This window comes from Streptomyces sp. NBC_01244 (assembly GCF_035987325.1).
Classification (GTDB): Bacteria; Actinomycetota; Actinomycetes; order Streptomycetales; family Streptomycetaceae; genus Streptomyces.
Genome location: NZ_CP108488.1, coordinates 3,598,668 through 3,654,700, shown reverse-complemented (window position 1 = coordinate 3,654,700; position 56,033 = coordinate 3,598,668). Strand labels below are relative to the sequence as shown.

Annotated in this window: 51 protein-coding genes, 3 tRNA genes and 1 pseudogene (2 of these 55 cut by a window edge); 38 read left to right on the top strand and 17 right to left on the bottom strand. The window is 73.0% G+C overall.

Features of this window, described 5'->3' with window-relative positions; all coding sequences use genetic code 11:
• The 5 genes from OG247_RS16210 to OG247_RS16190 all read left to right on the top strand — a co-directional run.
• Positions 1-8, top strand: partial view of a DUF3311 domain-containing protein gene (locus OG247_RS16210; protein ID WP_327252923.1) — the end only. 190 nt of this gene lie to the left of the window's left edge; 8 of the gene's 198 nt are visible here — the last part of the coding sequence; the start codon falls outside the window, past its left edge; it ends in the stop codon at positions 6-8.
• Positions 5-1,576, top strand: a complete 1,572-nt coding sequence (locus tag OG247_RS16205; protein WP_327252922.1) for a sodium:solute symporter family protein — start codon at positions 5-7, stop codon at positions 1,574-1,576. The genes OG247_RS16210 and OG247_RS16205 overlap by 4 nt, the downstream gene beginning before the upstream one ends.
• Before the next feature lie 60 nt (positions 1,577-1,636).
• The gene (locus OG247_RS16200) at positions 1,637-1,972 is read left to right on the top strand and encodes a DUF6412 domain-containing protein (RefSeq protein WP_442813301.1); all 336 of its coding nucleotides are present in this window, start codon (positions 1,637-1,639) and stop codon (positions 1,970-1,972) included.
• A 118-nt stretch (positions 1,973-2,090) separates the two neighbouring features.
• Positions 2,091-2,978, top strand: a complete 888-nt coding sequence (locus OG247_RS16195; RefSeq protein WP_327252921.1) for a hypothetical protein — start codon at positions 2,091-2,093, stop codon at positions 2,976-2,978.
• Positions 2,979-3,100: 122 nt separating this feature from the next.
• The gene (locus tag OG247_RS16190; RefSeq protein WP_327252920.1) at positions 3,101-3,958 is read left to right on the top strand and encodes a fumarylacetoacetate hydrolase family protein; all 858 of its coding nucleotides are present in this window, start codon (positions 3,101-3,103) and stop codon (positions 3,956-3,958) included.
• Positions 3,959-4,066: 108 nt separating this feature from the next.
• Here OG247_RS16190 and OG247_RS16185 read toward each other — a convergent pair whose 3' ends face one another.
• Complete coding sequence (locus OG247_RS16185; RefSeq protein ID WP_327252919.1) at positions 4,067-5,155, bottom strand: Gfo/Idh/MocA family oxidoreductase; 1,089 nt, start codon at positions 5,153-5,155, stop codon at positions 4,067-4,069.
• A gap of 134 nt (positions 5,156-5,289) precedes the next feature.
• Here OG247_RS16185 and OG247_RS16180 point away from each other — a divergent pair, with 134 nt between their 5' ends.
• From OG247_RS16180 to OG247_RS16115, 14 genes are all read left to right on the top strand, one after another.
• Positions 5,290-6,345, top strand: coding sequence for an ROK family protein (locus OG247_RS16180; protein ID WP_442813299.1), 1,056 nt, complete (start codon positions 5,290-5,292; stop codon positions 6,343-6,345).
• A 504-nt stretch (positions 6,346-6,849) separates the two neighbouring features.
• The gene (locus OG247_RS16175) at positions 6,850-7,623 is read left to right on the top strand and encodes a hypothetical protein (RefSeq protein ID WP_327252918.1); all 774 of its coding nucleotides are present in this window, start codon (positions 6,850-6,852) and stop codon (positions 7,621-7,623) included.
• 24 nt (positions 7,624-7,647) lie between these two features.
• Positions 7,648-8,421 carry a GntR family transcriptional regulator gene (locus OG247_RS16170; RefSeq protein WP_327252917.1) on the top strand — a complete coding sequence of 258 codons (774 nt, stop codon included), beginning with the start codon at positions 7,648-7,650 and terminating at the stop codon, positions 8,419-8,421.
• 148 nt (positions 8,422-8,569) lie between these two features.
• Positions 8,570-9,691, top strand: a complete 1,122-nt coding sequence (locus tag OG247_RS16165; RefSeq protein ID WP_327252916.1) for a TIGR03364 family FAD-dependent oxidoreductase — start codon at positions 8,570-8,572, stop codon at positions 9,689-9,691.
• Between the two features lie 5 nt (positions 9,692-9,696).
• On the top strand, positions 9,697-10,431 hold the full coding sequence (locus OG247_RS16160; protein WP_327252915.1) for a phosphonatase-like hydrolase: 735 nt from the start codon (positions 9,697-9,699) through the stop codon (positions 10,429-10,431).
• The gene (locus OG247_RS16155; RefSeq protein ID WP_327252914.1) at positions 10,428-11,477 is read left to right on the top strand and encodes an ABC transporter ATP-binding protein; all 1,050 of its coding nucleotides are present in this window, start codon (positions 10,428-10,430) and stop codon (positions 11,475-11,477) included. Before OG247_RS16160 ends, OG247_RS16155 begins: the two co-directional genes overlap by 4 nt.
• Positions 11,470-12,510 carry a 2-aminoethylphosphonate ABC transporter permease subunit gene (locus tag OG247_RS16150; RefSeq protein WP_327252913.1) on the top strand — a complete coding sequence of 347 codons (1,041 nt, stop codon included), beginning with the start codon at positions 11,470-11,472 and terminating at the stop codon, positions 12,508-12,510. The genes OG247_RS16155 and OG247_RS16150 overlap by 8 nt, the downstream gene beginning before the upstream one ends.
• Positions 12,497-13,294, top strand: coding sequence for an ABC transporter permease (locus OG247_RS16145; protein ID WP_327252912.1), 798 nt, complete (start codon positions 12,497-12,499; stop codon positions 13,292-13,294). The genes OG247_RS16150 and OG247_RS16145 overlap by 14 nt, the downstream gene beginning before the upstream one ends.
• A 97-nt stretch (positions 13,295-13,391) precedes the next feature.
• The gene (locus OG247_RS16140; protein WP_327252911.1) at positions 13,392-14,471 is read left to right on the top strand and encodes a 2-aminoethylphosphonate ABC transporter substrate-binding protein; all 1,080 of its coding nucleotides are present in this window, start codon (positions 13,392-13,394) and stop codon (positions 14,469-14,471) included.
• A gap of 179 nt (positions 14,472-14,650) precedes the next feature.
• Positions 14,651-16,186, top strand: coding sequence for an alkaline phosphatase family protein (locus OG247_RS16135; protein WP_327252910.1), 1,536 nt, complete (start codon positions 14,651-14,653; stop codon positions 16,184-16,186).
• Between the two features lie 223 nt (positions 16,187-16,409).
• Positions 16,410-17,189 carry an HAD-IIA family hydrolase gene (locus tag OG247_RS16130; RefSeq protein ID WP_327252909.1) on the top strand — a complete coding sequence of 260 codons (780 nt, stop codon included), beginning with the start codon at positions 16,410-16,412 and terminating at the stop codon, positions 17,187-17,189.
• 92 nt (positions 17,190-17,281) lie between these two features.
• Positions 17,282-17,944: a hypothetical protein gene (locus tag OG247_RS16125; protein WP_327252908.1), complete on the top strand. Its 663-nt coding sequence runs from the start codon at positions 17,282-17,284 to the stop codon at positions 17,942-17,944.
• A 12-nt stretch (positions 17,945-17,956) separates the two neighbouring features.
• Positions 17,957-18,619: a class F sortase gene (locus tag OG247_RS16120; RefSeq protein WP_327252907.1), complete on the top strand. Its 663-nt coding sequence runs from the start codon at positions 17,957-17,959 to the stop codon at positions 18,617-18,619.
• A gap of 100 nt (positions 18,620-18,719) precedes the next feature.
• On the top strand, positions 18,720-19,949 hold the full coding sequence (locus tag OG247_RS16115; RefSeq protein ID WP_442813242.1) for an IS30 family transposase: 1,230 nt from the start codon (positions 18,720-18,722) through the stop codon (positions 19,947-19,949).
• A 67-nt stretch (positions 19,950-20,016) separates the two neighbouring features.
• Here OG247_RS16115 and OG247_RS16110 read toward each other — a convergent pair.
• Positions 20,017-20,090: transfer RNA gene (locus tag OG247_RS16110), tRNA-Lys, on the bottom strand.
• 260 nt (positions 20,091-20,350) lie between these two features.
• Between OG247_RS16110 and OG247_RS16105 the strand changes: the two genes are divergently transcribed.
• The 5 genes from OG247_RS16105 to OG247_RS16085 all read left to right on the top strand — a co-directional run bounded on the left by OG247_RS16105 (position 20,351) and on the right by OG247_RS16085 (position 27,295).
• Positions 20,351-21,712: a peptidoglycan-binding protein gene (locus OG247_RS16105; protein WP_327257489.1), complete on the top strand. Its 1,362-nt coding sequence runs from the start codon at positions 20,351-20,353 to the stop codon at positions 21,710-21,712.
• Between the two features lie 11 nt (positions 21,713-21,723).
• Positions 21,724-24,543, top strand: coding sequence for an SPFH domain-containing protein (locus OG247_RS16100; RefSeq protein WP_327252906.1), 2,820 nt, complete (start codon positions 21,724-21,726; stop codon positions 24,541-24,543).
• 234 nt (positions 24,544-24,777) lie between these two features.
• Positions 24,778-25,404, top strand: a complete 627-nt coding sequence (locus OG247_RS16095; RefSeq protein WP_327252905.1) for a lytic polysaccharide monooxygenase auxiliary activity family 9 protein — start codon at positions 24,778-24,780, stop codon at positions 25,402-25,404.
• Positions 25,405-25,472: 68 nt separating this feature from the next.
• Complete coding sequence (locus OG247_RS16090) at positions 25,473-27,146, top strand: AMP-binding protein (protein WP_327252904.1); 1,674 nt, start codon at positions 25,473-25,475, stop codon at positions 27,144-27,146.
• A gap of 75 nt (positions 27,147-27,221) precedes the next feature.
• Positions 27,222-27,295 (top strand) — tRNA-Lys (locus OG247_RS16085).
• Between the two features lie 107 nt (positions 27,296-27,402).
• On the opposite strand, the gene OG247_RS16080 is transcribed toward OG247_RS16085, so the two are convergent.
• Positions 27,403-28,161: an IclR family transcriptional regulator gene (locus OG247_RS16080; RefSeq protein WP_243337173.1), complete on the bottom strand. Its 759-nt coding sequence runs from the start codon at positions 28,159-28,161 to the stop codon at positions 27,403-27,405.
• 240 nt (positions 28,162-28,401) lie between these two features.
• Between OG247_RS16080 and OG247_RS16075 the strand changes: the two genes are divergently transcribed.
• Complete coding sequence (locus OG247_RS16075) at positions 28,402-29,598, top strand: LLM class flavin-dependent oxidoreductase (RefSeq protein ID WP_327252903.1); 1,197 nt, start codon at positions 28,402-28,404, stop codon at positions 29,596-29,598.
• A gap of 24 nt (positions 29,599-29,622) precedes the next feature.
• Here the strand turns inward: OG247_RS16075 and OG247_RS16070 are convergent, their stop codons facing one another.
• Positions 29,623-30,738, bottom strand: a complete 1,116-nt coding sequence (locus OG247_RS16070; protein ID WP_327252902.1) for an NADAR family protein — start codon at positions 30,736-30,738, stop codon at positions 29,623-29,625.
• Between the two features lie 328 nt (positions 30,739-31,066).
• Here OG247_RS16070 and OG247_RS16065 point away from each other — a divergent pair, with 328 nt between their 5' ends.
• The 3 genes from OG247_RS16065 (at position 31,067) to OG247_RS16055 (ending at position 34,008) form a co-directional block, all read left to right on the top strand.
• Entirely contained in the window at positions 31,067-32,773 is a 1,707-nt protein-coding gene (locus tag OG247_RS16065) for a glycosyl hydrolase family 18 protein (RefSeq protein WP_327252901.1), read from the top strand.
• 166 nt (positions 32,774-32,939) lie between these two features.
• Complete coding sequence (locus OG247_RS16060; protein WP_327252900.1) at positions 32,940-33,788, top strand: helix-turn-helix domain-containing protein; 849 nt, start codon at positions 32,940-32,942, stop codon at positions 33,786-33,788.
• Entirely contained in the window at positions 33,748-34,008 is a 261-nt protein-coding gene (locus OG247_RS16055; RefSeq protein WP_327252899.1) for a DUF397 domain-containing protein, read from the top strand. The genes OG247_RS16060 and OG247_RS16055 overlap by 41 nt, the downstream gene beginning before the upstream one ends.
• A gap of 1 nt (position 34,009) precedes the next feature.
• Here OG247_RS16055 and OG247_RS16050 read toward each other — a convergent pair whose 3' ends face one another.
• Positions 34,010-35,860, bottom strand: coding sequence for a putative bifunctional diguanylate cyclase/phosphodiesterase (locus OG247_RS16050; protein WP_327252898.1), 1,851 nt, complete (start codon positions 35,858-35,860; stop codon positions 34,010-34,012).
• Between the two features lie 441 nt (positions 35,861-36,301).
• On the opposite strand from OG247_RS16050, the gene OG247_RS16045 reads away from it, so the two are divergent.
• The gene (locus tag OG247_RS16045; RefSeq protein WP_442813298.1) at positions 36,302-37,504 is read left to right on the top strand and encodes a M6 family metalloprotease domain-containing protein; all 1,203 of its coding nucleotides are present in this window, start codon (positions 36,302-36,304) and stop codon (positions 37,502-37,504) included.
• Between the two features lie 90 nt (positions 37,505-37,594).
• Here the strand turns inward: OG247_RS16045 and OG247_RS16040 are convergent.
• From OG247_RS16040 to OG247_RS16030, 3 genes and pseudogenes are all read right to left on the bottom strand, one after another.
• Positions 37,595-37,668 (bottom strand) — tRNA-Lys (locus OG247_RS16040).
• Positions 37,659-38,244 (bottom strand): annotated as a pseudogene (locus OG247_RS16035) (bifunctional DNA primase/polymerase). The gene OG247_RS16040 and the pseudogene OG247_RS16035 overlap by 10 nt, the downstream one beginning before the upstream one ends.
• 134 nt (positions 38,245-38,378) lie before the next feature.
• Complete coding sequence (locus OG247_RS16030) at positions 38,379-38,726, bottom strand: hypothetical protein (protein WP_327252896.1); 348 nt, start codon at positions 38,724-38,726, stop codon at positions 38,379-38,381.
• Between the two features lie 105 nt (positions 38,727-38,831).
• On the opposite strand from OG247_RS16030, the gene OG247_RS16025 reads away from it, so the two are divergent.
• The gene (locus OG247_RS16025) at positions 38,832-40,094 is read left to right on the top strand and encodes a M20 metallopeptidase family protein (RefSeq protein ID WP_327252895.1); all 1,263 of its coding nucleotides are present in this window, start codon (positions 38,832-38,834) and stop codon (positions 40,092-40,094) included.
• 10 nt (positions 40,095-40,104) lie between these two features.
• Here the strand turns inward: OG247_RS16025 and OG247_RS16020 are convergent, their stop codons facing one another.
• Positions 40,105-40,680, bottom strand: a complete 576-nt coding sequence (locus tag OG247_RS16020) for an NADPH-dependent FMN reductase (RefSeq protein ID WP_327252894.1) — start codon at positions 40,678-40,680, stop codon at positions 40,105-40,107.
• Positions 40,681-40,809: 129 nt separating this feature from the next.
• Between OG247_RS16020 and OG247_RS16015 the strand changes: the two genes are divergently transcribed.
• The gene (locus tag OG247_RS16015; protein ID WP_327252893.1) at positions 40,810-41,298 is read left to right on the top strand and encodes a MarR family winged helix-turn-helix transcriptional regulator; all 489 of its coding nucleotides are present in this window, start codon (positions 40,810-40,812) and stop codon (positions 41,296-41,298) included.
• A 9-nt stretch (positions 41,299-41,307) separates the two neighbouring features.
• Here OG247_RS16015 and OG247_RS16010 read toward each other — a convergent pair whose 3' ends face one another.
• From OG247_RS16010 to OG247_RS15995, 4 genes are read right to left on the bottom strand one after another with little or no spacing between them, the layout of a single operon-like run.
• Entirely contained in the window at positions 41,308-42,651 is a 1,344-nt protein-coding gene (locus tag OG247_RS16010) for an AAA domain-containing protein (protein ID WP_327252892.1), read from the bottom strand.
• Complete coding sequence (locus tag OG247_RS16005) at positions 42,648-44,270, bottom strand: hypothetical protein (protein WP_327252891.1); 1,623 nt, start codon at positions 44,268-44,270, stop codon at positions 42,648-42,650. Before OG247_RS16005 ends, OG247_RS16010 begins: the two co-directional genes overlap by 4 nt.
• Complete coding sequence (locus OG247_RS16000) at positions 44,258-45,430, bottom strand: hypothetical protein (protein ID WP_327252890.1); 1,173 nt, start codon at positions 45,428-45,430, stop codon at positions 44,258-44,260. Before OG247_RS16000 ends, OG247_RS16005 begins: the two co-directional genes overlap by 13 nt.
• On the bottom strand, positions 45,384-46,409 hold the full coding sequence (locus tag OG247_RS15995; RefSeq protein ID WP_327252889.1) for a phosphatase PAP2 family protein: 1,026 nt from the start codon (positions 46,407-46,409) through the stop codon (positions 45,384-45,386). The genes OG247_RS16000 and OG247_RS15995 overlap by 47 nt, the downstream gene beginning before the upstream one ends.
• A gap of 192 nt (positions 46,410-46,601) precedes the next feature.
• Between OG247_RS15995 and OG247_RS15990 the strand changes: the two genes are divergently transcribed.
• Positions 46,602-47,198, top strand: a complete 597-nt coding sequence (locus OG247_RS15990) for a histidine phosphatase family protein (protein ID WP_327252888.1) — start codon at positions 46,602-46,604, stop codon at positions 47,196-47,198.
• Positions 47,199-47,672: 474 nt separating this feature from the next.
• On the opposite strand, the gene OG247_RS15985 is transcribed toward OG247_RS15990, so the two are convergent.
• On the bottom strand, positions 47,673-47,948 hold the full coding sequence (locus tag OG247_RS15985; protein WP_327252887.1) for a hypothetical protein: 276 nt from the start codon (positions 47,946-47,948) through the stop codon (positions 47,673-47,675).
• Between the two features lie 53 nt (positions 47,949-48,001).
• Complete coding sequence (locus OG247_RS15980; protein WP_327252886.1) at positions 48,002-49,357, bottom strand: tetratricopeptide repeat protein; 1,356 nt, start codon at positions 49,355-49,357, stop codon at positions 48,002-48,004.
• 306 nt (positions 49,358-49,663) lie between these two features.
• Here OG247_RS15980 and OG247_RS15975 point away from each other — a divergent pair, with 306 nt between their 5' ends.
• Positions 49,664-50,119 (top strand): hypothetical protein, encoded by a 456-nt coding sequence (locus tag OG247_RS15975; protein ID WP_327252885.1) that lies wholly within the window; start codon positions 49,664-49,666, stop codon positions 50,117-50,119.
• Between the two features lie 51 nt (positions 50,120-50,170).
• Positions 50,171-51,070 (top strand): spermidine synthase, encoded by a 900-nt coding sequence (locus OG247_RS15970; RefSeq protein ID WP_327252884.1) that lies wholly within the window; start codon positions 50,171-50,173, stop codon positions 51,068-51,070.
• 8 nt (positions 51,071-51,078) lie between these two features.
• Here the strand turns inward: OG247_RS15970 and OG247_RS15965 are convergent, their stop codons facing one another.
• On the bottom strand, positions 51,079-52,581 hold the full coding sequence (locus OG247_RS15965) for a class I adenylate-forming enzyme family protein (RefSeq protein ID WP_327252883.1): 1,503 nt from the start codon (positions 52,579-52,581) through the stop codon (positions 51,079-51,081).
• A gap of 41 nt (positions 52,582-52,622) precedes the next feature.
• A complete protein-coding gene (locus OG247_RS15960) occupies positions 52,623-53,153 on the bottom strand; it encodes a hypothetical protein (RefSeq protein WP_327252882.1) in 531 nt (176 codons plus the stop codon).
• Between the two features lie 79 nt (positions 53,154-53,232).
• Between OG247_RS15960 and OG247_RS15955 the strand changes: the two genes are divergently transcribed.
• The 4 genes from OG247_RS15955 to OG247_RS15940 all read left to right on the top strand — a co-directional run.
• Positions 53,233-53,922 (top strand): response regulator transcription factor, encoded by a 690-nt coding sequence (locus OG247_RS15955; protein ID WP_327252881.1) that lies wholly within the window; start codon positions 53,233-53,235, stop codon positions 53,920-53,922.
• 7 nt (positions 53,923-53,929) lie between these two features.
• A complete protein-coding gene (locus OG247_RS15950; RefSeq protein ID WP_327252880.1) occupies positions 53,930-55,303 on the top strand; it encodes a sensor histidine kinase in 1,374 nt (457 codons plus the stop codon).
• Positions 55,304-55,488: 185 nt separating this feature from the next.
• Positions 55,489-55,653: a DUF5993 family protein gene (locus OG247_RS15945; protein ID WP_327252879.1), complete on the top strand. Its 165-nt coding sequence runs from the start codon at positions 55,489-55,491 to the stop codon at positions 55,651-55,653.
• Between the two features lie 11 nt (positions 55,654-55,664).
• Positions 55,665-56,033: the 5' portion of a disulfide bond formation protein B gene (locus tag OG247_RS15940; RefSeq protein WP_327252878.1), read on the top strand. Its footprint extends 273 nt past the window's final position; the window shows 369 of its 642 coding nt (coding positions 1-369); its start codon is at positions 55,665-55,667; its stop codon lies off the right edge, out of view.

The window sequence follows — 56,033 nt, the reverse complement described above, 5'->3', positions numbered from 1 at the left end:
ACCGATGAGTCAGGTGGCCGTGGCGACCACCGTCTTCGGCGTGTTCATGGTGGCCACCGTGGCGCTCGGACTGCTCGCGGTGCGCGGACGCGGCGGGGGCGCGGGCGGGCTCGCCGAGTGGTCGGTGGGCGGGCGTTCGCTCGGCACCGTCTTCATCTGGGTCCTGATGGCGGGCGAGGGGTATACGAGCTTCAGCTACCTCGGCGCGGCCGGCTGGGGCTACAACTACGGAGCCCCGGTGATGTACGTGGTCGCGTACATGTCCTGCGGCTACGCCGTCGGTTACGTCGTCGGGCCCATGTTGTGGGACTACGCGCGCCGCCACGGCCTCGTCGGCATCACCGACATGGTGAGCCACCGGTACGGGCGTCCCTGGCTCGGTGCGGCGGTCGCCGTCCTCGCGACCGTCTTCCTGCTCCCCTACATCCAGCTCCAGATCACCGGAATGGGTGTGGTGGTCTCGACGGTGACCTATGGGGCGGTGTCCCTGGAATGGGCGTACTTCATCGCCTTCGCCGTCACCACCGGCTTCGTCGTGGTGAGTGGGCTGCGGGGTAGTGCGTGGGTGTCCGTGCTGAAGGACGTGCTGGTCATCGGCACCCTCGGGTTCCTCGCCGTCTACGTGCCCCAGCACTACTTCGGCGGCTACGGAGAGCTCTTCGACCGGCTCACGGCCGAACGCCCGCAGTGGCTGACCCTCCCCGGAGCCGGCAGCGGGGAGGGCGGCCGGGGCGAGCTGGTGGTGGGGTGGTTCGCCTCCACCACCGTGCTGAACGCGCTGACCGTCGTCATCTTCCCGACCACGGTCGCGGGGTACCTGGGCGCGCGCAGTGCCGACGCGCTGCGCCGCAACGCCATCCTGCTGCCCGCCTACAACGTGCTGCTCTTCGTGCCGATGCTGCTGGGCATGGCGGCGCTGTTCGTCGTACCGGGACTGACGGGCGCCGAGTCCAACCTCGCGCTGTTCAAGCTGGTCGTGGACTCCCTGCCGGCGTGGGCGGTGGGGGTGATCGGGGTCGCGGCGGCGCTGTCGTCGATCGTGCCGATGGCGGTGTTCATGCTGGTCATCGGCACGATGTGGGGGCGCAGCGTGCTCTCGCTCGTGCCGCGGTGGAGCTCGGGGGAGCGGCAGAAGCTCGCCTCGCAGGTGGTCGTGGTGGCGGCCGGGACGATCGCGCTGGTGATGACGTACACGGCGCCGAACACGCTGGTCAGGCTCTCGCTCGTGTCCTACGAGGGCATGGCGCAACTGGTGCCGATGCTGCTGCTGGGCCTGGTGTGGCGCCGGCTCACGACGGCGGCCGCGGTGTGCGGGCTGGTCGCGGGGGTCACGGTGGTCTGCGGGCTGGTCTTCACGGGCAACGACCCGGTGTGGGGGGTGAACGCCGGAATGGTCGCCCTCGCGGTGAACCTGGGGGTCGCGCTGACCGTGACCTGGCTCGGTCCGCGGGAGCGGGCGGTGGGCGGGGGCGGCGGGCCGGACCGCCGATCCGACGGGGAGGTGCTGGCGCGCGATCCTCTGCCGGGAACCGGGGATCAAAACGAGGTTCCGTCCGTTGTCAGTGCACGCGGTTAGTATCGATCGCGAGTACGAGTACGAGTGCAAGTAGCCGGTGCGCGAAGGGGGGTGGTTCGTATGGCAGAGCACAGCGGGCTTCGCCCCGTGCGGTGCGCGGCGCCGTCCGCGCGCTTCGTGGCACTGCTGGCCTCCCTCCTGATGCTCGGCGGCTTCCTCGGGCTGTTCGCCGGGGAGGGCGGGCTCGGCGCGGTCGTGGTGGTCCTCGCGGCGAGCTTCGCCGTGGGTGCCTCGGCCCTGGCCGCCCAGCTGGTCCGGCCGGTGCCGCCGCACCGAATACGTACCGCGATCCGTGATCGCGAGCAGCGCACGGCGTTCTTGCCGCAGCGCGATCCCGACGCTTCGGGCCGGTCGCGGCCCAGGGCGCCCGGCCGTCTCCTCCCGACGGCCGCGTAGGGGCGCGCAGCTCCTTCCTCCTGATCACTTCTGATCGCTTCACCTTGCCGCCCCTCGCGGGTCGTCACGCCGAAACGCATCTCTTTCGACGTTCGACGAGTCCCTTCGGAGGGCCGACGTGTCCGTTTTCATCGATCTTGTTGCTGTGCTGGGCCGGCTGCTGGAGCCGGTGCTGGCCGAGTCCGCGACCGCTGCCGCGATCGTGCTGTTCACCGTGCTCGTGCGGCTCGCGCTGTACCCGCTGAGCCGGGCCTCCTTCCGTGGGGCGACCCCGGTTGCGGGCCTGCTGCCGGTGCTGCTCCAGCTGCCGGTGTTCTTCCTGATGTACCGGGCGTTCTCCTCGGCGGAGATCGGCGGGGCCGCCAACGAGCTGCTCGGGCACCGGCTGTTCGCCGCGCCGCTCGGGGACCGGTGGGGGGACGCACTCGGGGAGGGTGGCCTCTTCGGGGAGCGGGGGCTGGTGTTCCTCGGGCTGTTCGCGGTCGTCGCGGTGGTGGCCGCGTGGAGTGCGGTCCGCGGACGAAAGGCCGCGGCGCTGGCCGCTGCCACGGGTGGGGCCGGGGCTGCCGGGGTTGGGGCGGGCGGGGTCAAGGCCGGCGGGGGCAAAGCCGGCGGGGTCAAGGCCGGCAGGGTCGGCGGGGCTGCCGGCGCCAAGGCGGGCGCAGGCAAGGCTGGCGGCGCCAAGGCCGGCGGTGCCAGGGGTGGCCGTGCCACGGCGGGCGCAGGCAAGGCCGGGGGGCTCGGGGTCTCGGGGGCCGGTGGGGCCGGGGCGGTCGCCGGCTTGAGTGCCGAGCAGCAGGAGGTCATGCGCAAGCTGGGCGGCGTACTGCCCCTGCTGTCCTTCGGGACGCTGATCACGGCTGCCCTGGTGCCGCTGGCGGCCGGGCTGTACCTGGTCACCACCGCCGCCTGGTCGGTGGGCGAGCGCCTCTGGCTCCAGCACCGGAAGGACCGGGCGGAGCGTGCCGGGCAGGAGCTCGGCGGAGCAGAGCGTTCCGTCATGTGAACAGGGTCTTGCGGATGAGGCCGACATCTTGGAGGATCGACCAATCCTCCGATGGCCGCAACCCATCGTCCGGCCCGGGGCATGCCCATGGGCCGACCACCCTCGACCACGGGAGAATGCCCATGAAGCTGCTGCGTGTAGGACCCGTCGGGTCGGAGCGCCCCGCGCTGCTCGACCAGGACGGGACCCTGCGGGACCTGTCCGGCCTGATCACGGATGTGGACGGCGCGCTGCTCTCCGACGACTCCGTGCTGTCCCGGGTACGGGACGCGGCCGGGTCCGGTGAGCTCCCGGTGCTGGACGCCGAGGGTCTGCGGATCGGGTCCGCGGTCGGCCGCATAGGCAAGGTCGTGGGCATCGGCCTGAACTACCACGGGCACGCGGCCGAGGTGGGCGCCGAGGCGCCGGCCGAGCCGATCGTGTTCCTCAAGGCCCCGGACACCGTGGTCGGCCCCGACGACACCGTGCTGATCCCGCGCACCAGCGTCAAGACCGACTGGGAGGCCGAGCTCGGCGTCGTCATCGGTGCCACCGCCCGCTACCTGGCCTCCCCCGAGGAGGGCCTGGCACACGTCGGCGGGTACGTGCTGGTCAACGATGTGACCGAGCGCGCCTTCCAGATCGAGCGCGGCGGCACCTGGGACAAGGGCAAGAACTGCGAGACCTTCACCCCGCTCGGCCCCTGGCTGGTCACCGCGGACGAGATCCCGGACCCGCAGGCGCTGGACGTCAAGCTGTGGGTCAACGGTGAGCTCAAGCAGGACGGCAACACGTCCGACCAGATCTTCGCCGTCGGCGAGGTCGTGCGGTACGTCAGCCAGTTCATGACCCTGTACCCGGGCGACGTCATCGTCACCGGCACCCCGGCCGGAGTGGCCGCGGGTCAGCCGGAGCCGAAGCCGTTCCTGCGGGCCGGCGACGTCGTGGAGCTGGAGATCGACGGGCTCGGCCGTCAGCGCCAGGAGTTCAAGGACGCGTAGCAGGTCCTCGCGGACCGACAGACCGACAGACCGACAGGGAGGGGCGGTGCCGTCGCAGACGGCGCCGCCCCTTTCCCTTTCCCGTTCTCCGGCAGGGCGCGGACGGGGTCAGACCTTCACCGTGCACCCGTCCTTCGACGACCTGCGGGCCGCCTCCAGTACGTCCAGGCAGTGCGCCGCCTCCAAGGCCGTGACGGGGGCCGGGCCGCCATCGCGCAAGGCCGCCGCCACGGCCGCGTAGTACGCGGGGTAGTCGCCCGGCGCCGTGCGCACCGGGGTGCCCCCGCCGGTCAGCGGTGATTCCCCGGAGCCCAGTCGGCCCCACAGGTGCTCGGGCTCCTCGCCCCAGGTCCGGTCGGGGTCGCCGGGGCGCAGACCCTCGCGCAGTGCCCCCTCCTGGGGGTCCAGGCCGTACTTGACGTAGCCCGCGCGGGAGCCCAGGACGCGGAACCGCGGGCCCAGCTGGGCCGTGGTCGCGCTGACGTAGAGGTGGGAGCGGACCCCGCTCGCGTGGGTGAGCGCGATGAAGGTGTCGTCGTCCGCCTGGGCGCCCGGGCGGCGCACGTCGGTCTCCGCGTAGACCCGTACGGCAGGGCCGAAGAGCACCAGTGCCTGGTCCACCACGTGGCTGCCGAGGTCGTACAGCAGGCCGCCGATCTCCTCGGGGGCGCCGGACTCCCGCCAGCCGCCCTTGAGCTGCGGACGCCAGCGCTCGAAGCGGGACTCGAAGCGCTGGACCTCGCCCAGCTCGCCGTCGGCGATGAGGCGGCGCAGGGTGAGGAAGTCGTTGTCCCAGCGGCGGTTCTGGAAGACCGACAGGAAGGTCCCGGTCCGTTCGGAGAGCGCGGCCAGTTCGCGGGCCTCGGCCGCGGTGGCGGCGAGCGGCTTGTCCACGACCACCGGGATGCCGGCCGTGAGGGCGGCCGTGGCGAGCGGGACGTGCGTCTTGTTCGGGGAGGCGATGACGACGAGGTCCGGGGCGGGGCTCTGGGCGAGCAGCTCGGTGGCGGTGGCGGCGATCCGGACGTCCGGGTAGGCCTCGCGGGCCTGGGCGGCGCGGACCGGGTCGGAGGTGACGACGGTGTCCAGCACCAGACCCTCCGTCGCGGAGACGAGCGGGGCGTGGAAGACGGAGCCGGCCAGGCCGTAGCCGACGAGTCCGACGCGGAGGGGGGAGGCGGGGGCGGTGGCGTTCATGGTGACCACTTTGGCAACAGTGTTGCTTAAGTGCAAGGAGGGTGGACAATGGCCAGGTGGACCGGGGTAGCAGGGGCAGTGGCGGTAGCGGTATCGGTAGCGGTGGCAGGGACGAGACGGGTGGCGGCAGCGGAGTGAACCTGCCGGCGCTGCGGGGGCACAACGACGCGCTCGTACTGGACCTCCTGCGCGGAGCCGGCCCCGCCGGGCTCGGCCGCGGTGACCTGGCCGCGCGTACGGGACTCACACCGCAGGCCGTCAGCAAGATCGCGGCTCGGCTCCGGACCGAGGGCCTGGTGGCCGACGCCGGACGCGAGGCCTCCACGGGCGGCAAACCGCGCACGCTGCTGAGGCTGGTGCCGGAGGCGCGCCACGCGGTCGGGGTGCACCTGGACCGCGACGAGCTCACGGCGGTACGGGTCGACCTGGCGGGCCGCGTCGTCGCCGAGGGGCGGGCCCCGCTGGACTTCGGGGCCGGTCCGGACGTGGTGGTCGAGGAGGTCGTACGGGCCGTCGCGCGGGTCTGCGGTGACCGGCCCCTCCTCGGCGTCGGCGTGGCCGCGCCGGGGCCGCTCGACTGGCGGACCGGGGTGCTGGGGCGGGTGACGGGGTTCCCGGAATGGGAGGGGTGCCCGTTGCGGGAGGTGCTGGAGGGGCGGTTGGGGGTTCCCGTGCGGGTGGACAAGGACACCAACGCGGGGGTCGCGGCGGGTGCCGGCTTCGGATCGGCCGCCTTCGGGGAGGCCGTGGCCTACGTGCACGTCGGCACCGGACTGGGAGCGGGGCTCCGGCTGGCCGGCGCGGGAGAGGTCTACCGGGGGCGGCGCTCGGCGGCGGGGGAGTTCGGACACCAGGTGCTGCGGCTGGACGGGCCGGCCTGCCGGTGCGGGGGGCGCGGGTGCGCGGAGGTGCTGTGCCTGGACGCGGTGGCCGGGGGCCGGCTCGAGGAGGCGGCGCGGATCGTGGGGGAGGCGGCGGCGAACCTGGTCGCGCTGCTGGATGTGGACCGGGTGTTGCTCGGGGGGCGGGTGGTGGCGGCTGCGCCGGGGGTGTTCCTGGCGGGGGTGCGGGGGGTTTTGGGGGTGCGGGCCTTTGTGGGGGGTGCGGTGAGGGTTGAACTCGTGGAGGGGGGTGTGGCGGAGGGGGCGGCGGAGCTGGTGCTTGGCCCGTTGTTCGGGCGGGGGGTGTGAGTGGCCCTGCGGGCCCCTGTCCCCCGGGCCGCTTGCCCCGGGCCGGGTGTGGCTTGCTGCGCGTGCGTTCCGCCTTGCTGGTCGCCCCAGGGCTGACCGCCCCCGCCTGGGGGCCTGGGCGGTGGGCCCTGCGGGGGCGGAGTCCCCTACCCGCCCTTCCACCGTTCCCAGGGCTCTGCCCTGACCCGGTCCTCAAACGCCGGACGGGCTGAAGAGACCCTGGGGCTCCGCCCCAGACCCCGGTCCTCAAGCGCCGGACGGCTGGGTTGGCTCCGCCCCAGGGCCCGGTTCTCGAGCGCCGGGCGGCTGGGGCGGGTCTCCTCCCTGTGCGTGTCCGCCGAATGGGGGGAAACCGGGAGGACTCGGGCGTGGTGCTGGACAAAGGGTCGGGCGTGCGTGGGAGGGTGCGGGCACAGGCCGGGGTGATTGTCGGGTTGTCCGGTAATCGTTTTGCTGGTCGTTCCGTTCTGTTGGGGTTCTGTCGTCGGCGAGTAGGGGTTCTTCATGCGACTGCGCAAAGCCCTTGCCCTTGCAGCCGTCTTCGCGGCCACGGCCACCACCACCATCACCGCCGTCCCCACCGCGGCCGCGGACATCGGGAACGGCGGTGGAGCACGTCCCGCGCCCGCGTTGCCCTCCCGGGTGGAAGCCGTCTGCGGTGACGGGAAGAGCACGCAGTTCCCGATCGGCGCCCGCATTCGCGGGGGACCGGCGGTGTACCGGACCGGCGGCGCGGCGCAGACCTGGTACCTCGACCTCACCAACACCACCACCGCCGAGTGCACGGCCATCCACCCCGTCGTGGTCTTCACCGACCCGGCCCACGCCCTGCGCCCCGCCCATTTCCGCATGGAGTTCGACGCCCCCGGCAGCACCTTCCCCGTCAGCCTGGAGCGCACCGACCGGGACGAGATCGTCGCCGTCTTCGACGGTGGCGACGCCTTCTCCGGCTTCACCGTCGGCCCCGGGGGTTCCGTGACCGTCACCGTCCGGCTCGCCTTCGCCCCCGGCGCCCCGCTCGGCGAAGCCGTCGCCGACGCCGCGCTGGTGCAGCGCAAGGGTGACGACGGCGACTGGATCGGCGAGGCGGGCGGCTACCGGTTCGAGGTCCAGGGCCCCGACGCGGAGACCGGCGAGGCCGGGGCGCTGGCCGAGACCGGCCGCACCACGGGGGCCTGGGCGTACGGGGCCGGCGCCGCGGTCGCCCTGGTCGGCGGCGGCGGGCTCCTGCTCGGGGCCCGCCGGCTGCGCAAGGAGCCCGGCCCGCAGTCCACGTAGAGGCAGCACACGTAGAGTCCGAGCGTGGAAGAACCGACCGCCTACGCGCACCACCACCAGCCCGGCCTGCCCGTCCGCTCCGGCATCCCCGAGCACGGCCGCATCCCCAAGTACTACGCCGTCAAGGCCCGCATCGCCGGGCTGCTCGACGAGCTCGGCGAGGGGGGACTCCTCCCCACCGAGCGCGATCTCGCCGAGCAGTACGAGGTCTCCCGCGAGACCGTCCGCCAGGCCCTGCGCGAGCTGCTGTTGGAGGGCCGCCTGCGCCGCTCGGGCCGCGGCACCGTCGCCGCCGGGCCGAAGCTCGAACAACCCCTGTCGCTGGCGAGTTACACCGAGGGCGTACGCCGCCAGGGGCGCACCCCGGGGCGCCGTCTGATCGGCCTGGAACGCTTCCCCTGCCCGGCCCCCGTGGCCCCCGGCATCGGCGCCGAGCCCGGGGAGCCGGTCTGGCACCTGGAGCGGGTGCTGCTCGCCGACGAGGAGCGGGTCGGACTGGAGAGCACGTACGTCCGGGTCGCCCGCGCGCCCCGCCTCGACATCGATTTCCAGCCGGACTCCTCCTTCTACGGATACCTCCACGACAGCCTCGGCATCTCCTTCGGCGACGCCGACGAGAAGCTGGAGACGGTTCTCGCCACGCCCCGCGAAGCCCTGCTGATCGGCACTCCGCCCGCGCTCCCGATGCTGCTCATCCACCGGTTCTCCCGGGATCAGGACGGCCGGCCGCTGGAGCGGGTGCGTTCTCTCTACCGTGGTGACCGGTTCAGCTTCACGACCCACCTGCGGCCCGAATAGTCCCGCACGAAGCCCAACGTAAGGAATGAAATGGGGCGAACTTCTATCACGAAACAGTAACGGGTCTAGTCCAAGCGTTGGAGGCTGTTCACCGGAGCGTCGCCCGGGGGATCCTCCCGGGTCACGGGCCGCCGTCACCTTGGAGCACGTGAGAGTCATAGTCGTCGGAGGCGGCGTGGTAGGCACCATGCACGCCTGGCAAGCAGTGGAACGCGGCCACGAGGTCGTCCAGATCGAGCGAGAAGCGGAGGCCCGCGGCGCGTCATTGCGCAATTTCGGCCAGATCTGGGTCAGCGGACGGGCCGGGGGCGAGGAGCTCGACACCGCCCTGCGGGCCCGCGAGCTCTGGGAGGCGATCGGTGAGCGGGTGCCCGGCCTGGGCTTCCGCGCCATCGGCTCCCTGACCCCGGTACGCAACCCCCGCGAGCACGCCGTCGCCGAGGCCGCCGTGGCCCGCCCCGACGCCGCCGCCCGCGGCTACAAGCTGGTCACCGCCCAGGAGGCCAGGGCGATCAACCCCGCCCTGCGCGGCGCCTTCGAGGCCGCCCTGTGGTGCGAGCGGGACGCGGCCGTGGAGCCGCGCACCGCCCAACTCCATCTGCGCGAAGCCCTCAAGGCATCCGGCCGCTACACCTTCCTCCCCGGACGGGAAGTGCGCGAGGTCGTCGGGAACGGCGCCGTCCGCGACGACCACGGCGACGTCCACCAGGGCGACACCGTCGTCCTGGCCACCGGCGCCTGGCTCTCCGGCCTGGTCCGCGAGCTGGTCCCCGACCTGCCCGTGCGCCGCGTCCGGCTGCAGATGATGCAGACCGCCCCGCTCGGCGAGACCCTGACGACCTCGGTCGCCGACGCCGACAGCTTCCGCTACTACCCCGCCTACAAGAGCGCGGCCCTCGACGAGCTCAACGCCGAGCAGGCCCAGGCCCCGATCGCCGCCGCGCACAAGATGCAGCTCCTGATGGTGCAGCGGCAGGACGGCGGACTGACCATCGGCGACACCCACGAGTACGAGCACCCCTTCGCGTTCGACACCCTCGAAGACCCCTACACGCACCTCACCGAGGTCGTCGAGTCCTTCCTGGGCCGCCCGCTGCCGCAGATCAGGCACCGCTGGGCGGGCGTGTACGCGCAGTGCACCGACACCACCCGCGTCGTCCACCGCCAGCAGGTGGCCGACGGCGTCTGGCTGGTGACCGGGCCCGGCGGCCGCGGCATGACCTGCTCGCCCGCCATAGCCGAAACCACCGCGAACGAACTGGGCTGGTAAGCACCATGACCGACAACCACACCCCCCACACCACGCGCGAACACGGCCTGATCGTCCTCGACATGGCCGGCACCACCGTCGCCGACGGCGGCCTCGTCGAGCGCGCCTTCGAGCGGGCCGCCGAGCGCCTCGGCGTCGAGCCGGGCAGCGCCGACCACGCCGCCAAGCTCCAGTACGTCCGCGACACCATGGGCGAGTCCAAGATCTCCGTCTTCCGCCACCTCTTCGGCGCCGAGGACCTCGCCCGGCGAGCCAACTCCGCCTTCGAGGAGGCCTACGGGGAACTCGTCGACGGCGGCCTCATCGCCCCGATCCCCGGCGCCCGCGAGGCCATCGAGAAGCTCCGCGCCGACGGCCGCACCGTGGCCCTCACCACCGGCTTCGCCCGCGTCACCCAGGACGCCATCCTCGACGCCCTCGGCTGGCAGGACCTGGCCGACCTCACCCTGTGCCCCGCCGACGCGGGCGGCCGCGGCCGGCCGTACCCGGACATGGTGCTGGCCGCCTTCCTGCGCACCGGCGCCGTGGCCGACGTACGCGACGCCGTGGTCGCCGGCGACACGTCGTACGACATGCTCAGCGGCGTCCGCTCCGGCGCCGGGATCGTGGCGGGCGTCCTCACCGGCGCCCACGACCGCGCGGCCCTCACCGAGCACGGCGCCACCCACGTCCTGGCCTCCATCGCCGAGCTGCCCGCACTCCTTGAGCACGCGGACCAGGAGCGGGAGCGCGGCGCGTGAGCGGCATCCGCTTCGACTCCGTCTCGGTCGCCTACGGCGGTACCACCGTCCTGGACTCCCTCGACCTGACCGTCGAGCCCGGCGAGGTCATGGCGCTGCTCGGCCCCTCCGGCTCCGGCAAGACCACGGCCCTGCGCGCGGTGGCCGGCTTCGTCCGCCCCGCCTCGGGCCGGATCCTGATCGGCGGCCGGGACGTCACCGCGCTCCCGCCGCACAAGCGCGGCATCGGCATGGTCGTCCAGCAGTACGCGCTCTTCCCGCACATGCGCGTCGCGGACAACGTCGCCTTCGGCCTGCGCGCGCAGAAGGCGCCCAAGGCGGAGATCCCCGGCCGCGTCGCCGAGGCCCTGGAGATGACCGGGATGGCGGCCTACGCCAAGCGCTACCCCCGCGAACTCTCCGGCGGACAGCAGCAGCGCGTGGCCATCGCCCGCGCCCTCGCCATCCGCCCCGGCGTCCTCCTCCTGGACGAGCCGCTGTCCGCGCTCGACGCGCAGCTGCGCTCCGGGATGCTCGCCGAACTGGCCCGGCTGCACCGCGAACTCCCCGACGTGTCCATCCTCTACGTCACCCACGACCAGGTCGAGGCGCTGACCCTGGCCGACCGGATCGCCGTCATGGACCAGGCCCGCCTGCAGGACTGCGGCACCCCGCAGGACCTGTACCGGGCCCCGCGCACCGAGTTCACCGCCTCCTTCGTCGGCAACGCCAACCTGCTGCCCGTCACCGTCGCCGACGGCGGCGCGCTCTTCGCCGGGCACCCCCTCACCCTCGACCCCGGCCGCGCCGCCGTCGGCGCCGGCGCCACCCTGTGCGTCCGCCCGCACCTGCTCGGCCTCGGCGCCGGCCCCAACGCGCTGAGCGGGACCATCACCGAGGTGCAGTGGCGCGGTTCGACCCACCGGCTCTACGTGGACATCGAGGGCCACCGGGTCAAGGCGGACCTGCCCGAACTGCGCGAGACCCCGGCGCTGGGCGACCAGGTCACCCTGCACTTCGAGCCGCGCGACGCGGTGCTGCTGGCCGCAGGGGTCTCCGATGGCTGAGGCCACGAACCGGCGCGCCGCCGCACCCGTGCCGCCCCCCGCACCCGTGCCGCCCGCCGCACCCGCGCCGACCCCCACACCCGTCCCGGCGGCGGCCGACCCCGAGCCCGCGGTCATACCCCACCAGCCCGTACGAAGCCCTGCCCCGGGCACGCCCGAAAGCCCGGCCGAAGCCCCCGGCGGCTTCGCGGCGAAGGCCGCACGTGCGCCCCGTAGCGTGCCCGGCTGGCTGTGGACCGTGCCTCCCGTCGCCGTGCTCGCGGCGATCTTCCTCTACCCCCTCGCGCTGGTCGTCCAGCAGTCCCTGTCCCCCGAGAGCGGGGGCGGCACCTTCGACGCCTACGCCTCCGTCTTCGCCTCGCACTCCTTCCGCGAAGCCCTCGGCACCACGGTCTGGCTCGCCGTCGGCGCCACCGCCGGCTGCCTGGTCCTCGGCTTCGGGCTCGCGCTGGTCATCGCCTTCGTCCCGTTCCCCGGGGCCCGCGCCGTGGCCAAGTTCATCGACGTCTTCCTCTCCTTCCCCTCCTTCCTCATCACCCTCGCCCTCCTCTTCGTCTACGGCACGGTCGGCATGGCCAACGGCCTGTGGACCGACGCCTTCGGCACCCGGGAGGGGCCCTTCCACTTCCTGACCACCCCCTGGGGCGTCCTCCTCGCGGAGATCACCTACTTCACGCCCTTCGTGATGCGCCCGCTGCTCGCGGCCTTCTCCCAGCTGGACACCGCCCAGCTGGAGGTGGCCTCCTCGCTCGGCGCGAAGCCCGGCCGCATCATCCGCCGGGTGATCCTGCCCGAGGCCCTCCCGGCCCTCGCCGCCGGCGGCAGCCTCGTCCTGGTCATGTGCCTCAACGAGTTCGGGATCGTCCTGTTCACCGGAGCCAAGGACGTCACCACGCTCCCGATGCTCATCTACGGCAAGGCGATCCTCGAATCCGACTACGCCGCCGCCTGCGTGGTCGCCGTCGTCAACATCGTGATCTCCGTCGGCCTGTTCGGCCTTTACCGGATGGTGAGCAAGCGTGCTGGTGCATAGCAAGAGCGGCCGCTGGGCCGCCTGGAGCCTCTTCGGCCTCCTCTTCCTGCCCCTCTTCGCCCTGCCCCTGCTCGTCGTGGTGGCCGCCTCCTTCTCGACGCACTGGTCCGGGGCCTTCCCCTCCGGCCCCACCACCGAGAACTACGCCGCCGCCGTCCGCGGCGAATCCCTCCAGGCGCTGACCACCTCGCTGCTCACCGCCCTGGCCGCCAGCCTGATCGCGCTCACCGTCGGCACCTGGGCGGCGCTCGCCGCGGCGGGGCTGCGGAGGCGCGGAAAGGGCGCGCTGGACGCGCTGTTCATGCTGCCGGTCGCCGTGCCGTCCGTGGTCGTCGGCCTCGCCGTGCTCGTCGCCTTCAGCAAGCCGCCGCTGCTCCTCAACGGCACCAGCTCGATCGTGATCCTGGCGCACACGATTCTTGTCACGGCGTTCGCCTACCAGTCGGTTTCGGCTGCCATCGTGCGTCTCGACCCCGCCTACGAGCAGGCGGCGGCCTCCCTGGGCGCCCGTCCCGCGTACGTGCTGTGGCGGGTCAAGCTCCCCCTCCTGCTCCCGTCGCTCACCGCGGCGGCCGGGCTCTGTTTCGCCCTGTCCATGGGTGAGCTGAGCGCCACGATGATGCTCTACCCGCCGGACTGGATGCCCCTGCCCGTCCGCATCTTCACCGCCACCGACCGCGGCTCGCTCTTCAGCGGCTCCGCCGTCGCCGTGGTCCTGATGGCCACCACCCTGCTGGTCCTGCTGGCCGTCTCGCGCGTCCGCACCAGGGCCGCGTACCGCTAGCCCCCTGCCAGGCCGTGTAGCCCCCTGCCAGTCCGTGCCAGACCCGCCGCACCCCGCTGATTCCCCTGCTGACTCCCTTTCCCCGTAAGGAAGTTCCATGCCCAGCAACAGACACCTCCGCATCACCGCCGCCGTCACCGGCAGCCTCGCCCTCGCCGCCGGCCTCACCGCCTGCGGCGGCTCCTCCTCCGCCACCGACTCCAAGGGCGGCGGCGAGAAGGTCGTCACCGTCTACAGCGCCGACGGCCTCAAGAGCGACAAGGGCGACGGCTGGTACGACCAGGTCTTCGCCGACTTCACGAAGAAGACCGGCATCGAGGTCAAGTACGTGGAGGGCGGCTCGGGGGAGATGGTGCAGCGCGCCGTCCGCGAGAAGACCAACACACAGGCCGACGTACTGATCACGCTGCCCCCGTTCATCCAGCAGGCCGACGGCAAGGGCCTCCTCCAGGCCTACACGCCGCAGGGCGCGGACAAGGTCAACGGGGCGAACAAGTCCTCCGACGGCAAGTGGACCTCGGTCGTCAACAACTACTTCGGCTTCATCTACAACAAGAAGGAGCTGGCGGCGGCCCCCAAGACCTGGGAAGAGCTCCTGGACCCCAAGTACAAGGGCAAGCTCCAGTACTCCACCCCCGGCGTCGCGGGCGACGGCACCGCCGTGCTCATCAAGGCGATGCACGACTTCGGCGGCAAGGAGCAGGCCAACGAGTACCTGAAGAAGCTCCAGGCCAACAACGTCGGCCCGTCCTCCTCCACCAGCAAGCTGGCGCCGAAGACGGACAAGGGCGAGCTGCTCGTCGCCAACGGCGACGTCCAGATGAACTTCGCGCAGTCCAAGTCCATGCCGAACCTCGGCATCTGGTTCCCCGCCAAGGACGGCGGCAAGCCCACCACCTTCTCCCTCCCGTACGCGGCCGGCCTCGTCGCCAAGGCCCCGCACACCGAGAACGGCAAGAAGCTCCTCGACTACCTCCTCAGCGAGGACGCCCAGAAGCTGGTCAGCGGTGTCGGCGGCGGCTTCCCGGCCCGTACGGACGTCAAGCCCACCGACGCCAACGCCGTCGAGCTCACCAAGCTCATGACCGGGGTCGAGATCTTCGAGCCGGACTGGGCCGACATCGACAAGAACCTCACCGGCTACGTCGACGCGTGGAAGTCGGCCACCGGAAGCTGACCGGTCGCCTCCCGGTCACCCACGACCGGGATAGTGACGCATGGATAACGGGTCTGGACCGAGTCTCGCCTTCGGTCCGGACCCGCCGTACGCTCGCTCGCGCTGACGCACGACCGCCGTACGACCGCACGCCCCGTACGTCCCCTGCGCCTTCCCCACGATTACTCCCGGAGGAGTACGTGTCCACTGTCCTGTCCGGACGGACCCTCGCCGTGGCCGCCACCGCCACGGTCCTGCTCGCCACCGGCCTCGGCGCCCACGCCGCGACCGCCGCGCCCGCCGACGAAGCGGCGGCCGCCGCGAACAAGGTGCTCGTCATCGGCATCGACGGCGCGGTCCTGGACCGCGTCAAGGCCGCCAACGCCCCGCACCTGAAAGGCCTGATGGCCCAGGGCCTGACCGCCCGCAGCACCCTGTACGCGAACCCGATGGCCGCCACCTCCTCGGGCCCCGGCTGGTCCACCATCGCCACCGGCGTCTGGCCCGACAAGCACGGCGTGAAGGACAACTCCTTCACCGGCAAGAACTACACGGCCTACCCGGACTTCCTGACCCGCATCGAGAACGCCAACCCGGCGCTCAACACGTACGCGGCCGCCGACTGGGAGCCCATCACCTCCACCGACCAGAACGGCCCGATCTTCTCGGCCAAGGTCGACAAGCGCCTCTCCCTCAAGGGCGACCGCGACGGCTACCGCAACGAGGACCCGAAGATCGCCGCGGCCGCCGCCGCCGAGCTGCAGGGCCAGAACCCGGACGCCGCCTTCGTCTACCTCGGCGAGATCGACGCGGCCGGCCACTCCTACGGCGCCGCCAGCCAGCAGTACCTGGACACCATCGCCCGCGTCGACGTCCTGGTCGGGCAGCTCCTCACCGCCGTCCAGAACCGCCCGACCTACGCCCAGGAGAACTGGAAGGTCCTGGTCTCCACCGACCACGGCCACACCAACTCCGGCGGCCACGGCGGCTCCACCATCCAGGAGCGCGGCACCTTCGTCCTCGCCAAGGGCGCCGGCATTCCGGCCGGTTCGGTACGCGACGACGTGAAGCTCGTCGACGTCGCGGCGACCGCGCTCGCCCAGGTCGGGGTCACCCCCGGCTCCGCGATCGACGGCATCCCGCTGGGCGCACCGGACGACGGCGACGCCTTCGACACCCTGCGCCCCAACCTCCAGGCGCGCGTGGACGAGACGGGCATCCCGGCCGGCACCAAGGGCTTCACGCACACCCCGCCGGCCGGCTGGTCCGTCGACAACTCCAAGATGGGCACGGGCGGTGTCACCGAGTGGGCCGGATGGGCCTTCGCGACCGACGAGTTCTGGAGCCAGGCGCAGCGCGACCAGTGGCGCGAGCTGAACGTCCGCTCCCGTGACGTGTTCGCCGTCGCCGACTCCGACGAGTGGGACGACAAGAGCCACACCGGCTCCTACGACTCCACGCTCGTCACCCCCAAGTGGGCGGTCACGGGCGGCACCACGAAGAACCTGACCTTCCAGACCCACTACCACCACGAGGCCGGCCAGACCGCCCAGGTCCTGGTCTCCTACAACGGCGGCACGGCGTCGGTCGTCAAGAGCTACACCGCCGACGCGGTCGCCCGCTCCGAGTCGATCGCGCTCCAGGTCCCGGCCGGCGCCACCGACGTCCAGGTCCGCTTCCGCTACGCCGGCAGCAACAACTGGTACTGGACCGTGGACAACGTCAAGCTCGGCTGACGGAACCTTTCGGCGGGTACGGGACCTTCGGCGGGGCCCATCGCGGGCCCATCGCAGGGCCGTCGCGGGCCCCGTCGACGGGCCTTCGCGGCCGCCCGTTCCGCCGTACGGTCCGGGCCGTGGACGCCCCACGCGTCCGCGGTCCGGCCCGGATAAGGTGGTAGAGACCAGAGGTCACAGACGTCACAGACGTCAGACGCCACCGAGAGCGGAGAACAGTCCAGTGGCAGAGCGCAAGCCGATCGAATCCTGGCTCACCGACATGGACGGGGTCCTCGTCCACGAGGGCATCCCGATCCCCGGCGCCGACGCCTTCATCAACCGGCTGCGCGAGTCCGGCAAGCCCTTCCTCGTGCTGACCAACAACTCCATCTACACCCCGCGCGACCTCCAGGCCCGCCTGAGCCGGATGGGGCTGGAAGTCCCGGTGGAGAACATCTGGACCTCGGCCCTGGCCACCGCGAAGTTCCTCGACGACCAGCGTCCGGGCGGCACCGCGTACGTCATCGGCGAGGCCGGCCTGACCACCGCCCTGCACGACATCGGCTACATCCTGACCGACCACGAGCCGGACTACGTGGTCCTGGGCGAGACCCGGACGTACAGCTTCGAGGCCATGACCAAGGCGGTCCGCCTGATCAACGCGGGCGCCCGCTTCATCTGCACCAACCCGGACGAGACCGGCCCCTCCGCCGAGGGCCCGCTGCCCGCCACGGGCGCGGTCGCCGCGCTGATCACCAAGGCGACCGGCAAGAAGCCGTACTTCGCCGGCAAGCCCAACCCGCTGATGATGCGCACCGGACTGAACGCCATCGGCGCGCACTCCCACAGCAGCGCGATGATCGGCGACCGGATGGACACCGACATCCTCGCCGGGCTGGAGGCGGGCATGCAGACCTTCCTCGTGCTGACCGGTCTGACGTCGGTCGAGGACACCGAGAAGTTCCCGTACCGCCCGACCCACACGTTCGACTCCATCGCCGATCTGGTCGATCTGGTTTAGCGCGTACGGCTGACACGTACGGGCCAAGAGGGCGCCGCTCCGGATGCGGAGCGGCGCGCCGCGCGTGAATCTCCTTGTTGAGGAGGTTCACCATGCGCAGTGATGTGTTCGCTCTCCGTGTCACCGGGGTGGCCGTCGCCCTGACGGCCCTGTCCGCCGTGACCGCCCCCTTCGCCTTCGCGGAGGAGGACTGGAACCGTGACCGCGGCAGCGTCTCGGCAGACCCCAATCCGGCGGAACCGGGGGCGCAGGTCAAACTGCGCGTCCGCGGCTGTGACGAGGACTGGGCCGTCGCCTCGTCCGTCGTCTTCGTCTCCGAGGTCCGGCTCTCCACCGGCCGCGACGACCGCCGCACCCTGTGGGGCGACGCGATGATCCGCTCCTGGGCCGAGCCCGGCCGCCACGACATCAAGATCAAGTGCGGCGGCCGCGGCGGCGAACGCGAATGGGGCACGATCGAGATCGAGCGCCGCCGCGAGCACCGCCCCGACCCCCACCGCACACCCATCTGGCCGGTCCACGCGGGCGGCGGCGGCATGTCCGAGGAGATCGCCGCGAAGTCGAAGGCGGCAGGTTCGGCGGAAGCCGCCAAGGCCGCCGATTCCGCGCAGCTCGCCGCGGCGACGAAGAAGAGCCACGACGGCGACGGCCCGGGCCTGCCGCACACGGTGATCGGCGCCGTCCTCGCCGCCGCCGCCACCCTCGCGGTCGCCGGCCGGGCGCTGACCCTGCGCCGCCGCCGCAGCGGCGAGTGACCGGGTGATCGGGTGAGTGGGGAGCCGAGGAGCTCCGGCGGCTCCCGGCTGCTGACCTTCGCCGCCTGGTCGGTGCTGGTCCTCGGCCTGTGGCTGTGGGGCCGCGAGATCACCGGGGTGGCGATACCCCTGCCCGGCCGGGCCGGCGGACCGGCCGCCCCGGGCATGCCCGCCGCGCACACCCCGCTGGGGCCGGCCGCGCCCTCGCGGGTCGACGTACCGTCCCTCGGCGTGCAGGCCCCGGTGATGGTCCGGGACCTCGACGCGAAGGGGGCGATCGAACCGCCCCCGTACGAGAACCCGGGCACGGTCGGCTGGTGGCGCGGCGGCGCCCAGCCCGGCGCGGCCGGGACGGCGCTGCTGGTCGGCCACGTGGACACGCGGTCGAAGCCGGCCGTGTTCTACGGCCTGAGCTCGGCGAAGACGGGTGACAAGGTGCGGGTGCTGCGGGCCGACGGCTCGGTGGCGGAGTTCACGATCGAGGACGTACGGGTCCACGAGCGCGCGGACTTCGACCCGGCCAAGGTCTACGGTCCCAAAGTCCGGGGCCGGGCCGAACTGCGGCTGGTGACCTGCGGCGGCACCTACGACAAGGCGGCCAAGGAGTACTCGGCGAACGTGGTGGTGTCGGCGTACCTGACGGGCGTCGGAGTCCGCCCGGGAACGGCGGTCTGAAGCGACCGCCTGAAGCGACCGCCCCGGAGGCACGAAGAAGCCCCTCGCAGTTCTCCTTGAGTTCTAGTGGTCGTCGCAACACCCCAGCTCAGGGGATGCGATGGATTTCAAGATCCGGGAGAACCGGGGACCAGGGGGCGGTGGCCGTCTGACGCGTGAGCGGGAGGCATACTCCCGGCTCATGCAGCAGGGCTACAGCAACAGAGAAGCCTGCCGGATCGTCGGTATCAACCTGCGGACCGGCAAGAGATGGCGCAACGGTTGGCACTCGCCGCCGTCTGGGAAGCCGAAGCCTCCGATCACCGTGGAGGCTTCGGCTTCTGGCGTATCCAGGTACCTCCGCGAAGAGGACCGCATCCACATAGCCGACCGACTGCGCGAGAAGGCGTCGATCCGCACCATCGCCGCCGAGCTGGGCCGCAGCCCCTCCACCATCAGCAGGGAGATCCGCCGCAACGGCATTCCCTCACGCGGCGACTCGTCCTGCTGGGCCTACCGGCCCCACGCAGCCCACCGCCGCGCCGAGCAACGGCGCCCCCGCCCCAAGCCCGGCAAGATCCGCCGGAGCGCCGAACTACGCCAGTTCATCCAGGCCCACCTCACACTCCGATGGAGTCCGGAACAGATCTGCCAGGCTCTGCAGGCACGGTTCCCCGCCCGGCCGGAGATGCACGTGGCCCACGAGACGATCTACCAGGCTCTCTACGTCCAGGGCCGCGGAGAGCTCCGCCGCGAACTCACCCGCGCCCTGCGGACGGGCCGGTCCCGCCGCCGGCCACACCGCCAGTCCTACAAGCGCAAGCCGCGCGCCATACCGAACATGGTGATGATCAGCGACCGGCCTGCCGAGGCCGCCGACAGGGCCGTCCCCGGCCACTGGGAAGGCGATCTCATCATCGGAAAGGACGGCAAGTCCGCGATCGGCACCCTCGTCGAACGCACCACCCGCTACGTGATGCTCGCCCACCTGCCCTTCGACCACACGGCGGCCAGCACCCGGGACGCGCTCGTGGAGACGGTGAAGACTCTCCCGCCCCACCTGCGGCGATCCCTGACCTGGGACCAGGGCGTGGAGATGGCCGCCCACCAGGCATTCACCGTCGCCACGAACATCCCGGTCTACTTCTGCAACCCGGCCAGTCCCTGGCAGCGCGGCTCCAACGAGAACACGAACGGCCTGCTGCGGCAGTACTTCCCCAAGGGCACCGACCTGTCCCGGCACACGCCCCAGGACCTGGCCACCGTCGCCGCCGAACTCAACGGGCGCCCACGCAAAACGCTCGGCTGGGAAACCCCAGCCGAGCGCCTGTCTAAACTGCTCGCGGCCTGATCAACCGACCACGTGTTGCAACGACCCCTCGAATTCACCCTCACTGCGAGGGGCTTCTTTGCGTCTGTGCGCCGCCAGGGACTCGAACCCCGGACCCGCTGATTAAGAGTCAGCTGCTCTAACCAACTGAGCTAGCGGCGCTTGGTGACAGGTAAAACTCTACCCCACGGCTGCGGGTGCTCGTGACAAGCCGCGCCCGTTCTGTCCGATTAACCCATGTTTAGGGGTTTTATCGTGCACGATATGTCTGGGCCGCGCCGGATCTGATGCCCCGCCAGATGCGGTCCCGGCCGACCAGTGACGAGCAGGGGAGTGGACGGAACGGCATGACGACGCAGCCTCCGACGCATGTGTACGAAGCGACGCCCATGGCGGTGCCGGTGGCCGAGGCGATGCCGCCGATGCCGCTGCCCTCCTTCGAGGAGTACGAACCCGCCGGCGACTGCCCGTGCCAAGGCTGTGCCCGGCGCCGTCGCACGCTCGCGCGCGCCCGGGCCATACCGCTGCGCGACGGCGGACACCCGGCCGCGCGCGGAGCCCGCCGGGCGCTGGTCCTGGCCACCGCCGCGGGAGTGGTCCTCGGCGGCGGGGGAGCGTCCGTGGCCACGGCCGCGCCGGGTCCCGGCGGCCGGGTGGCGCTGGACGACCCCGGCTCCCCGCAGGGCGGCCGGGCGCCGCTGCACGGGCCGAAGGGCAAGAAGGGCACGCCCGCGAAGCCGGCCGGGCAGCCGGGAGCGCCCTCCGCGGTGAAGCGGACCGACCGGGCGACGATCATCAACCGGGCGAAGCTGTGGCTGGACGCGAAGGTCCCGTACAGCATGGAGGAGTACTGGTCGGACGGGTACCGGCAGGACTGCTCCGGCTTCGTCTCGATGGTCTGGAACCTCGGCACGAACGAATGGACCGGCAGCCTCGACAAGTTCGCGACGCGGATCACGAAGGAGGAGCTGCTCCCCGGAGACATGCTGCTCTTCCACAACCCGGCCGACCCCAACAAGGGCTCGCACGTGGTGATCTTCGGCGGCTGGGTGGACGAGACGCGCACGCACTACGTCGCCTACGAGCAGACGCGGCCCACGACGCGGAAGCTGGCCACGCCGTACGGCTACTGGAACAACTCGGTGAAGTACATCCCGTACCGGTTCAACGGGCTGGCGGGCGGGGTCGTTCCCGACGTTCCCGTGCCACCGGTCACGGGCGAGCCGCCCGCGCCGGGTGGCACGCCGGCCGTCCCGGCAGCCTTCCCCGGGGCGTCGAAATTCGGGCCGGGCGCGGACAACGCGTACGTCGCCCAGCTCGGCCGGATGCTGATCGACCGCGGCGGGCTGCGCTTCTACCCGAAGGGCGCCGCTACGAAGTGGTCCGACGCCGACCGGCAGGCGACCGAGGCCTTCCAGCGCGCCCAGGGCTGGACGGGCGCGGACGCCGACGGCCTCCCGGGAGCCACCACCTGGCGGCTGCTCGCCAAGCACCAGGGCAAGGACATCCCGCCGCTCACGGGCGGCGCACCGGGCCCGGCGGGCAAACCCGCCTACCCCGGGGCGTCCTTCTTCCGGCCCGGGACTTCCCACCCGTCCATCACCGCCCTTGGCCGCCAGCTGGTGAAGAAGGGCTTCGGCAAGTACTACACGGCCGGACCGGGCCCCCGCTGGGGCGAGGCCGACCGCCGCAACGTCGAGGCGTTCCAGCGAGCCCAGGGCTGGCGCGGCGCCGAGGCCAACGGCTACCCGGGCCCGGAAACCTGGCGCCGGCTGTTCGCATGACGGAGGCAACGATGTACCCCACGCGCACCACATCGACCACAGGCACCTTCGAGATCCCCCCGCACCCCACCCCCCGAGCGACGCCCCCGCCCCCGTCCACCCCGACTCCGACCGAAGCGGAACGCCCCGCGGCACCCCAGCCCGAGGCCGCACCGGGCACGGCCGCACTGGGCGCGGCCACGCCGGGCGCCGCCGGACCGGGCGCGGTCACGCCGGGCGGAACCACGCCGGGCGAAGCCGCACCGGCAGTTGCCGCGCCCCGGTGGGCCGTTCCGGCCGAGGCCGCACCGACCGAGGCCAGGTGGGCAGCGGCCGGGTCCGGTACCGAGCCGGGCCCGACCGTGCCGACCGCAGCCGTGCCCGCCGCCGCACGGTGGGCACCGGCCGAGCCCGGCGCCGAGCGGAACGCACCCCTGTCGGGTGAGCCTGACCTGGCCGCGGCCGCGCCGGCTGCCGCACGGTGGGCAGCGGCCGAGGCCGGCGCCGAGCCGGGCGCACCGCTGTCGGTCGCGCCCGACCTGGCCGCACCCGTGCCGGCAGCGGCCGGGCCCGGGACCGAGCCGGGCTCGTACCTGTCGGCCGCAGCCGTGCCGGACGCGATCGCGCACGACCTGGCCGCACCCGTGCCGGCAGCCGCATGGTGGGCAGCGGCCGAGCCCGGCGTTGAGCGGGGCGTGCCCCTGTCGGGTGCGCCCGACGTGGCCGCGCCCGCGCAGGACGCAGCCGGGCGGGCAGCGGCCGGGGCCGGGACCGAGTCGGGCTCGCGCTTGTCGGCTTCGCCTGACCGGGCCGCGTCGGTGCCGGCCGCGGCGGGGTGGGTTCCCGCAAGGGTCGGCGCCGAGCGGGCCGGGGGTGCGCCCGACGTGGCCGCGCTCGTGCCGGTTCCTTCGGGGCGGGCCGAGGTCTCCGTGGCCAGGGCCTCCGATGCGGTGACGGCCGCGCCCCCCGTGCCCGCGGCGGCGGTGACCGAGTGGGCCGCGTCCACCGGTTGGGCACTGGCGGGCGAGCCGTCCGGGTCGGCGCGCGGCGAAGCCGCCTCCCGGCCGGCTGCGGCCGGGGTCGAGCCGGACTCGCAGGGGCTGGTCGCCGTGGGTGCGGCGGCGCAGGCCACGGCCGTCGCCCCGCACGGGCCCGCCGGACGGGCGGGGGAGGGTGCGCGCAGCGACGTACCGGCGGCGCGGGCCCAGGCCGAGCCGGGGCTGGACATCCCGCACCCCCAGGACGAGGCGACCCACGCCGGTGCGGCCACGATCCGGCTGCGGAACCCCGACACCGAAACCGCCCGGCCCCACCCGCAGGACGGGGCCGAGACCTGGCCCCCGACCGCCGTGCCCGCACCGGGCGCGCCCCTCGCCGCCGCGGAGCACGCTCCGCGACACGCGGGTCCACCCGCTGCCTGGGACCTGCCGGGACAGGGCGGCTCGGCCGCCGAACACGGCCGCGGCGCGCAGCACGCGGTCCCGGGCCCCGCCCCGGAGGACCTGCCCGAGCCGGGAGACGCGGCTCCGGCCGACCGGGCGGGCGGGCCGGAGCCGGCGCGGTCCGTGCCCGCTCCGGGCGGAGCCGGTGACACGGACGGCGAGGCCGTCACGGACGGGGCCGCCGAGGCCACCGAGGCCGCGATCGGCGGCGGAGTCGTCCCCGGGCCCGGGGCGGCCGAGGTGGTCGAGGTCGTCGCGCGGGCCGTGGCGCGGATCGCCGAGGACGATACGCAGGACCTGCCCCTGGTCACCGCGGTGCGCGGGGTCGCGGTGACCGAGGTGCCGGTGCACCTTCCGTTCCGCGGCGCCGTCCAGCCGCAGCAGCCGGACCCGCAGCAGCCGGACCCCCAGCAGCCGGGCCCCCAGCAGATGCAGATGCAGATGCAGAAGCCCCCGCAGCCGAAGGCCCAGACCGCCGTCACGCCCCGGTCCGCCCCCGGACGCCGCGTCCCCCGCGGCGACGACCGGCTGCACGAGCACCACGGCCCGGTGCTGCCCGGCTGGATCGCGGTGGCCGTCGGCGGGGTCGCGCTCGCCGGCTGCGCGGTCGTGCTCTGGCGGGCCGGGGCCGTCCCCGATTCGCTCGCGCTGGCGTTCGGCGTGGAGCCGCGCCCCTACCGGGGACTGCAGGCACGCTTCTGGCCGCCGCTCGCCTTCCTCGGGGTCGTCGCGCTCCTCGCGCTCGGCGGGCTGGGCCGCGGCCGGGCCGGCCACGCCTGGGTGCTCACCCTCTTCGGCCGCTACCGCGGCACCGTCCGCCGTACCGGCCTCACCTGGATCAGCCCCCTGCTGCTGCGCCGCCGGGTCGACGTCCGGCTGCGGCACTGGCGCAGCGACCCGATGCCCGCCGTGGATTCCGGCGGGCTCGCCCTCCAGGTCGTCGTCCAGGTGGTCTGGCAGGTCAAGGACACGGCCCGGGCGACCCTGGCCGTGGAGGACCACGTCGACTACCTCGCCGAGCAGGTCGAGTCGGCCATGGCCCGGGTCCTGTCCCAGCTCCCGGCCGACGCCTTCCACGAGGCCGCCCCGACCCTGCGCGACGCCGAGGCCGTCGGCGACGCGCTGACCCGGATGCTGGCGGCGGAGACCGAGGCGGTCGGCGTGGAGGTGTTCTCGGCGCAGCCGACCCGGATCGAGTACGCCCCCGAGGTCGCGGACGCCATGCGCCGGCGCCGGGTCGCGGCGATCGACGCCAAGCACCGGGACACCGTCCTGACCTCGGTGGTCGACGCGGTGGACGACACCGTCCACCGCCTCACCTCGCGCGGGATCGTGGAGCTCGACGACTACGAGCGCAAGGCCCTCGTGAAGGACCTGACCGTCGCCTTCTACACGGGCCGCGCCGAGTAGCCCTCGCCGGCCGACGCCGGACGCGGGAGAGAGCGGGTGGAATCCGGGTGGTCCGGACCACCCGTTCTTCCATTGGTCTGGACATGGCCAACTCCCGTCAATACTGTGGAACTTGGTCTAGACCTAAACCCAGAGCTCGTGAACGGGCCGTGCCGCCGAAACCGGTACGGCCCATCCCCACGCGTGCGCACGCTCTCTCCGGACATCCCCCCACGTTCAAGGAGCATCAGCCTCATGCGTTCCTTCCGCATGCCCAGAACCAAGCGGGCCGCCGCCACGGCCACCGCCACCACCGTCGGCCTCGGTGTCGTCGCCGCCCTCGCGCTCGTCACGGCCCCCACGGCCAGCAGTCACGGGTACACCGACACCCCGATCAGCCGCCAGAAGCTCTGTGCCAACAAGACCGTCTCCGACTGCGGCCCCATCCAGTGGGAGCCCCAAAGCGTCGAGGGCCTCAAGGGGTTCCCGGCCGCGGGTCCCGCCGACGGCCGCATATGTGCGGGCAACCACACGGAGTTCGCGCAGCTCGACGACCCGCGCGGCGGCGCCTGGCCGGCCACCCCGGTGACCAGCGGGCAGAGCTACGGCTTCCGCTGGCAGTTCACCGCGAACCACTCCACCACCGACTTCCGGTACTACGTCACCAAGAACGGCTGGGACTCCACCAAGCCCCTCACCCGCGCCGCCCTCGACCCGCAGCCCTTCCTCACGGTCGCCTACAACGGCGCCCGCCCCGCCATGACCACCGTCCACCAGGGCGCCATGCCGAGCGGCAAGACCGGCCGGCACATGATCCTCGCCGTGTGGACCGTCAACGACACCCCGATGGCCTTCTACTCCTGCTCCGACGTCCGGTTCTGACCGTCGGTGACCACGGGCTCCCCGCCCGGCGTTCATTTCTGACGGAACGTCAGCTATCCTCCGGCGGCATGCGGACGACGACACCCGAAACCGTCGCGGAGCTCATCGCGAGCCAATGGGGCGACCACCGGCCCGGTCTGAAGTACGCCGACGGCGTCCTCAGCCACCACCGGACCGCCCGGGAGGCCGCGGCGCGCGCCGCGCTCCTCGTCGACCTGCTGCCGCCGGGGGCGGAGCCGCACATCGGGGTGCTGCTCGACAACACCCCCGAGTTCCCGTTCTGGCTCGGCGCGGCGGCCCTCGCCGGGGCCGCCGTCGCCGGGATCAACCCCACCCGGCGCGGTCCCGAGCTGGCCCGCGACATCCTGCACACCGACTGCCGGATCCTGGTGACCGAGCGGACCCACCTGCCGCTCCTGCGCGGCCTCGACCTGCCCGGCGTACGCCTGCTCGTCACGGACACCGACGAGTACGAGGCCCTGCTCGACCCGTACGCCACGGCGAAGCCCGGCGACGCGACGCTCGGCCCCGGCCCGACCCCGTCCTCCCGGCTGCTCCTCTACTTCACCTCCGGCTCCACCGGCGCCCCCAAAGCGGCCATCTGCACCCAGGGCCGCCTGGCCGGCGCCGGCGCCTCGCTCGCACGTCACTTTTCGGTCACCCCGGACGACGTCCACTACATCTGCATGCCCCTCTTCCACGGCAACGCGGTGATCGCCGACTGGCTGCCCGCCCTCGCGGGCGGGGCCGCCGTGGCCCTGCGCCGCCGCTTCTCGGCCTCCGCGTTCCTGGACGACGTACGGGCCTACGAGGCGACGTACTTCACCTACGTAGGCCGCGCCGTGCAGTACCTCCTCGCCACCCCGCCCCGCCCCGACGACCGCGAACACACCCTGCGCCTCGGCTTCGGCACCGAGGCGGGCGCGGTCGACGCGGCGCGCTTCGCCGAGCGTTTCGGGGTCCGCCTCGTCGAGGGCTACGGGGCCACCGAGGGCGGCGCCTCCGTCCAGCGCACCCCCGACACACCGCCGGGCGCCCTGGGCCGGGCCGGCGCGGGCGACGACCTGGCCGTCATCGACCCGGAGACGGGCCGCGAGTGCCCGCCGGCCGAACTCGACCCACAAGGCCGCCTCCTCAACGGCTCCGAGGCCATCGGCGAGCTGGTCAACAAGGGCCGCAGCCTCTTCGAGGGCTACTGGCGCAACCCCGACGCGGAGGCCGCCCGCACCCGCGACGGCTGGTACTGGACCGGGGACCTCTTCTTCCGCGACCCCGACGGCTTCCTCTACTTCGCCGGCCGCACCGACGACCAGCTGCGCGTCGACAGCGAGAACCTGGCCGCGGCGGTGATCGAGAACATCCTCGCCCGCTGGACCCGGGCGGCCGCCGTGGCGGTGTACGCCGTACCGGACGAGGTGGCGGGCGACCAGGTCATGGCCGCCGTGGCCCTGCGCGAGGGGGCCGCCTTCTCCCCGCAGGGGTTCGCGGCCTTCCTCGCCGCCCAGCCCGACCTCGGCACCAAGATGGCCCCGCGCTACGTGCGCATCGTCGGAGCCATGCCGACCACCGCGACCAACAAGGTCCACCGGGTCTCCCTGCGCCGCGAGGCCTTCCACACCACCGACCCGGTCTGGTGGCGGCCGCCGGGCGAGGACGCGTACCGGCGGCTGGAAGCGGAGGACCTGACCGGGCTGCTGGCCGCCTACGAGGCGCAGGGGCGGGCCGATCTGCTGAGCCGCTGACCGGGTCGCCGAGGGCGGCTCCGGAAGCGGTTTTGAGCACTCCGGAGGAGCAGGTAGTATTTTCTCTGTCAGCAGGCGCCGCTAGCTCAGTTGGTTAGAGCAGCTGACTCTTAATCAGCGGGTCCGGGGTTCGAGTCCCTGGCGGCGCACCTGTCCTTCGGGCGGTTTCCGGTTCACCGGGAACCGCCCGAAGTGTTTTCCGGGCCGGGCCGGGCCGGCCCGGTCGGGCCCCTGCCGTGCGGGGCCCGGACCTGACTCAGAGGGTGAGCGAGAGCAGCAGCGGCGCGGCCTTGCGGTTCAGCACGTCGGCCGCGGCCCGCAGCCGGTGGGCGTGCTCCACGGGCAGGGACAGCGCGAGGCAGCCCACCGAGGCTCCCGCCGTGATCGGGACGGCCGCGCAGACCGTGCCGACGGCGTATTCCTGCAGGTCGAGCGTGGGCACCGTGGCCGGCTGGCTGTCCAGCTTCGAGAAGAGGATCCGCTCGTTCACGATGGTCTTCGACGTCAGCCGGGCGATCTTGTGCCGGGACAGGTGGTCGCGCCGGCCGTCCAGGTCGAGCTGGGTCAGCAGGCACTTGCCGACCGCGCTGGCGTGGGCCGCCGAGCGGAAGTCGACCCACTCGTGGACCTTGGGGGTGCGCGGGCTGTCCGCGAACTGCGTGATCCGGACCTCGCCGTCCACGTACCGGCTGATGTAGACCGCGGCGCCGACGGAGTCCCGCAGCCGGTCCAGCGTGTCCTGGAGCTTGTCCTGCAACGCCTGCTGGCGGTCGACACCGGAGCCCAGGAGGACGAGGGAGTCCCCGATGGCGTAGGCGCCGTCGGACACCTGCAGCACGTACCCCTCCCGGCGCAGCATGAGGAGCATGGGGGCGAGATGGACCGCGGGCAGGCCGGTCTCACGCGCGATCTGCACATCGGTCACGCCGCCGGTATGGCGGGCGACCGTTTCGAGTACGCGCAGGGCGTACTGCACCGAGTGGAACGGCGCGGTCGGCTCGGGCTTCAGCGCCACGGTTTTCCCCCTAGCAGGTTGTTACCGCTTGCTCTCACACGATAGCCATCAAGAGGCCCGTGTGGAGCGCCTGTTGATGAGATTGATGGCTCAATCACGCCGCTCTGCCTGGATCTACTCCCCTGGCATATGTCAAGGTCATGGGTGGTGTCCGAGAGTGCCGGGAATGCCCGGACCGGCCGCACGGTTCGGGTTCTTCGTAGGGACGAGGACGGACGGGCGAGCGGAGCGGGAGAGACGATGAGTGACACCGGAGGCGCGGGGGACGCTGGACGACGGGGAGCCGACCGCCCGGGCGACGGATCGGGCGAGATACGGGCCGGCGGACCGGGCAACGCACCGGGCAACGCACCGGGCGACGGACCTGGCGAGGGGGAGATCCGCGGGACGGCCCTCGGCCGGGCGCCCGTGCCGCTCTCGGTGCTCGACCTCGTCACCGTCGGCGCCGGCAGCACCGCCCACGCCTCGCTGCGCACCAGCGTCGACATCGCCCGGCTCGCCGAATCCCGCGGCTACCACCGCCACTGGGTCGCCGAACACCACTCCATGCCCGGGGTCGCCAGCTCCTCCCCGGCCGTGATCCTGGCCCACCTCGCGGCCCACACCTCCCGGATCCGGCTCGGCTCCGGCGGGGTCATGCTGCCCAACCACGCCCCGCTCGCCATCGCCGAGCAGTTCGGCACCCTGGAGGCCCTGGCCCCGGGCCGGATCGACCTCGGCCTCGGCCGGGCGCCCGGCACCGACGGGCACACCGCCGCCGCCCTGCGCGGGCCCGGGCGCCGCGACGAGGCCGTGGACGAGTTCCCCCGGCAGCTCGCGGAGCTGATCCGCTTCCTCGACGACGACTTCCCCGACGGGCACACGTACGCCCGCGTGCACGCCGTGCCGGGCCCCGTACAGGGCCCCGCCGGGCGGCCCCCGGTGTGGCTCCTCGGCTCCTCCGGCTTCAGCGCCCGCCTCGCCGGCGGACTCGGACTGCCCTTCGCCTACGCACACCACTTCTCCCCGGCCGGGACCCTGCCCGCCCTCGACCTCTACCGGCAGTCCTTCCGCCCCTCGGCCGTCCTGGACGCCCCGTACGCCGTCATCGGCGTCGCGGCCCTCGCCGCCGACACCGCCGCGGAGGCCCGCGCGCAAGTGCTGACCGGCGCGCTGTCGATGCTCCGGCTGCGCAGCGGGCGCCCCGGGCTGGTCCCGACGCCCGAGGAAGCGGCCGCGTACCCGTACACGCCGATGGAACGGGAGTTCGTGGACGACCGCCTCGCGAGCGTGGTCCACGGCACCCCCGACGAGGTCACCGCGGGCCTGGACGACCTCGCGAAGCTGACGGGCGCGGACGAGTTGATGCTGACCGCCAACGCCCACTCCGGGGAGGCCCGCCTCCGCTCGTACGCCCTCGTCGCGGACGCGTACGGCATGCCGGTCCTGGGCGGCTGACCCGGCTGGCCCCGGGATCCCCTGTCACAGACCGGGGATCCCGGCCCGCCGCATGTGCAGTTCGGAGCGGACGAGTTCGAGGAGGCGGCCGGTCCAGTTGCGGCCCCGGCCGGCATTGTCACCCCAGAAACCCGAGTTGATGTCGACGTAGACCAGCGTGGCATCGCCAGTCGCCAGCAGGATCTCGGCCAGCTCGGGGTGCTGGTCGTACTTGGCGCGCAGCAGGCCGGTCATGACGGCGGTCCGCGAGTGCTCCCAACCCTCGCGGCGCGGGGTCGCGACCGCGAGGTCTCGTGCTGCGGCATGGGTGGCCGCGGCCGCGATCGTGGCGCGGACATCCGGCTGAGCGGCCGACAGCGCCCAGTAGGCATGGGCGACGGAGGGGTAGTCGACCTTGTCCACGGTGATCGGGGCGGGGTATTCGTTGCGCAGTCCGCCCCGGCCGGGGTCGGCCACCGGATCGTCCGCAATCCAGGGGCGGAGGTGGACGACCGGAGCGTACGAAACTTCGGGCCCGTCTGCCGTGGCTCGCGCCCGCCACTCGGCCAGCCGGTCGGCCCGCTGCTCGAAGTACTCGACGGCTCTGTCGTACGCCTCCTGCGTGACCGGCGGGTCGGCCGGCACGTATGTCCGGCCACCGGGCCCCGCCACCAGGACGCGCAGGGGCCAGTCCTTGCTGTCCATGTCGCCCAGCGCACGGCGTCGCGAGACCGGGACGGCCAGGAACGCGGTACGGGCCGCGGACCGGTTCTCCTCCGTCCGGTCGGCGAGGAAGGCCTCTACGGCGGCCATGCAGCGGCCCGCCGAGTCAGGCCGCTCGTTCAGCCGGTCGATGGTGTCGCGGACTTCGGCGACCAGCAGGTCAGGAGTGAGCTGGTTCCGGGGCTCGCCGAACTTCCAGCGCGCCAGACCGTGTACGGACGCTTGGCCACCGTCAGGGAGGGTGGTGGCCACCCAGCCGCTCCGGACCTTCTCCTCGAACTCCTCGAGGGTGAGCAGGCCCCAGCAGTCGACGAGTCCGTCGGCGTAGATGAGGAGGTCGGCCAGGAAGTAGCGGCCGTTGCGGATGAAGACCGGCCGCCAAGTGCCCGGTATGTGGACGCCGTCCACGACGCGATGGGTGGTTCGCCTGCCGATCATCCCGTGATTCTGCCGCTGAAGCGGCCCCGCCCGGAAGGGTTTACGGATGCGCACCGGCCCGGACGCGCTCCCACGAGGTGACATCCGGAGTTTGGCTGGTTTGTTGCTGAAACCTTGCCAGAGGGTGAATGAAGGCAGCCTTAAATCGCTCGTCACCATGGGTGGCGAGCGATTTTTGGTCGGGTCCCACGTCGCTGACGTGGGGTTCTGGGCCGCGAGTGGTCTAGTCCTTCTTTGGTCCAAACCATTGACTCGGGCCTGTAGTGATCGCTATCACTATCCCCACCTGAAGTCTTGCCTTCCCCTCCCACTTCCCCGGAGGCAGTTCATGCACATCCGTAAATCCCTCATCGCGGCCGCCGCCACGGCCGCGCTGGCCGGCGGCACGCTGGCCGCCTTCGCGGGACTCACCACCGCCTCGGCCGCCGAGGCCGGGACCACCGCTTCGGCCGGCAACGTCAAGATCGCTTACTACGACCAGTGGTCCGTGTACGGGAACGCCTTCTATCCCAAGCACCTCGACACCCGCGGCATAGCGAGCAAGCTGGACGTCATCAACTACTCGTTCGGCAACATCCACCCCACCAACCTCACCTGTTTCGAGGCGAACAAGGCGGCGGGCGACGACAACAACCCCAACGCCGGTGACGGTGCGGGCGACTCGTACGCCGACTACCAGAAGTCCTTCAGCGCGGCCGACAGCGTCAGCGGCGTCGCCGACAAGTGGGACCAGCCGATCGTCGGCGTGTTCAACCAGTTCAAGCAGCTCAAGGCGAAGTACCCGAACCTGAAGATCAACATCTCGCTCGGTGGCTGGACCTACTCGAAGTACTTCAGCGACGCGGCCAAGACCGACGCTTCCCGCAAGAAGCTCGTCTCCTCCTGCATCGACCAGTACATCAAGGGCAACCTGCCCGTCGAGGGCGGCTACGGCGGCGCCGGCAGCGCGGCCGGCATCTTCGACGGCATCGACATCGACTGGGAGTACCCGGGCTCGTCGGGCGGCCACCTCGGCAACCACTACGCCCCCGAGGACAAGCAGAACTTCACGCTCCTGCTCAAGGAGTTCCGCCAGCAGCTCGACGCCCACGGCGCGGCCAACGGCGGCAAGAAGTACCTGCTGACCTCGGCCCTCCCGGCCGGCCAGGACAAGATCAAGTACATCGAGACGGACAAGATCGGCGCGTACCTCGACTACGCGAACATCATGACGTACGACATGCACGGCGCCTGGGACTCGGACGGTCCGACGTACCACCAGTCCCCGCTGCTGCCCTCGTCGTCCGACCCGACCGACGCGATCGCCCCGGGCACCGAGAAGTACAGCATCAAGAACGCCATCGACTCCTGGATCGACGGCAACGCGGCCTACGGCATCACCGGCGGCTTCCCCGCCAACAAGCTGGTCCTGGGCTACGAGTTCTACTACCGCGGCTGGAAGGGCGTGCAGCCCGGCACCACCAACGGTCTCGCCCAGCCCGCCACCCTGGCCTCCGCCGCCCGTCCGACCAGCCAGCAGGCCGGCATCGCGCTCTACAAGGAGCTCGGCGGCATCGTCGACAACCCGGCGACCACCTTCTGGGACGACCAGGCCAAGGCCTCGTACTTCTACAAGGACGGCGAGTTCTTCACCGGCCTCAACCAGAAGTCCATCCAGGCCCGTGTCGACTACGGCAAGCAGCGCGGCCTGGCCGGCGCGATGATGTACTCCCTGCTCGGCCTGGACGCCAACGCGACCCTGCTGAACCAGATCTCGGACTCCCTCGGCGGCACCACCCAGCCGCCGACCACCCCGCCGACCACGCCTCCCACCACCCCGCCCACGACGCCGCCGACGACCCCGCCGACCACGCCTCCGACGACGCCGCCCAGCACGGGCTGCACCGCCGCGGCCTACGTCCCGGGCAACATCTACACCGGTGGCACCGAGGTGTCGTACAACGGCCGCAAGTACAAGGCCCAGTGGTGGACGCAGAACGAGGTGCCCGGCACCACCGGTGAATGGGGTGTCTGGAAGGACCTCGGCGCCTGCTGATCCCCCCACCCCGCGCCGAGCGACCGGCAGCCCCCGCACTCCCCTCCCAGGGTGCGGGGGCTGCCGTGTGACATGGTTGCGGGATTCCCCGTACCGGAGCGTGCGGTGGTCGCTACGCTCGGCGACGAGTTGGATCCGCACGCGTCCTCATGGGGGTGACCATCCCATGGTCAACATCCGCGCTCTCGATCCCAGCGCCTCGCCGCTGGACTACTACGCGTACGAGCTGTGCCGCCTGCGAGAAGCGGCCGGGCTGAAGCAAGGCCAGTTGGGCGACATCATCTACTGCTCGGGCTCGCTGATCGGCATGATCGAGAACACGAAGCGGGTGCCGACCCGCGATTTCTCGGAACGGCTCGACGCTGCGCTGGGTACCGACGGGCACTTCTCCCGCCTGGTGGGGTTGGTTCTACGGAGCCAGCTGCCCCACTGGTTTCAGGCGTACGCGGATATGGAGGCCCGGGCCGAGTACATCTCCACCTTCCAGTGCCAGTTGGTCTACGGGCTCCTCCAGACGGAGTCGTACGCCCGCGCCCTGATCGGTGTGGACCGCCCCGACCAGATCGACGAGCTGGTGGCGGCCCGCATGGAGAGGCAGCGCATCCTGGAGCGCGAGCAGCCACCTGCGCTGTGGGTGGTCCTCGGCGAGGCCGTGCTGCATCAAGAGGTCGGCGGCCGCGAGGTCATGCGGAAGCAACTCACCCACCTGTTGGGCTTTGCCGACCGGCCCTGGGTGCAGGTCCAGGTGCTGCCTTTCTCGGCCGGAGCGCACACCGGGATGCAGGGGTCCTTCAACCTCCTTCGCTTCGAGAGCGACCCGGACCTGATCTACGAGGAGGGCTACGCGCAGGGTTACATGACTGCCAATCCGCCAGTGATCAGGGAGCGTTCGGTCGGATACGCTCGGCTGCAAGCCGAGGCGCTCTCACCGGAACGCTCGGCGGCGCTGATCGCACGGGTGATGGAGGAACGCTATGGGAAGCAACCAGAACCTGGCGGGCGCGCTGTGGCGTAAGTCGTCGTACAGCGGAACCACGGGCGGCGACTGCGTCGAGTGCGCCCCGCTCGGCACCGCCGCCTGGCGCAAGGCCTCGTACAGCGGAGCCAGCGACGGCGAATGCGTCGAGATCGCCGCCCAGCCCTGCCGCGTAGCCGTCCGGGACTCCAAGCGCCCCGACGGCCCCGCTTTCACGGTTGCCCCCGAGGCCTTCGGAGCCTTCGTCCGGAGTCTCTGACTCAGACCTCGGGATGCGGGGCGGGCCCCTCCGGCTGCCCCGGTTCCGCGGCGGCGGCGGCAGCCGCCTGGCGGCTGATGATGGCTGCGATCGCCTCCGGGGCCACCGCCCGGGAGTACAGCCAGCCCTGGCCGGTGTCGCAGCCGACGCGTCGCAGGCGGGCCGCCTGGCCGGCGGTTTCCACGCATTCGGCGGTCACCGTCAGGCCCAGCCGGTGTGCGAGCTGCACCAGGGCTTCGACGATGGTCTCGTCGGCCGGGTTCGGGTGGGAGCCCTCCTCGTAGCGGAAGCCGCGGACGAAGGAGCCGTCCAGTTTGAGGACGGAGACGGGCAGGCGGCTGAGGTAGGCCAGGTTCGAGTAGCCGGTGCCGAAGTCGTCGATGGCGATCCGCACCCCCATGTCGCTCAGTGCCTGGAGGGCCTGGAGCGGGCGGCCGGCCGAGCCCATGACGGCCGACTCCGTCAGTTCGAGCTGGAGGAGCTGGGGGGCGAGGCCGGTCTCCGCGAGGATCTCGGCGACGTCGCCGACGAGGTCGGAGTCCCAGACCTGGCGGACGGCCACGTTGACGGAGACGAAGACGGGGGAGTCGCTGGGCTGCTCGATCTGCCAGCGCCGGGCCTGGCGGCAGGCGGTCCGGAGGACCCAGCGGCCCAACTGGACGATGGATCCGTCCTCTTCGGCGATTCCGATGAACCGATTCGGCGTCAACGTGCCGAACTGCGGGTGGTTCCAGCGCACCAGGGCCTCCACCCCGCGCACCGCCCCGCTCTCCAGGTCCACCAGAGGCTGGTACTCCACGTTGAACTCGCCGCGCTCCACGGCGGGCCGCAGCGTCGAGGACAGGGCCTGGCGGGTCATGCGGTGCGCGTTGCGCTCCGGGTCGAAGAGGGTCCAGCGGGCCTTGCCGTCCGCCTTGGCCCAGTAGAGGGTCGTGTCCGCGGCCTGCATCAGGCCGGTCGCCGAGGTCCCGGCGGCCGCCCGCTCGACGACTCCGATGGACGCGGAGACCGACAGCCGCTGCCCGGCCAGGTCGAAGGGCTCCTGTACGGCGGCCAGGACGCTCCGCGCCAGGTCGGCGAGCTGCTCGGTGCCGGTGGACTCCTCGACCAGCAGGGCGAACTCGTCACCGCCCAGCCGGGCCACCAGGTGCCCGCCGGTGCGCCCGTAGCCGGACTGGTCGGCGCACTCGGTGAGCCGCTGGCCGACGGCGGTCAGCAGCCGGTCGCCGACCCGGTGGCCGAGGGTGTCGTTGACGGCCTTGAACCCGTCGAGGTCCAAGTAGCAGAGCCCGATGCGGCCCGTGCCGCTCTGCCCGTACGAGGACGCCTCCAGGGCGGCGGAGAGCCGCTCGAAGAACAGCGCCCGGTTGGGCAGCCGGGTCACCGGGTCGTGCATCTGGAGGTGGCGCAGCCGGGCCTGGAGATCGCGCCGGTCGCTGATGTCGGCGACGGAGAGCAGTACGTCACCGGTGCCGGGTACGGGGCCGAGGGTGATCTCGGTCCACAGGGAGTGCCCGTCGGGGTGCTTGAGGCGGCGGGTGCAGCGGAGCCGGGCCTGCCGGCCGCGCAGCACCTCCTGGTAGGCGTGCCAGGTCCGGGCCTCGGAGGCCAGGTCCACCAGCTCGGCGGCGGACTGCCCGGCGAGGAGGCGCGGCTCGGAGCCGAGGAGCGCGGCGAGGGCCTCGTTGGCTCCGGCGATGTGGCCGGTGCGGTCGACGACGGCCATGGGGAGGTGGGCCGCGTTGAAGGCGGCCCGGTAGTCGGCCCGGTAGTCGGCCGGGTAATCGGTCTGGCGGTCGGCGCGGTCCGGGGTTGCCGTCGTCGCCGGCGTTGCCGTGTGACGCTGCGTCATGGCCGGTCGGATGCTGTCGGCCGCCGAACCGGTTCCATCTGGGGTTCCGCTCACCGTTGGCTCCCGCAGTGCGTGTGAGTGTCCGTGCAGGAAAGTGTGCCGATCATAGAGGCTCCCGGACGGCCCTATCCAGCGGCGACGCCGTGCGGGGCGCGGGAGTTCGGCGTGATGACGGTTCGTCGGCCTGACGGCGAATGATCGTTTCCGCACGGGTGTGAGCATCCGGCGCCCACCGCTGACCCGACCTGATCGGTCGTGACTTTCCGTAGGCGAATGTGCGAAACCCGGCGTCACCGGCTTGCCCTAGTGCTCACTCGTGTGGGGCAGCGGAACAGGGCATTAGTAAGACAATCGCCCCAAGGTGGATGAAGAGGTACTAATCCACCACCGGAGGTCGATGTGCCGCGACAGCAGACACCCGGGGGAGTGGACCGCTCCCGCATGCGAACCACGGCGGCGGCGCTCACTTCCCTGACGGCGCTCGCCGCCATGTCGCTCGTCGCGGGACCCGCGGTCGCCGCTCCCGGAGCCGGACCCTGCGCGCTGACCCGGACCGCCGCCCACCACTCCCTGGGCCTGGACAGCTGGAACGGCGCCTACCCCAAGCCCGAGCGCACCCTCAACGCGGTCATGGTCTTCCTCTCCTTCCCCGACCACCGCCCCACCCTGACCACCGAGGAACTCACCGCCGACTACTTCCCGGCGACCAGCGAGTTCTTCGAGCGGGCCTCCTACGGCCGCTTCCGCCTGGTCCCGCACCCGCAGAAGCAGTGGGTCCAGATGCCGAAGCCGTCCGCCGCCTACGGCATACAGCGCGACTGGGCCCCGGCGGACCGGGCCGCGTACCTGCGCGACGCGGTGGCCGGAGCCGACCCGGCCGTGGACTTCGGCCGGTACGACGTCGTCTACTTCGTCGCCGACCCGGAGGCGCCCGGCGTCGACTCCGATGCCACCAAGGTCGTCAACTTCGAGCAGCCGATCCGGGCCGACGGCACCGACCTGCGCCGCATCGTCACGGTCTTCGAGAAGCACCCGCCGGACCGCAACGTGCTGGCCCACGAGACCGGGCACGTCTTCGACCTGCCGGACCTCTACCACCGGCCCTCGGACGGCAAGGGGGACTGGGACACGTACGTCGGGGACTGGGACGTCATGGGCAGCCAGTTCGGCATGGCCCCGGACCTCTTCGCCTGGCAGAAGTGGAAGCTCGGCTGGCTGGACGCCTCCCAGGTGGACTGCGTGGGATCCGGCTCCTCCCTGCACACCCTCCAGCCGCTGTCCGAGGCCCCGCGCCCGGGCGGCACGGGCGGCACCCGGCTCGCGGTGGTCCGTACGGGCGCCGGCAGCGCGATCGCCGTCGAGGCGCGGGGCTCCGCCGGCAACGACGGGGACACCTGCACCGAAGGGGTCCTCGTCTACCGGGTCCGCAACGAGGCGGCCTCCGGCGGCGGGCCGATCGAGGTCGTGGACGCGCACCCCGACACCGAGGCCTGCTGGGACCGCTCGGTGTACCCGCCGCTGGCGGACGCCCCGCTGGAGGTGGGGGAGACCTTCACCGTCCCGGGTGAGGGGATCACCGTGGAGGTGGCGGACCGCACGCAGTCGGGCGCGTACACGGTGAAGATCACGCGCGAGGAGCGGTAGGAGCGCCGGGAGGGACGCGGGGCCCCTGAGGTGAAGCGGGGCCCGGACACGAAAAAGACCCCCACTCGCGTGGGGGTCTTTCTCCGTCTGTGCGCCGCCAGGGACTCGAACCCCGGACCCGCTGATTAAGAGTCAGCTGCTCTAACCAACTGAGCTAGCGGCGCTTGGTGACGAGGAAGACATTAGCACCCCGACCGGGGATCGGAAAAATCGATATCCGCAGCTCGGGTGGCACGGACGAAGGCCCACAGCAGTGCCTCCGGTCCGGGCAGCCACGGCAGCCGGGTGTCGGGCGCCACGAGCCAGCGCGAGGGCCCCCCGTCCGCGGCCAGCGGGGGCACGGTGACGGCATCGCCGCGGCCGTGGCAGAGCGGGGCGGGCACGGGGGTGCTCCACTCCTCCCAGGCCAGCAGGGCCGGGAGCCGGTGGGCGGTGCCGGGGGCGGCGAAGAGCAGGGTCCGCCCGCGGTGCACGGCGGCCGGCCCGGAGCCGGGGCCTTCGGCCCAGAGCAGGTCGAGCATCCGGCGCCCGAGGACGAGGGGGACGTTGACGACGTCGAAGGCGGTCCCGCAGGGCAGCACGGCGGGCGCGGTGGGCCGGGCCTGCCAGGCGGCCAGCGTGCCTCCGGGCTGGGCGGAGGCCGAGGCCAGCCAGGCGGCGCCGGCCGGGGTGACGTGGGTCGCGGAGGCGGTCGTCGTCGTCCGCAGGTCGAGCGCGGGGCATCCGGTCAGGGTCGTCATGCCTTCAGGTCTACCCGGGGTAGCGAACCGATCTCCGGGAGTTACGAGAAACCGGGACAGGCCGGGTGGGACTGGGGTATGTTGCGCCCCGCATATGCCAGAGGTCGCGGCGGGGGTCGCGGCGGGGCGGGTCCTCAGGCGCCCTCGGGGGTGGTGCCGCGCAGCAGGGACTCGCCGAACTCGATCATCTTGCGGGCGTAGTCCTCGGTCCACTCCGCCTGCTCCGCGATCGCCGCCGCAGGCAGCCGGTCGAACCGGCGGGGATCCGCGAGCTGCGCCGCCGCCACCGCCTGGAACTCCACCGCCCGCTCCTGGGCGGCACGGAAGGCCAGGGTCAGCTCCGTCGCCCGGGCCAGCAGCTCCCGCGGGTCGTCGATCGATTCGAGGTCGAAGAAGTGCTCCGGGTCCGTGACGGTCTCCGACGGCTCGAAGAGCAACTGCGCGGGCCGCAGCCTCCGCTCGGTCCGCTCGGGCTCTGCCATGCGTGTCCTCCTGCTGGACGTGGGAAATGCTTCCGGGCCACCGTCCATTGTCCAGCTTCGCGCAAGGGCGCCCGGGGGCCCGGACCCATGGGCTAGAACGTGCGTATGACCGATGGTGTGCACGAGACGCTGGACAAGCTCTGCGACGAGGGCATCGAGCAGGTGATCGGCTGGCGCCGTCACCTCCACCGAAATCCGGAGCTGCCGAACCGCGAGGCCGCCACCGCGCGGCTCGTGGCGCGGGAGCTCGCCGCGTTCGGACTCGACGAGGTGCGGACCGGCATCGCCGGGCACGGGGTGGTCGGGGTGCTGCGTGGCGGCCGGCCCGGGGGCCGGGTGGCGGCGCTGCGGGCCGACATGGACGCCCTGCCCGTCCCCGACCGCTGCGGCGCGGACTTCGCCGCCACCGGCCGGGCCTCGCACGCCTGCGGCCACGACTGCCACACCGCGATGCTCCTCGGAGCCGCGCGCGCACTGGCCGACGTACGGGTGCGGGAACGGCTGCCCGGAACGGTGCTGTTCGTGTTCCAGCCCGCCGAGGAGGGCCCGCCGGTCGGCGAGGAGGGCGGGGCGCGGCTGATGGTGGCCGAGGGGGCCTTCGAGGACCCCGTCCCCACGATGGCCTTCGGCATGCACGTCACCCCGCACCCCAAGGGCTGGGTGGGCTACAAGTCCGGCCCGATGTACGGGGCCTCCTGCCTGGTCCGCGTCACCGTCACCGGCCGGCAGTCCCACGCCTCCTCGCCCTGGCACGGCATCGACCCGATGCCCGCCGTCGGGGCCCTGCTGACCGGGATCGGCCAGCTCTACCGGCAGGTCTCGGCGTTCTCCCCGGTCACGGTCTCCATCGGTCACATCGAGGACGTCGGCCGGTACAACGTCATCGGTGAAAGCGTCACCCTGTGGGGCACCATCCGCTGCGCCGAGGAGCGGGACATGCCCGAGGTCAAACGCCGCCTGACGGTGCTGGCCGAGCACACGGCCGAGGCCTACGGCGCCTCCGCGACCGTCGAGCTGCTCCAGGACGTGCCCGCCGTACGCAACGAAGCGGCCTGGGTCGAGGCCGCGCTGCCCACGCTGCGCCGGGTCGCGGGCTCCGACCGGGTGGTGGAGGTCGGGGGCACGCTCGGCTACGACGACGTCTCCGAATTCATCACCCGCTTCGGCGGGCTGTACGTGATGCTCGGCGTCCAGGACACCGCCCTGGACCCGGCGGGCGGCGAACCGGTGGCCGTTCCCGGCGGCCGGGGTCTGGTGGGCAACCACCACCCCGCCTTCTACGCCGACGACGACACCCTGATCACGGGCGTACGGCTGCACGCGCACGCCGCGTACGACCACCTGACGGGCGCCCTCGTCACGCGCTGACGGCCCCCTGTCACGCGCTGACCGGGGTCCTCGCCAGGGCGGCGAGCTCGTCCAGTACGGCGGCGAGCTCGCCCGCGAGGCCCTCCGGTGCCCGGAACCCCTCGGCCGTGACCAGCCCGCCGATGCCCGGGACGGCCACCGAGGCCTCGGCGGGCACCATGCCGACGGCCTCCAGCACCGGCCGCAGCATCCGGCCGGCCGGGGCGCCGCCGGAGCCGCCCGCGCTGTAGGAGAGCAGCCCGGCGGGCTTGCCCTGCCATTCGCCGTAGAGGAAGTCGATGGCGTTCTTGAAGGGGGCGGTGAAGCCGCCGTTGTACATCGGCAGGACGAAGAGGAAGGCGTCGGCGGAGTCGACCAGGGCGCTCCACGCGCGGGTGTGGGGGTGGGCGTAGATCCCGGTGGAGGCGTATTCGGGCTCGTCCAGGAAGGGCAGGGCGATCTCGGCGAGGTCGACGGGGGTGACCTCGAAGCGTCCCGCCTCGTGTGCGCCTGCCTGGCCGGCGGCCCAGCGGGCCAGGGGGCGGGCGGCGGAGGTGGGGCGCACGGAGGCGGAGATGACGTGCAGGCGGATCGGGTGGGAGTTCATGACGGGCTCCTCGCGGCCGGGGCGGTTGTGTGGAGATGGTTTTGTTGACGTGTCACCTATGAGAGCGCAGAAGTGAGTGACGTGTCAACCAGATAGGTGACGTGTCACGTACCGGTCTAGACTTCGACCATGACCGAAAACGAGACCGGGAGCGCACCGCGCTGGCTCAGCGAGCCCGAACAGCAGGCCTGGTACGCCTGGCGGCGGATGTTCCCCCTGGTCAACGCCGATATCGCGCGCGATCTGACCCAGGACAGCGGGCTCTCCGAAGCCGACTACGACGTCCTGTCGGTGCTCGGCTCCACCGACGGCCACCGCATGCGCATCAGCGCCCTCGCCGTCCTCATGCAGTGGTCCCGCAGCCGGCTCTCCCACCAGCTCACCCGGATGGAGCAGCGGGGCATCGTCCGCCGCGAGGAGGTGGCCGACGACGGCCGCGGCGCCGAAGTGGTGCTCACCGAGCAGGGCGTCACCACGATCATGACGGCCGCCCCGCTCCACGTGGAATCGGTGCGCCGCCACCTGATCGACATCCTGACCCCGGAGCAGCTGCGCACCTTCGCCGAGGTGGGCGAACTGCTCCGCACCCGCCTCGGCGTGGAACGCAAGACCCGCTGAGCCGCCGGGCTACGGCCGCCAGACCACCCGGTGTTCGGCCAGGTGTGCCAGGACCGAGTGGTTCGCCTCCCAGCCGTCGGGGAACTTCATCGTCACACCCAACTGCACCGGTTCCGAGGACGGGTGGGCGTCCAGGAGCTCCGCTATCCCCGCCCGGGCCACCACCACGCAGGCGTGCCGGTGCCGGGAGGCCAGGACGCAGAGCCGGCCCGTCTCCAGGTGGAACGCGGTCGCGTCCGGGCGGCCCGACAGGGGGTGCAGGACCACCGTGAGGTCGTACTCGCGGCCCTGGAGCCTGTTTGCCGTGTCCACGGTGACCCCCGTGACCCCGAGTGCGGACAGCGCCCCCCGAACCGCCGCCGCCTGGTCCCGGTGGGCGGTGCCCACCGCGATCCGGTCCGCCGTCAGCGGGGACGGGCCGCCCGGCTGCTCGTCCACCGTCACCGCACCCCGGTCCAGCGCCCGGCGCACCACCAGGGCCACCGCCCGGACCGCCTCCGGGTCGGTGCGCGGGGTGTGCCGGGCCGGCAGCTCCAGCAGCCCCCACCCCGACTCGGCGGCCTCGTCCAGCACCCGGTCGGGGCCCGAGCCGTCGCCCGCGACCCCGTAGGACATCCGCCGCTCGCCCGGGCCCGTACCGCTGCGGAACCGCGTGTACGGGTAGAACGCCCGGGAGACCAGCGGCGCGGCCGAAGCCGGCAGCCGCCAGGACACGGGCAGCCGGTGCTGCGGCAGGTCCGGGTTGTGCGCGAGGAGGGTGGACACCGCCGACGCCGAAGGATCGTAGGACAGGCCCGCCCACTGCTCCGCGCCGACCACGCTGAAGGGGTCGAGCTGCCCCGGGTCGCCCACGAACAGCGCCCGGTCGAACAACCCGGCCACGGCCAGCAGCGCGTCCGAACGCATCTGGTACGCCTCGTCCACGATGGCGTGCTCCCAGGGCTCCACGTCCTTGACCCACGCCCACTTGGCCGCCGTCGAGATGGTGATGGGCAGCCCCGCGAGGTCCCCCGGCTTCGCCGAGAGGACCACCGAGTCCAGCTCGCGCAGGGCCGGATCGTAGGCGTCGCCCTCGCTGCTGTGCAGCCGGCCCACCTTCAGCTCCGGATCCTTCGCGTGCAGCCGCAGCACCAGGTCGTCGACCTGCGCATTGGTCTGCGCGACCACCATCAGCCGGCGCCCGGCCGCCGCCAGGTCCCGGGCCGCCCGCACCACCAGGGTGGACTTCCCGGCCCCGGGCGGGGAGTCGACGACCACGCCCCGGGCCCCGCCGTGCAGGGTGTCGCGCAGGATGGCGTCGGTGGCCCGGCCGGCGGCCGCGCCCGGATCGAAAGCGGTGCTCGCGGTGCTCACAGGAGGTCCTCGGCGGTCACGGGGTCGGGCAGCGGCAGCGCGGGGGCGTCACCGGTCAGGTGCGCGGGCGGCCCGCCGTGGGTCCACGGGGTCCGCTCGGCGTCCGGCAGTTTCGGGCCGCCGCGCGCATCGTGCTCGAACAGGGTCCAGCACACCCGGTCGCCCTTCTCCGGCACCGAGCCCGGCTCCGGGTCCTTGCCGCGGCCCATCTTGTCGAGGACGCGCAGCACGAGCCGGCCGTCCTCCTCCCGGCGCACGAACTGCGCGCTCTGCGGGCGCCCGTCGAGCGAGCGGTACACCTTCGGACCGCCCCCGCCCCCGCTGCCGCCTTCGCCGCCGTCGGTGAGCTGCGGCCGGTCCTCCGTGGCCACCCACACCAGCGGGCGCGGACTCGGCCGCTTCGACTCCGTCCACTCCATGACCACCTCGGTGACCTCCCCGGCGAAGGCCTCGCCCGAGAGCCGCCGCCCCGCCATCACCAGCAGGTCGTCCAGCGCCTCCTGGGCGTCGAGCCGCACCTGCTCGGTCTCCCGCGTCGCGAGCTTGCGCGCGGCCGTCACCGCGTCATCGCGGCGCGGCTGCGGGCCCTCGCCCGCCCGGACCCGGTCCCGGTGGCCGGTGTAGGACCAGCGGTCACCGGTCCAGCGGTCCTCGGTCCGCTGACCCGGGGGCAGTTCGCGCAGCAGGGCGATCGATTCCCAGACCGCCCGCCAGGTGCCCTCCATCTGCTCCACGACCAGCCGCCGGACCGCCTGCTCGGCGGCCGCGCGCCGGCCGTCGCCGTTCCCGCCCGTGGCCGCGGCCTCAGCCGCCCGCGCCGCGTCGAACTTCGCGATCGCCGGGGCCAGCAGCTTGTTGTCGAAGGCCGGATCGGTGGCCGGACCGGCCGGCGGGAACAGCAGCAGGCCCTGCGGATCCCGGCCGAGCTCCGCGCGCAGCGCCCGCTCGGCGCCGGACTCCCCCTCCGGCGGGTCGATCCACGCCAGCAGGGCGCCCAGGTGCTGGTCCTCCAGATTGCTCTGACCGGTCGCCCAGTGCCGCGACAGCAGGTCCGTCGCCGACAGCAGCATCGAGGAACCGGGCACCCGCGAGCGCTCGGCGAGGTGCGTGAACCAGCGCCCCAGCAGCGGCACCTGCGCGGGCGCCGGATACGGGTGCTCGGGGTCCTCCTCGGCGGTCCGCCGGAACCGCATGGACCGCCCCAGCAGCCGGACGTACTCGATGCCCGCGCGGCTCGGCACGATCAGCTGCGGCGCGTCCAGGCACAGCTCGGCCTCCACCTTGACCCGCTTGCCCGTCTCCGGGTCGGTCTCGGTGCGCTCCACCGGCTCGACGGCGTCCGCGTAGCCCTCGACGTACGGGACCACGTGCCCGGCCAGCTCCGCCAGGAACTCCCACCGCAGATCCCGGTCGCGCGGCTGCGGTATGGCCAGGACGTGCGGCCGGTCCGGATCGGTGCCGATCATGGCGCCGAGCGGAGCCCCGGCCTCGCCCGCCGTGGTCAGCGGGACGAAGACCAGCGGCCGCTCGGACAGGTGCCGGTGCCGTACGGTCGCCAGCGGCTGGGCCCGCCCGGCGCGGACGGCCTCCAGCCGGGCCAGGGTGTTCAGCAGGGACATGCGGCGGCCTCCGTGCGGATGCGGGCGGGGGCCTGCTCCAGCGCCTCGGCGCGCAGCCGGGCGGCCCGGCGCAGCGCGGCGGCCGTGGGGTCCTCGGGGTCCGTGTCCTCGGGAGCCGCGGCGCCCGCGGCCGCCGCGAGGGCGGCCTCGATCGTGGTCAGCCCGCCCAGTTCACCCCGTACGGAGCGGCCGAGCACGGTCACCTCGCCGGCCCCGCGCGACCGGTCCCGGCAGTGGAAGGCCAGCTCGCAGGCGGCCAGGCACTCGGGGGCGTAGGAGGCGGACACGGCCGACACGGCCTCGGTCAGCTCCTCGGCGGAGCACGCCGGATCGAAGGTGAGGCCTTCGGGCAGGGCCCCGGCCAGCTCCTCGACCCGGGTGAGCCGCTCCAACTGGCGCCGGGTCACGGACCGCTCGCGGCGGATGTCGACGGGGGCGGCGGTGGGCAGGTTGGAGAAGTCCTTGGGGCAGACGAGCAGCACGGTGTGCCCGACCTCGGCGCCGGTCACCTTCGCGGCGGTCGTCTCCAGGGCCAGGACGTAGACGGCGGCCTGGCGGGCGGCGGCGCCGACCTTCGCGGCGTCGGCGGACCCGTCGATCATCGGGAACGACTTGATCTCCACCACGGTCCAGCGCCCGTCGGGGTGCACGACGACGGCGTCCGGCTCCAGGTAGGCGGGGGAGCCGGCCACCTCCAGCGCGAGCATGGGGTGGTCGAGCAGGGTCCAGGCTCCGGCGGCGGTCGCCTCGCGCAGCGCGAGCGCGGTGCGGGCGGCGCGGCCCTGGGGGCCGGCGGCGGTGAGGTCGGGGGTGAGGGCGTCCGGTCCGGGCGGGTCGGCCGCGCCGCCGGATCCCGCGCCGAGGTGCTCGTACACCAGCCGCAGGAGCTCGGCTCCGCCGTCGCCCTTGACCTTGGCCTCGAAGGAGTTGCCGCGCACGATGGCGAACTGCGACTGCCCGAAGGCCGCGGGGGAGCCGAGGGCCGCCGCGAGGACGGTCTTGTCCACGCCGGCGCCGTCGAGCAGGGCACGTCTGCCGCAGCCCGGGTTGGCGGCGAGGGCCGCCAGCGCGCGGGCGTCGAGCGGGCGCGGTGCGACGTGGGGGCCGCGCAGATCAGCGAGCCGTTGCCGCAGCGTCTTCGGGGGACTCGGGGGATTCATCGACTGCGCGGCCTGCACGGCTTGAGTGGTCTGCCATGCCGCCGGCTGCGCCGTCGGCCCGGGGGACCGCGGCGGGGTCTGCGGCGGCTGACCGCTGGACGGGTAGGAGCTCACCCGCGGAAGTCTCCCATCCGCCACTGACAATCGTGGACTTACTGCGGAAACCCGCTGTTCGGGTGGTATGCGGAGCGGGCGCGGCGGCCCCGCCGGACGCGGGGAGTCCGGCCCTGGCGACCCCGGCGACCCGGGTGACCCGGGCGATCCCGGCGGGCAGGGCGCGGGCCGCGAGGTAGCCGGCCCCCATCACGGCGGCTCCGGCGACGGCGTCGAGGAAGTAGTGGTTGGCCGTGCCCATGACCACCACGGTGGTGACGGCGGGGTAGGCGGCCCCGAGCGCCCGGACCAGCGGCCGGCGCGCGCAGCACCACAGCGCGACCCCGCACCACAGGGCCCAGCCCACGTGCAGGCTGGGCATGGCCGCGAACTGGTTGGTGAAGGAGCCGAGCCCGCGCGGGGCGCTGGCCTCCCCGCCCCACCAGCCGTAGGCGCTGTAGTGGGCCATCGTGTCGGTGAACCCGTACGAGGCGTCGAGCAGCCGGGGCGGGCAGGTGGGCACCAGCGCGAAGCCGACGAGCCCGAGGAGGGTGGAGAGCATCAGCCAGGTGCGGGCGAATCGATACTGCTGAGGGCGCCGCCGGTAGAGCCAGACCAGCACCGCCGGGGTGACGAGGTAGTGCAGGGAGGCGTAGACGAAGTCGGCGGGTATGCCGAGGGCCGCCTGGCCGGTGAAGAGCCGGTTGAGCGGCCGCTCCAGATCGAGGGCCAGGAGCTCCTCCACGCGCAGGATCGCGAGCCCGTGGTCCACGGCCAGCCCGACGTCCCCCCGGGCGAGGAGTCTGCCGCCCGAGTACGCCGCGTAGACGATGCCCAGGATCAGCAGTTCGGCCCACCAACGCGGAGGCTGCCGCCTATTAGTCATACGGCGTATGACGTGTGTGAAGACGGGAGGGTTGCGTGGCGTTCATGTGATGGATGATGGAGCGGCGACGGAACCACCGCAAAGCAGTGCGAATGGTCGGGCCGTCGGTTCTCTGACCGTCCTGACCGTACTGACCGACCTGACCGTACTGACCGTCCCACCCATCTCGCCCCCTCGACCGGGAGAACTCATATGGCCCCCCGCATCCTCTTGGCCCGCCACGGCCAGACGGCGTGGTCCCAGCTCGGCAAGCACACCGGACGCACGGACGTGCCCCTGCTGGAGGAGGGGAAGCGGGGCGCGAAGCTGCTCGGCGAGCGCCTCGCCCGCGACCCCTGGGCGAGCCTGCGCGGGCTGGAGGTGCGCACCAGCCCCCTCGTGCGGGCCAGCGAGAGCTGCGACCTGGCCGGCTTCGGCATGCAGGCGGAGCCGTGGGACGCGCTGATGGAGTGGGACTACGGCGACTACGAGGGCATGACCCCGGCCGAGATCCAGGCGGTCCGGCCCGGCTGGCTGATCTGGCGCGACGGGGTCCCGGGCGGCGAGTCCGTCGCGGACGTCTCGGCCCGCGCGGACGAGGTCGTCACCTGGGCCCGCTCGGCCGAACGCGACGTCCTCGTCTTCGCGCACGGCCACATCCTGCGTACCCTGGCCGCCCGTTGGCTCGGCTTCGACGCCTCCTTCGGCGCCCGCATCCGGCTGGAGCCGACCTCGCTGTCGGTCCTGGGCTGGGCGTACGGTGCCCCCGCGCTGGAACGCTGGAACGACACGGGGCACCTGGACGCATAGCGGCGGCCTGCCGGAAGGGCCGCTCCCCGACCGTCCCCGGTCCGCCCGCCGGGGGTGGCCCGCCACACCGGGTTCCCCGTCTCAGATCCCCTGTACGACGACGCGGTCGCCACAGAGCAGCTTCATGTCTTCCTCGCCGGACGTGAAGATCGTGACGTCACCGCGCTGACGCAGTGCCACGGCCGCGAGGGCCGCATCGATGGCGTACTTGCGGCCGTGCAGGCCGGCGGTCTCGAGTAGCTCGATCGCCTCGCCCGCGATCTCCCGGGTAACCTTCCACCGCGATCTTGGAAAGGGTCCACGTCCACGCGGCCTTCTTGACGCGCTTGTGGTAGGCCTCGATGAGCGTCATGGAGCTGGTGACCACTCGGATTCCCGAGCGGTCCGCGTCCTTGAGGCGGGCACCCATGACGCGGTTGCCGAGCACAGCCTGGGAGAGGCCCTCGCTGTCGAGCAAGTAGACGAGTTCCGACATCAACTCGCCTTCCGGTCCGGCACGGACCCGGTCTTGCGTTCCGCGTGCTGCCGCTGGAGCGAGAGCCGCTCCGCCTCGGCGACCGCCAGCTCGGCGTCGGTGACCTCCCCGTGCTCGCCCTCCCACCAGCCGACGAACTTGTGAAGGTGGTCCCGCTCGCGCTGGCGCTCCATGGCCTGTGTGACGTATCGGCTGAAGCCGCCGGACCCCACCTCGGCGCGGATCTCCTCCGCCAGCTCCTCGGGCAGAGTCACGGTGTACTTCTTCGTTGCCATACCAGCCATCATGCCGCTAGGGGTCTGTCGGCCACCGCTGCAGCCCCGGAGGGTCAGGCCGACGCGTGCCGGGCGAGGAAGGCGCCCACGCGCGGCGAGCGCTGGTGCGGAACCAGCGTGCGGGCCGTCGCCGCCAGCATCGACTGGATGCGGGTCGACTGGACCTCCTCCAGCAGCTCCAGCACCCGGCCGCCCGCCCAGGCGGCCTCGTCGGGGGCGCCCGCGTGGGCCAGGTTGTCGGCCAGTTCGGCGGTGTAGAGGGCGACGTTGCGGGCGAAGTGCGGATCCTGGAGGTCCGCCGCCCGGCGTGCGTGCCGGGCCGCCCGCGCGTGCTCGCCGAGCGCGGCCCAGCAGCGGGACTCCAGGGACTCCAGCTCGGCCTCGCCGAAGAAGGACATCCACTCGGGATCCGCCCCCGCCTCACCGCGCGAGAACTCCGTGTGCGCCCGGGTCAGCGCCTCCTCGCAGGCCTTGCGGTCGGACAGTCCCGCCCAGCCGCCGGCCTCCCGCAGGGCGAGCAGCGACAGCAGCCGCGGGGAACCGAGCGCACGGGCGGCCCGGCGGCCCGCCTGGGCCGCCCGTACCGACTCGCGGGGCCGCCCGCAGTCCCGGGCGAGGAAGGCCATGTTGCTGAAGGCGTGCGCCTCCAGGCCGGCGTCCCCGGAGACCCGGGCCGTGGCGAGCGCCTCCGCGTAGTGCGAGCGGGCGTCCTCGAACCGGCCCGAGTCGTGCGCGAGCCAGCCCACCGAGATGGCCAGCTCGCCCGCGCCCGCGTGCAGCCGGTCCTCGGTGGACTGCCGGGTCGCCCCCGCGTCGAGCAACGCGTAGGCCGTGCGCAGGGGTTCCGCGGCCCGCCGGTACAGGGCGTCGGCGCCGTGCCGGTCGTCCAGCAGCCGGATCTGGCGTACGGCGTCCTCGACGGCGGCCGCCTCGGACTCGCCGGCGCGGGAGGGGAGCCGGCGGGTGTCGCCGAGCAGGGTGAGGCTGAGGGTCGCGGCCGCCACGGTCGCGGAACCCCCCGCCATGAACGCGCGACGCAGCACGTCGCTCTCCTTGGAACGCGAAGGGGCGGGGGAGCCCGTGGGGTGGGGGTGGTGGTGTTGGGTGAAGGCGGAGAAGGACGCTGCCTGTTCGCGCTGCGCCAGCCGGCCCCGTACCGTCTCGCGCGGGGAGAATCCGAGGTCGGCCAGGGTGCGGCCGGGGAACATGTGGAGGAAGACCCGCTCGTAGGCGTAGTTGGGGCAGCGGATCTCGCCGGACTCGACCCGGCCGATGTAACGGGCGTCGCAGGAAACCGTTTCTCCGATTTCCTTCGCCGCCCTGCGCACCAACGCGGCGAACTCGGCCGGGGAGTGCTGACCGCGCAGCCGCCGGAAGGGGGTGTTGGGTGAGTGGGGGGACGTCGCCATGGACGCGGCCTCTCTGGGCAAGTGATTGCGCTGCCGGTGACTGTGTGGTGCCTGTGACGCGCTGCCCGGCGGGCATGAACGTACCGCCAGCGGTGCGGGGTTGACTCGGTGTTTGGCTACAAAACGGATATCTCACCCGCGATCCGCCATGAACTGCCATCCTTTGCAGCGTCTTGCCGCCGCACCTGTTGACGTTCCCGCGCGTTGAACCCATGCGGAGTGGGAGGAAGCCCGCCGGCTTCCGGCAACCGCTCCCGCGATGCTCGTACGCGGATCTGAGGAGGGGTTCCCTTGGTGGAGGGCGGCATGGAGAGCACGGATACGAACACCGCGCCCGAGCCCGGAGCGCCCCTGAGGACCGGAGCGCCCCTCGCGGCCGGTGGGGCGTCCTTCGCCCTGGGTGCCCCGGACCTGGTCACCGTGCCGACCCGGCAGGGGCTGGAGGCCGTCGACATCATCCAGCGGGCCGCCGGTCAGGCCAGCCGCGCGGGCGGCGTCGGCCCGGTCCTGCACGACGGCTCCGGCAGCACCCTCGGGTTCCTCGTCCCGCCCGGCACGGCCGACGCCTGGGACCTGCCGGGCAGCGCCTGTACGCACACCAACGGGCGCGGCATGCGCTTCGGCGACACCTCGCCCACCGCGGGCGACACCGGCTGGCTGCTGCCGCCGGAGGCCGTCGGACCGGTCACCGACCCGGAGGTGCTGCGGGCGGCGCTCGGCGAGGCGGCCCGGCTGATCGAGGCCGCCGACAACTGCCGCTAGGGTCCGACAGGCCGTCCTGCCGGCCGGGCCCTGACCAGCCATAATGAGGGCGTGGCGAGCAAGGGCAAGGGCAAGAGCGGCGACAAGGGCAGCGACAAGCGGCGCGGCGGCCGGGACACCTCCGAGGCGCCGGCCGGGCCGGTGGACGGCGGGCACGCCGCGCTGGAACCCGACCGGGAGCGGCCCGGCGCCTGGACCCTACTGATCGACGGAGCCCCGCAGTCCCACGTGGACCTGGACGATCCCGGACACCTGGACTTCGCCTACCAGCGCAGGATCGGTCACCTGATCGACCTGTTCGCCCCCGCCCGCCAGCCCCTGAACGTGCTCCACCTCGGCGGCGGCGCCTTCACCCTCGCGCGCTACACGGCCGCCGCCCGCCCCCGCTCGACGCAGCAGATCGTCGAGATCGACGCCGGGCTCGTGGCCTTCGTACGGGAACACCTGCCGCTGGACCCGCAGGCCCGGGTCCGGGTCCGCGCGGTCGACGCCCGGGCCGGGCTGGCGAAGGTCCCCGACGGCTGGGCGGACCTGGTGATCGCCGACGTGTTCAGCGGGGCCCGCACCCCGGCGCACCTGACGAGCGCCGAGTTCCTGGACGACGTACGCCGGGCCCTGGCGCCGGGCGGCTGGTACGTGGCCAACCTCGCGGACGGTCCGCCGCTCTCCCATCTGCGGGGCCAGATCGCCACGGCCGCGTCCCGGTTCGCGGAACTGGCGCTGGCCGCCGACCCCGTGGTGTGGCGGGGGAAACGCTTCGGCAACGCCGTGCTGGTGGCCGCCGACCGGGAGCTCCCGGTCGCGGAGTTCACCCGGCGGGTGGCGAGCGACCCGCACCCCGGCCGGGTCGAACACGGCCGCGCCCTCATCGACTTCGCGGGCGGCGCCGTCCCCGTCTCGGACGCCTCGGCGGTGGCCTCGCCGGAGCCCCCGCCGTCGGTCTTCCGCTGACCCCCCGGCTACTCCCCGGAGGCCGCCGCGAGCTCCCGCAGGCGCCGCTTGTCCGGCTTGCCGCGGTCCGTCAGCGGGAGCGCCGGCAGCCAGAACACCGCCGCCGGCCGCTGCCCCGGCGCCAGCTCCGCCGCGACCAGCGCGCACGCTTCGGCCGCCGCCGCGCCCGTCGGGGCGTGCCCGGGGGCCGCGACGAGGAAGGCGCACACCGCCTCCCCGGTGACCGGGTCCGTCCGCCCCACGACGGCCGCCCGGGCCACGGCGGGATGCCGGGTCAGGGCCGTCTCGATCGGGCCGCAGTAGATGTTCGCCCCGTGCACCATGACCACGTCCTTGACCCGGTCGTCGAGGTACAGGTAGCCGTCGGCGTCGACATGCCCGACGTCACCCGTGCGCAGCCAGCCGTCGTGCAGGACCTCGGCCGTCAGGGCGGGCTGATTGCGGTAGCCGGCCATCACCATCGGGGAGCGCACCCACACCTCCCCGGTGGCCCCCGGCGCGGAGCCCCGTACCTCGACCTCCACCCCGGGCGCCGGGCGGCCGACGGAGCCGAGCAGGTGGGGGCGGTCGGTGGCCGCGGCTTCGTGGTCGGCCGGGGAGAGCCGGCTGAGGACCCCGGCCTCGTTCATCCCGTAGCCCTGGGTCCAGCGCACCCCGGGACCCCACCGGGTCAGCGCCCGCCGCAGCCGCTCCGGGTGGACGGGGGAGTCGCCGTAGGAGACCCGTACCAGGCCGGGTACTCCGTCGGCGGTCTCCGGGTCGTCGAGCAGCCGGTACAGCATCGAGGGCGTCAGGTACGTGGCCGCGGGCCCGAGCCGCCGGCAGGCCTCGGCGAACTCCCGGGTGCCGAAGGGGTGCAGGATCTCGGAGCGGCCGCCGACCCGCAGCTGCTCCAGGCACCGGCCGCCGGAGCGCTGGGAGAGGGAGTCGGTCGATACGAACGTCAGCGGCGCGGAGCCCGCGGTGTCCGGGGAGTCGGCGCGGGTGGCCGTACGGGCCGCCATCGCGGCGAACGTCGAGGCCACCCCCTTCGGCCGGCCCGTCGTACCGCCCGTGTAGGTCACCCGGGCCACGTCCTCGCCGCGCGCCGCCACCGCGACGGGCAGGGCCTCCCGGGCGGAGGCCAGCTCCAGCAGTGCGGCCAGGCCGATGCGGGCCGCGGGGCCCGGCGGTACGGGGGTGTCGTGGACGATCAGGGCGGGCTCGCAGTCCCGTAGGAGGTGGTCGAGCCCGTGAGTGGTGGGGCCGACGCACACGTGGGTCAGCCGGGCCCCCAGCACGTGCGCGGCCAGCCGTACGAGCAGGGTCCGGGGCGGATTGCCCGCCGATACGCAGGCCAGCCCGGAGCCGCGCCGGATCCCCAGCTCGGCCAGGGCGCCCGCCAGCCGGTACGTCCAGGCCAGCACCTCGGAATGGGTCAGGACCCAGGACCCGGACCCGAAGGCGGGCCGGTCGCCGTACCGCTCGCAGGCGTCGATCAGGTCGGTGACGTACCGCGCGCCGGTGCTCATGGCGCCACGGTATCCGGCGGACCGGATCCGGACGACGGGCCCTACGGGTCGACGATCTCCACCAGCGGCGGGTGGTCGTGCCAGGTGCAGAACACCGACACCTCGCGGCCGTCGCGGGTGAAGGTGACGCGGATCCAGGCCGGCTGCTTCCAGACCTGCATCCGCCAGCCGGCCAGCGGGGTCGCCGAGACCAGCTCGCCGGGGGCGGCGCCGAGATCGAAGACGACCCGGCCGCCCGAGACGCTGTACGCCTTCACGTTCTCCGCCGCGGGCCCCTGGCGCCGCGAACGGGGGGTGGGCGTCGCGGAGGGCTTGGCGGAGGGGGAAGAGGAGGCCGGCGCGGTGGACGCGGACGCGGAGGGCGACGGGGAGGGCGTCGGCTCCGGCGGCTGCGCCCGGTGCGTGGAGGAGGACAGGGGCTGCGTGGCCAGCGGCACCGCGAGCGGCGGATCGTAGGCGGTCCCGGACATGACCGAGTGCACGCCCCACCAGGACAGAGTGACGGCCGCCCCGGTCGCCAGGGTCCACGCCCCCGCATGGGCGACTGCTCTACCGACAAGTCCTCGTCTCATCGGGGGACATACTGCACCACCGGTCCCAGACCCGGACCGGCACCCCTCGGCGTCCCCCGAATGGGCTACGGTGCGGGCCATGGCTAGTGTGCTCGTGGTCGAGGACGACCAGTTCGTACGTTCCGCCCTCATCCGGCACCTGACCGAGGCCTCGCACACCGTGCGCAGCGTCGGCACCGCACTGGAGGCGCTGCGCGAGGTCGCCCACAACCGCTTCGACGTGGTGATCCTCGACCTCGGACTGCCCGACCTGGACGGGGCCGAGGCACTCAAGATGCTCCGCGGGATCACCGACGTGCCCGTCATCATCGCGACCGCCCGGGACGACGAGGCGGAGATCGTCCGGCTGCTCAACGACGGCGCCGACGACTACCTGACCAAACCTTTCTCCGTGGAACACCTCTCCGCGCGGATGGCCGCCGTCCTGCGCCGTGCCCGCTCCTCCGCCGGGGCCGAACCGCCCTCCCGCGTGCTGCGCGTCGGCGGCCTCGCCATCGACCCGCTGCGCCGGCAGGCCGAGCTGGACGGGGCGGTACTGGACCTGACGCGACGGGAGTTCGACCTGCTGACCTTCCTCGCCGGGCGGCCGGGCGTGGTCGTGGCCCGCCGGGAACTGCTCGCCGAGGTCTGGCAGCAGTCGTACGGCGACGACCAGACCATCGACGTCCACCTGTCGTGGCTGCGCCGCAAGCTCGGCGAGACCGCCGCCAGCCCGCGCTACCTGCACACGCTGCGGGGTGTCGGAGTCAAGCTGGAGCCGCCGCAGTGATGCGCCGATGAGGTGGGCGCTGGTCAAGGTGTGCCTCGCGGTCACCGTGATGGTGGTCGTGGCCTTCGCCGTACCGCTCGGGCTGGTCGTCCAGGAGATGGCCAGCGACCGGGCGTTCTCCAACGCCGAACGGCAGGCCGCCACCATCGGGCCGACACTGTCCATCACCACCGACCCGGTGCAGTTGCGCAAGGCCGTGGAGTCCACGCAGATGGGCGCCGACCGGCGGATGGCCGTCCACGTGCCGGCCGTCGGGGACGACCCGCGCGTGGACATCGGCGACGGCTGGGCCGGCGACCGCGCCGTCTTCGAGACCCGGCGGATCGGGCGGGCCGCGACCGTCCCGGTGGCGGGCGGCGGCTTCGCGCTGCTCCAGCCCGTGGCGCTCGGCTCCGGAGACATCGCCGTGGTGGAGATCCTCGTGCCGGAGAGCGAGGTCAGCAATGGCGTCGCCACCGCCTGGGTGGTCCTCGCGGGCGTCGGCCTCGCCCTGGTCGTGGGCTCGGTGGCGGTCGCGGACCGGCTCGGCGCCCGCCTGGTGCGGCCGGCCGAGCGGCTCGCGGACGCCGCGCACCGGCTCGGCGAGGGGCGGCTGGGAGCCCGGGTCCCGGAGGAGGGACCGAAGGAACTCCGCTCGGCGGCCGTCGCGTTCAACTCGATGGCGGACCAGGTGGTGGAACTCCTGGCCAACGAGCGGGAGCTGGCCGCCGACCTCTCGCACCGGCTGCGGACCCCGCTGACGGTGCTGCGGCTCAACGCGGCCTCCCTCGGCGACGGCCCGGCGGCGGAGCACACCCGGGCGGCCGTGGAGCAGCTGGAGCGGGAGGTCGACACGATCATCCGTACCGCCCGCGAGCAGCGGCCCGCCGCCGCTCAGGGGCCGGGCGCCGGCTGCGACGCCTCCGAGGTGATCCGCGACCGGATGGGGTTCTGGTCGGCGCTGGCGGAGGACGAGGGCCGCGAGGTGCGGCTCGCGGGGGTCGACCGTACGGTACGGATCCCCGTGGCCCGGCCGGAGCTCGCCGCGGCGCTGGACGCCATGCTGGGCAACGTGTTCCGGCACACTCCCGAGGGCACCCCCTTCGCGGTGGACGTCCACGACGCCGGGGACGCGGTCATCGTGCTCGTCTCGGACGCGGGAGGCGGCATCGCCGATCCGGACGCGGCCCTGCGGCGCGGCAACGACGGCGGCCGCGACGGGTCCACGGGCCTGGGGCTGGACATCGTCCGGCGGGTCGCGGAGTCGACGGGCGGGGACGTGCGGCTGGGGCGTTCGGTGCTCGGCGGCACCGAGGTGCGGGTGTGGATCGCGCTGGACGGGCGGGCGCGGGGAGACTCGGGGCGCGCCGGACGCAGCCGGCGCAAGCGGCGGCGCAGCTGACGTCGATGCGGCTGATGCGGGCGCAACTGACGCCGGTGGCGACTCAACTGGCTTCGGCGGCGAAGCAACTGATGCAGGCGGTGGCGAAGCAACTGATGCAGGTGGCGGCGCAACCGACGTAACCCTGGGGCCGGCGGGGGCGCGCCGCGCGTCCGGTATGTCCCCCTGTCGGTACGGTCCGCGCCATGGACACCCTCATCTTCGGCGGCCTCCTCGCCACGCTGATCGCGATGTACCGGGACGCCCCGCGGTTCGTCGTGCTCGGCGCCTGGTGGCTCATGCTCCTCGCCGTGATCCTGCTGATGGCGCACCACATCACCGGCAGCCTCGCCCTCACCTTGAGCTACTGACCGTGGCCGCGATGTCCAGCCTCCTCCCGGAGGCGCAGCTGGAGGGCGGCCTGCTGGGCCGGGTCCAGTTCTGGTTCGCGTGCGCCTTCGCCATCGGCTGGACCGGGGTGGTGTGCGGCGGGCTCTTCTACCAGTTCGGGATGTGGGAGTACCCCTGCCCGCTCTGCATCGTGCAGCGGATGTTCATGCTGATGGCGGCGATGGGGGCGGCCCACATCATCCGGACGGCGCTGTCGCGCGGGGCGGTGACCGGCCGCGACTACATGATGGGCTGGGGCCTGTCCCTGGTCGCCGTGACCGCCGGCTCGTTCGCCTCGTGGCGGCAGACGATGCTGCACGTCCTGCCGGGCGACAAGGGGTACGGGAGCGAGGTGTTCGGC

What these genes read in the sequence shown, in the direction of transcription:
- OG247_RS15950 (WP_327252880.1), top strand. Translation starts at nt 53,930, where the DNA reads ATGAGGTGGGCGCTGGTCAAGGTGTGCCTCGCGGTCACCGTGATGGTG.
- OG247_RS16140 (WP_327252911.1), top strand. Translation starts at nt 13,392, where the DNA reads ATGCCCAGCAACAGACACCTCCGCATCACCGCCGCCGTCACCGGCAGC.
- OG247_RS15960 (WP_327252882.1), bottom strand. Translation starts at nt 53,153, where the DNA reads ATGAGACGAGGACTTGTCGGTAGAGCAGTCGCCCATGCGGGGGCGTGG.
- OG247_RS16175 (WP_327252918.1), top strand. Translation starts at nt 6,850, where the DNA reads ATGCGACTGCGCAAAGCCCTTGCCCTTGCAGCCGTCTTCGCGGCCACG.
- OG247_RS16100 (WP_327252906.1), top strand. Translation starts at nt 21,724, where the DNA reads ATGTACCCCACGCGCACCACATCGACCACAGGCACCTTCGAGATCCCC.
- OG247_RS15980 (WP_327252886.1), bottom strand. Translation starts at nt 49,357, where the DNA reads ATGGCGACGTCCCCCCACTCACCCAACACCCCCTTCCGGCGGCTGCGC.
- OG247_RS16150 (WP_327252913.1), top strand. Translation starts at nt 11,470, where the DNA reads ATGGCTGAGGCCACGAACCGGCGCGCCGCCGCACCCGTGCCGCCCCCC.
- OG247_RS16200 (WP_442813301.1), top strand. Translation starts at nt 1,637, where the DNA reads ATGGCAGAGCACAGCGGGCTTCGCCCCGTGCGGTGCGCGGCGCCGTCC.
- OG247_RS16185 (WP_327252919.1), bottom strand. Translation starts at nt 5,155, where the DNA reads ATGAACGCCACCGCCCCCGCCTCCCCCCTCCGCGTCGGACTCGTCGGC.
- OG247_RS16060 (WP_327252900.1), top strand. Translation starts at nt 32,940, where the DNA reads ATGGTCAACATCCGCGCTCTCGATCCCAGCGCCTCGCCGCTGGACTAC.
- OG247_RS16020 (WP_327252894.1), bottom strand. Translation starts at nt 40,680, where the DNA reads ATGAACTCCCACCCGATCCGCCTGCACGTCATCTCCGCCTCCGTGCGC.
- OG247_RS16070 (WP_327252902.1), bottom strand. Translation starts at nt 30,738, where the DNA reads ATGATCGGCAGGCGAACCACCCATCGCGTCGTGGACGGCGTCCACATA.
- OG247_RS16095 (WP_327252905.1), top strand. Translation starts at nt 24,778, where the DNA reads ATGCGTTCCTTCCGCATGCCCAGAACCAAGCGGGCCGCCGCCACGGCC.
- OG247_RS16105 (WP_327257489.1), top strand. Translation starts at nt 20,351, where the DNA reads ATGCCGCTGCCCTCCTTCGAGGAGTACGAACCCGCCGGCGACTGCCCG.
- OG247_RS15990 (WP_327252888.1), top strand. Translation starts at nt 46,602, where the DNA reads ATGGCCCCCCGCATCCTCTTGGCCCGCCACGGCCAGACGGCGTGGTCC.
- OG247_RS16005 (WP_327252891.1), bottom strand. Translation starts at nt 44,270, where the DNA reads ATGTCCCTGCTGAACACCCTGGCCCGGCTGGAGGCCGTCCGCGCCGGG.
- OG247_RS16050 (WP_327252898.1), bottom strand. Translation starts at nt 35,860, where the DNA reads ATGACGCAGCGTCACACGGCAACGCCGGCGACGACGGCAACCCCGGAC.
- OG247_RS16205 (WP_327252922.1), top strand. Translation starts at nt 5, where the DNA reads ATGAGTCAGGTGGCCGTGGCGACCACCGTCTTCGGCGTGTTCATGGTG.
- OG247_RS16065 (WP_327252901.1), top strand. Translation starts at nt 31,067, where the DNA reads ATGCACATCCGTAAATCCCTCATCGCGGCCGCCGCCACGGCCGCGCTG.
- OG247_RS16045 (WP_442813298.1), top strand. Translation starts at nt 36,302, where the DNA reads ATGCGAACCACGGCGGCGGCGCTCACTTCCCTGACGGCGCTCGCCGCC.
- OG247_RS16015 (WP_327252893.1), top strand. Translation starts at nt 40,810, where the DNA reads ATGACCGAAAACGAGACCGGGAGCGCACCGCGCTGGCTCAGCGAGCCC.
- OG247_RS15995 (WP_327252889.1), bottom strand. Translation starts at nt 46,409, where the DNA reads ATGACTAATAGGCGGCAGCCTCCGCGTTGGTGGGCCGAACTGCTGATC.
- OG247_RS16055 (WP_327252899.1), top strand. Translation starts at nt 33,748, where the DNA reads ATGGGAAGCAACCAGAACCTGGCGGGCGCGCTGTGGCGTAAGTCGTCG.
- OG247_RS16000 (WP_327252890.1), bottom strand. Translation starts at nt 45,430, where the DNA reads ATGAATCCCCCGAGTCCCCCGAAGACGCTGCGGCAACGGCTCGCTGAT.
- OG247_RS16115 (WP_442813242.1), top strand. Translation starts at nt 18,720, where the DNA reads ATGGATTTCAAGATCCGGGAGAACCGGGGACCAGGGGGCGGTGGCCGT.
- OG247_RS16025 (WP_327252895.1), top strand. Translation starts at nt 38,832, where the DNA reads ATGACCGATGGTGTGCACGAGACGCTGGACAAGCTCTGCGACGAGGGC.
- OG247_RS16030 (WP_327252896.1), bottom strand. Translation starts at nt 38,726, where the DNA reads ATGGCAGAGCCCGAGCGGACCGAGCGGAGGCTGCGGCCCGCGCAGTTG.
- OG247_RS15945 (WP_327252879.1), top strand. Translation starts at nt 55,489, where the DNA reads ATGGACACCCTCATCTTCGGCGGCCTCCTCGCCACGCTGATCGCGATG.
- OG247_RS16125 (WP_327252908.1), top strand. Translation starts at nt 17,282, where the DNA reads ATGCGCAGTGATGTGTTCGCTCTCCGTGTCACCGGGGTGGCCGTCGCC.
- OG247_RS15965 (WP_327252883.1), bottom strand. Translation starts at nt 52,581, where the DNA reads ATGAGCACCGGCGCGCGGTACGTCACCGACCTGATCGACGCCTGCGAG.
- OG247_RS16090 (WP_327252904.1), top strand. Translation starts at nt 25,473, where the DNA reads ATGCGGACGACGACACCCGAAACCGTCGCGGAGCTCATCGCGAGCCAA.
- OG247_RS16160 (WP_327252915.1), top strand. Translation starts at nt 9,697, where the DNA reads ATGACCGACAACCACACCCCCCACACCACGCGCGAACACGGCCTGATC.
- OG247_RS16075 (WP_327252903.1), top strand. Translation starts at nt 28,402, where the DNA reads ATGAGTGACACCGGAGGCGCGGGGGACGCTGGACGACGGGGAGCCGAC.
- OG247_RS15955 (WP_327252881.1), top strand. Translation starts at nt 53,233, where the DNA reads ATGGCTAGTGTGCTCGTGGTCGAGGACGACCAGTTCGTACGTTCCGCC.
- OG247_RS16190 (WP_327252920.1), top strand. Translation starts at nt 3,101, where the DNA reads ATGAAGCTGCTGCGTGTAGGACCCGTCGGGTCGGAGCGCCCCGCGCTG.
- OG247_RS15975 (WP_327252885.1), top strand. Translation starts at nt 49,664, where the DNA reads ATGGAGAGCACGGATACGAACACCGCGCCCGAGCCCGGAGCGCCCCTG.
- OG247_RS15985 (WP_327252887.1), bottom strand. Translation starts at nt 47,948, where the DNA reads ATGGCAACGAAGAAGTACACCGTGACTCTGCCCGAGGAGCTGGCGGAG.